Here is a 57,671-nt window from a genome sequence, read left to right on the forward strand (position 1 = left end):
TTCATGGCTCAAGAGAGGATCGTACCAGAATTTGATTCGTCTTCAGTGCAACTCGGTCAAGAAGAAGGACTCAGATTGTATGAAGATATGGTACTAGGGCGGGTATTTGAAGATAAGTGTGCAGAAATGTACTACCGGGGCAAAATGTTCGGTTTTGTCCATCTGTATAACGGTCAGGAAGCGGTGGCTTCTGGCGTAATTAAATCTATGCGTCCAGATGAAGATTTTGTCTGTAGTACCTACCGAGATCATGTTCATGCCTTGAGTGCTGGAGTTCCTGCACGGGAGGTGATGGCTGAGTTGTTTGGGAAAGCGACGGGATGCTCGAAGGGTCGCGGTGGCTCCATGCATATGTTTTCGGCTGAACATAAACTGTTAGGCGGTTATGCATTTGTGGCTGAAGGTATCCCTGTGGCTACGGGTGCAGCGTTTCAGAGTAAGTATCGCCGGGAAACCATGGGAGATGAAAGTGCCGATCAGGTAACGGCTTGCTTTTTTGGGGATGGGGCTTGTAATAATGGCCAGTTTTTTGAATGTTTAAACATGGCGGCCTTGTGGAAGTTGCCGATTCTGTATGTGGTAGAAAATAATAAGTGGGCGATCGGAATGGCCCATGACCGAGCGACTTCAGTTCCCGAAATCTATAAAAAAGCCCATGCCTTTGGAATGCACGGGGTTGAGGTGGATGGAATGGATGTTTTAGCGGTGCGGGAAGTGGCCAAAGAGGCGATCGCCCGTGCCAGAGCTGGAGAAGGCCCCACCGTCATTGAAGCCCTAACCTATCGGTTCCGAGGCCATTCCTTAGCTGACCCCGATGAACTGCGCTCTAAAGACGAGAAAGAGTTCTGGTTCCCCAGAGATCCGATCAAACGGTTTGCTAGTTATTTAACCAGTAAAGGATTGGCCACTGAGGCACAGTTAAAAGACATCGATCGCAAAATTCAAGATGTGGTTGATGATTCGGTGAAATTCGCCCTCGAAAGTCCCGAACCCGATGCCAGTGAACTCTACAAATATGTGTTTGTAGAGGATTAAAACCCTCAATTAACACTAACTCTCTTACCCAACAAGGGGCCCCGATCCCCTTGTCTGTCCTAACTCAGTCCATGAGATCGAGTTTTCAACTGTTAATTTCTAATTGATATTAGGGATGAACATAGACAAACCAGCCCACTAGGGTAACGAGAATGCTCACACCTAACAAAATCGTGAGAACATAAAGTTGGGATTGGCCGACGGAACTATACTTTAATCCCTCTCCACTAAACAGGGTCACCACCCCCACTAAATTGACAATGCCATCAACGATATATCGGTCAAACCAAGAGGTCAGTCGAGCCGATTGTTCTACCGCAAAGACAACGGTCATCCGATAGAGGCGATCGATATAAAAATCATAGGCTAACAGATCCTGGATCAATTTAACCGGTTTGAGAATTGACCGGGCTAAACTTCTCTGTAGGGGAATCTTTGCACCAATTCCACAGCCGACTATACCCGAAATAATTACTAGGAAAACAGTGGTTTTATTTACATAATCCCAGTTAGGAATCAGCGATAATTGATGTAATAACCAGGGACAGATTAAGGTGATAATGATTAAACTCACCATGGGTACGGCCATGGGCCAGGCCACTTCAGGAGCGCGGCGGGTTTTTGGTTGGGTTTCTCCGGCAAACACGAGACGATAGACCCGTGTTAAATTCACGGCGCTCAGAGCATTCACCAGCAACAGAACCACCAGTAACCAAGGTTCGGTGTACCAAAAGTCATCTGCACCTAAGCGCAGGGCCCAAAAACCGCCCAGGGGTAAAATGCCCACTAAACCCGCACTACCCACCAGAAATGAAGTGGTAGTAACCGGCATTTTTGATTGGAGTCCCCCTAGCTCGGTTAAATCTTGGCTATTGGTGGTGAGGATAATTGAACCCACACTCATAAACAATAAAGCTTTGGCGATCGCATGGGCAAACAGCAACATCAGAGCAAACCCTGTCCACTGAGTCCCCACCGCAATAAACACCAAGCCTAAATACGCGCTCGTACTGTGGGATAAGGCCCGTTTAATATCCACCTGCGCCAAAGCCACCAAAGACGCTCCAATCGCCGTTACAATCCCAATCACCACTAAAGTCGCCGAAGCCACTGGAGAGAGGGCCAAAATCGGTTGCAGCTTAATCAACACATAAGCGCCACAAGCCACCACCACCGAATTTCTCAAAATCGAAGCAGGGTTGGGCCCTTCCATGGCCTCATCTAGCCACAAATGTAGGGGAAATTGGGCGCATTTACCCGTTGGCCCCGCAATCAGGGCTAATCCTAGGGCAGTAGCAAACCCAGGGGATAATTGGGCAGTTTCTGCCCAGATATAGAGGCGATCGAAATCCAGAGTTCCAGCCGTCGTTCCCAAAGCCACTAACCCCATCAGCAACAAAATATCACCCACCCGCTTGGTTAAGAACGCATCTCTAGCCGCAGTCACCACCAAAGGCTGGGCATACCAAAACCCAACCAACAGATAAGTTGATAGGGTGAGCATTTCCAGCAAACCATAGGTCAGCAACAGAGAGTCACTCACAGCAATACCACTCATGGCCGCTTCAAAAAAGCCCATTAAGGCAAAAAATCGGGCCAAGGCCCAATCCTTTTCTAGATATCCCAGAGCATAGAGTTGGGCTAACAAGCTTAATCCCGTAATCAGGGACATTGCCCCTAAACTGACCGAAGAAAGGGTCAAGGTGAGGGAAAAATCAATATCCATCACCTTGAGCCAGTGAAAAACAATTAAATAGGGTTCTGTGTCCCAAACGAGATTAAAAACAATTAAGCCATGCCCTAGGGCCAAAACCGTCATCAGAAGGTTAAAGTAGGCGGCTGGCCTAGGCCCGGTACGACGCACCATCCGAGTTGACCAAGGCAAAGTAAGGATGGCTCCGACTAAACCATAGAATGGAATACACCAACTGGTTTCTAGGAAATATTCAGACATAAATGAGTTAATGGGCTAATCTGCTGTATTTTAAGAATTCAGTTAAAGTTTTAAGCTTAGTTTCTGGACAGTTTAAGACTCTCGATCTTCCCCTTGCTGAATGATTCGGCAATGATCCCCATCCTTAGCCTACCCTAAAATGGACTCTATCTCCTGAATAGAGCCGATGGCGATCGCCTCTCTCCCCTCCCCCACTCCCTTAAGTATATTTACATATCTTATTGACCTCATGAGTCGATGCGCCATTATATCTGAACTTTGTTAATAAAAAATTAATTTCTGTTAAGACATCACAAAAGTTAATTAATCAAATCAAGGGTTATTATGATTAATTCTATTGCCAGGAGAGTCATGCTTCCCATATCCTTAATAGAGAAGCAAAAAAAACTATTTTGCAAACTAGGAAATTTGGGTGTCCTAGTGCTATCTTTCGCTTTTTCAGATCAGGAGATTAACAATGCCCATAGCCGTTGGAATGGTAGAAACCCTAGGCTTTCCTGCCGTCGTCGAAGCTGCTGACGCGATGGTAAAAGCTGCCCGTGTGACTCTGGTCGGGTATGAAAAAATTGGTAGTGGTCGGGTAACCGTCATTATTCGAGGAGATGTGTCCGAAGTCCAAGCTTCAGTTGCTGCCGGGATTGAATCCGCCAAGCGGGTTGATGGTGGTGAAGTGTTATCGACTCACATCATTGCCAGACCCCATGAGAACCTAGAGTACGTTCTGCCCATTCGTTACACCGAAGCAGTGGATCAGTTCCGAAACTACTAGCACCCTTGAAATGTAGCATTGGGGGAGGTTGAGTCGATCATCATCACTCAACTTCATCCTCAAGCCGATCCACCTTCCTTGAACACTTTAGGAGTCTTGAATCAATGTCAATTGCAGTGGGAATGGTAGAAACCTTGGGGTTTCCTGCCGTAGTAGAAGCAGCCGACGCAATGGTAAAAGCCGCTCGCGTCACCCTCGTCGGCTATGAAAAAATTGGTAGTGGTCGAGTCACGGTCATTGTCAGAGGTGACGTATCAGAAGTTCAAGCTTCAGTTGCGGCTGGAGTCGATAACATCAAGCGAGTCAATGGGGGTAGAGTTCTGTCCACCCATATTATTGCTCGTCCCCATGAAAATCTGGAGTACGTTCTACCCATTCGTTACACCGAAGATGTACAGCAATTTGCGGAAAGTACCAATGCCATTCGGTCGTCTAATCGTCCGTAATGGCAGAATAAAACGATACATTCATGCAAATTGCTAAAGTTTGTGGCACAGTCGTTAGCACCCAAAAAGATCCGAGTCTTAGAGGGTCAAAATTTCTGCTGTTGCAGTTGATAGATGAGCAAGGCCGTCTTCTGCCTGAATATGAGGTAGCCGCAGATCCAAGCGTGGGAGCTGGATTAGATGAATGGGTGTTGGTGAGTCGTGGCAGTGCGGCTCGCCAAGTTGAAGGAACCCAAAACCGCCCTGTAGATGCTACGGTTGTCGGAATTATTGACACGGTAACCGTAAGGAACTCCCGCATCTATAGCAAAAAAGATACCTATTAATCTTCAGTCCTCAAGGGTCAGGGTTGGTCGAGGGCGGTATGCAATGTTCTATCTCCATTCAATCCATCAAAACCCTTGTGAGGTCGGAGACCATCCTAAACTCGACCCATGAACCCCATGACACTAGAGACAAAACTCTCGCTATAGGAGGAAAATTATTATGGTTGTGCGTAGCCATACAGGGAGCAGTGCGGCTCCCCCCACCCCTTGGTCAAAAGACTTAGCGGAACCGAAAGTTAATAGTAGTGCCTATGTCCACGCCTTCTCGAATTTAATTGGTGATGTCCAAATTGGAGCCAATGTCTTAGTCGCTCCCGGAACATCCATCCGGGCAGACGAGGGCGCTCCGTTCTATATTGGCGATCACACCAATGTACAAGATGGTGTAGTGATCCATGGTCTTGAAGAAGGCCGAGTGGTTGGGGATGATGGGCAAAAATACTCCGTATGGATTGGTAATCATTCTTCTATTACCCACATGGCTCTGATCCATGGGCCAGCCTATGTGGGAGATAATTGTTTTATTGGTTTCCGCTCTACAGTATTCAATGCCAGAATCGGCAATGGCTGCATCGTCATGATGCACGCTCTGATCCAAGATGTAGAAATTCCCCCCGGAAAATATGTTCCTTCTGGATCAATTATTACCAATCAACAGCAGGCCGATCGCCTGCCAGATGTGCAAAAAAATGACGTGGCCTTTGCCAGCCACGTGGTCGGCGTTAATGATGCCCTCAGAGTCGGCTACCGATGTGCCGACAATATCGAATGTATTACGCCCATTCGCGATGAATCGGGCCACTCATCGGGCAACTCTAGTAGTAATGGTCAAGTACAAAGCAATATGACAGCTCTTAATTCAGAAACCGTAAACCAAATTCAAAATTTACTCGCCCAAGGCTATAAAATCGGGGCAGAGTATGCCGATCAGCGCCGTTTCCGCACTAGCTCTTGGAAGAGCTGCCCTGTGATTGATTCGCGCGATACGAGAGCCGTCTTATCGGCGGTTGAATCTTGTATGGCGGCCCATGCGGGTGAGTATGTGCGCTTAATTGGTATCGATACCCAAGCCAAACGGCGCGTCCTAGAAACCATCATTCAAAGACCCGGCGATCAAGCGGTGACCCCAAGTGCCAGCGCTCCAGCCCCCTCTAGAGTAGCTCCAAGCCATCAAAATGGCTCCTCCTCCAATGGTGCAGGAATGGGCGCTGACTTGGCTTCACAAGTGAAACAATTGGTCAATCAAGGCTACAGAATTACGACTGAACATGCCGATAAACGACGCTTTCGCACCAGTTCCTGGCTAACTGGGACTCCGATTAGTGGAACCAGCCCTACAGCCGTTTTGAATGGCATTGAATCTGTATTGAAAGATTATGAGGGGGAATATGTACGCTTGATTGCCGTTGACCCCAATGCCAAACGCCGGGTTTTAGAAGAAATTATTCAGCGACCAGAGGGTAGGGTGGCTCCGAGCAGTAATGGTGCGTCCAGTATTGCCAGTCCTTCGGCTCCAGCTCCTCGTGCCAGTCGTCCGGCGGCGGTCGGTTCTGGAAAATTGAGTGCCGAGGCGATCGAACAAGTGCGGGCTTTGTTGGCCCAGGGCTACAAGATTGGCACAGAACATGCGGATAAACGGCGCTATAAAACGGGATCTTGGAAGAGCTGTTCTCCGATTGACTCCAACCGTGAATCGGAAGTGGTTGCTGCTTTAGAAGCTTGCCTCGCCGAACATGAAGGGGAGTATGTACGGATGTTGGGCATTGACCCGAAAGTTAGACGGCGCATGGCTGAATCGGTAATTCAACGCCCGTAAGTGTGGATTGAATTCCCTGAAGGGAATTAGCAGAGTGTAAAACTTGGGGGAGATTTACCTCCTCCAAGGGATGGGTTTCGGACTCTGTTCGATCTAAAAATGTGCTGCAACAATGAGGTTCGAGAATATTATGGCGGTGATGCCTTGGCAACCTCTTCATAACCAAGCGTCTTGTATTAATGGGGAGGTGAGCATTGACCCTAGCGCAGTGGTGGCTTCGGGGGTAGCGTTGATTGCTAATCCCCAGAGTCGGATTGTGATTGGGGCGGGAGTTTGTATTGGGATGGGGGTGGTGCTTCATGCCGATCGCGGAACGTTGAAGGTTGAAGATGGGGCAATCTTGGGAGCGGGAGTGTTGATGGTCGGCGCGGGAACCATTGGAGCAAGAGCTTGTATCGGGCCCGTTTCAACGGTGTTTAATTGCTCAGTGAATTCAGGGCAAGTAGTGGCTCCCGGTTCGTTATTGGGAGATACTGGACGTTCGGGAACTGAGGTTCAGGTGGTGGAGAAAACGGTTGAGTCTGTCACGACAGTGGAGCCGGTGGAAGACCCTCCAAAAAAACTAGAGCCTCCAACGGAAGACTCTAAGGTTGAGACCGATCGCCCTCAATCGAATCCTTCGGCGACACAATCTTCGATTCATGCGGCGGTCGCCCGTAATTTAATCGCCAATCCCCCACCAACCCGGACGAAGCCTTATTTAGAGACTCCTAACCCAGAGGAACCTTTAGCCGATGAGCCAACTCAAGCCACTGAACCCCAAAAGGATGAGGGGTCTGATTCACTCAACCCATCGGTGTATGGGCATCAACACTTACAACGGTTAATGGCGACCTTGTTTCCCCATCGTCAGGCCTTCAATGGGGATATACAAGATTCTCCCGTTTCTGAAGATTCCGATTGAGAGATTCCGTCAGGTTTGGCGATCGAACCTTTATACTAAAAACATAGCGTAAATATAGAGGAGTGAAGATGATCGATAGCCCTCTGAAGTCAAAAGCATGAGTAGACCCGACACTCTCAATGGAAGTGCATTAGGTTTGGTGTCAACCCGGAGCTTTCCCGCAGTGATTGCGGTAGCAGATGCCATGATTAAGGCAGCGGAAGTGACCTTGGTGGGCATTGAAAAAATTGGTAATGGCTATTGTACGGCGATCGCCAGAGGGAGGATCGCCGATATTCGGTTAGCAGTGGACTATGGCTCGCAAACGGCCCGTGACTTTGGCCCGGAGCAACTTGTCAGTAGTAGCGTCATTCCCAGACCGTTACCGAATTTAGAAGTTATATTCCCCATCAATCCCCAATTTATGGAAGTCGCGGCTTATAACCAGGAAAATCGCTATAGCCGTCAAGCCGTAGGATTGCTCGAAACCATTGGCTTTCCGCCCATGGTTGGGGCAGCCGATGCCATGCTCAAATCGGCCAATGTAGAATTAATGTCTTTTGAAACTATCGGTTCTGGACTCTGTACAGCCATTATTCGCGGTTCAGTGGCCGATGTAGCCATGGCGATCGAATCGGGCGTATATGAAGCCCAACGCATTGGAGAACTCAATGCCATTTATATTATTCCCAGACCTCAAGACGACTTAGAACAAATTCTCCCAGTAGCCAGTGCTTTGATGACAGAAGAATCAGAACCCTTGAAATTACCTGTGAGCATCGAGCAGGAAGAGATGGAGGAAGAATTGATCAAGTTACCCGATCTGGAAAAAGTGCCCCTGAAAATTGAAGAAAAATGAGCGCAACTTTTTTCCTTGTATGGATTTAATCGAGAAATAAAGCGCCTAAATTCTTAAACTGAAAGCGCAAATGGTCTGGAATTCCCTTGGTGTGATTAAACTCGGTATGGGTTAATATCGTATCTTTCCAAGTTACATCTTGCACGTTGGAGTGAGTAAAATCTGCTTCCCGTAAATTAGCATCACTTAAATCGGCCCGGTAAAGATTAGCTTTAGAAAGATTAGCACGACACAGGAGAGCTTCACTTAAAAACGCTCGTTCTAAGTCGGCTTGAAATAACTCGGCGGCGGTCAAATTGGCTTGATTCAAGAAAGCTTGATTTAAATCTACTCCAACTAAGTTGGCATGGGAAAAATCGACTTGATTCAAGAATGCCCCCATTAAATTACTTTGAAACAAATTCGCATGGGATAAATTGGATTGAGTCAAAAAGGATTGACTTAAATTCGTGCGGCGTAAAATACCATAGCTCAAATTGACTCGTCTGAGATTGGCTTGATTAATTAAGGCCGCACTCAAATTCGCATGACTTAAATTAGCATCACTTAGATTAATGCCGCTCAGACAAGCATGGCGAAGAATCGCCCCAGTTAAATCGGCTCCGCTCAAAAAAGCACCCGTTAAATTGCTCTTTTCTAAATCTGTTGCGCTCCAATTAATGCCATTGAAATTTCCCTCTTTCAAGGTTGCCTCCCTGAGATCCGGTAGAATTTCAGGATGACTCTTGCGCCAAGCGTTCCAAGTGTCTATTCCTTCATGAAGTAAATCTAAATGTTCTTGATTGGCCATAACTCAGATGACAGACAGAGGTAAGGAGTAGATAAAAAATTTTTAGGGTGTCGTTTCCTGCGGATTATTAGAATTTCTGGTTGTATAGGAACCTAAAGGCTTGCCAGATCAGAAGTCTTTATCTTAAATGAGAAGAGGTTGGCCTTGAAGCTAACGTCTTAAAGATGGGGTTTATGGGCCCCAAATTTAAGATTGAATTGTGTCCCGTTGCCGATCGCCTAGGGAGGGTCTGTGACTAATTGTCCTGTTTGTGGTACAGAATATATCGAAGGAACCACGAAACTCTGTAAAACCTGTGGTTGGGATTTAACTCCGGAGTCGATTCCCGACCAAGTGCTACAAGTCCTCCTGCAACGAGAACGGTTGCGTTTGGCTTGGGCCAAAGGGGTTTGGGCTAGGGCCAGGGAATTGGCCTCGCGGGTGAGGTTACAGTCAACATTGGGGGATCTACAGTCTCAGTTAGAGTTAGCGACCCAAGAGCGATCGCTCCTCCAAAGTCAACTGTCTCAAGTATATTCGCAAATGGAGGAAATCAGCCCAGCTCAACTCCAGGCCTTACTGATGAATCAAACGGATGGAGGGGAGACCCTGGTGGAGTTGCAACAAATCCAAACTCAACTTCAACAAGAACTCAGTCAAACCCAGGAATTACTCGAATTAGCCCAATCTCAAATTGGTTCGGATGGTCTAGATTTAATCATTGACGCGCTACAAGATCCATCTCTTCAGGTGAAACGGGTGGCTTATTTATTACTCCAACGCAGTGGTTCTTTGAAAGCAAAGGAAGCACTCGAAGCCTTTAAACTAGAGAGTTATCAGCTTTTTTCCTGCGTATATACCGGGGAACATAACGGGCCGGTACGGACGATCGCCGTTTCCCCGGATGGCCAGTGGATTGCCAGTGGGAGTAATGACCAAACGATAAAAATTTGGCACGGGGAAACCGGGGAACTGCACCACACCCTGACCGGCCATAATGGTTCAATTTTATCGGTGGCTATTTCTTCGGACGGAGAAATTTTGGCCAGTGGCAGTAGCGATCACTCCATTAAGGTTTGGAATCTCAAAACGGGTGAACTTATGAGTACCCTGGCTGGGTATGCTGGGGAAGTGTGGACAGTGGCCATTACTCCCGACAATCAAATTGTGGCTGGAGGCAGTGAGGATAAAACTATTAAGCTCTGGAATTGGAAAACGGGAGAGTTAACCAGTACCTTAGCTGGGTATGCGGGAGGCGTGCGATCGATCGCCATGAGTGGTCAAGGGGATAAAATTAGCGGGGGGAGTAACGATCAAACCATTAAGTTGTGGAACTTAGACCGTAAGGAGTTACTCTATACCTTAACCGGCCATAGCGATCGCGTCCGCTCAGTAGCCATTAGTCCAGATGGTCAACGGTTAGCCAGTGGCAGTAGTGACCAGACCATTCGCTTATGGAATTTGGAAACCGGAGAAGTCGAACAAGTGCTTTCAGATCATGTAGCAGCCGTAACTTCGGTGATCGTTACTGCCGATAACAAAATTCTCGCCAGTGCCAGTGATGATTGTACAGTAAAGTTATGGAATTTGCAGACCGGCGAGTTATTGCAAACCTTTACCGATCATAACAATTATGTGGTTGGGGTAGCCATCAGTGCCAACGGTGACACCATGGCCACAGGAAGTTTCGATCATACGGTGAAAATTTGGCGGGTGGTGGCTTAAACCAGGAGAACATGATTAACATTAGGGAACAACTATCATGAGGAAACAACAGGAGAGTGGTTTAATAAAAATCTGGGCAATGCTGTTAAGTGTTGGCATGGTGTTGAGTCCTCAGTTGGCTTGGGGGCAAGGGTTACAGGATTTGTTTCGCCAAGCAGAGGAAGCGCGGAAGGCAGGGAATTTTCAAGCGGCTGAGGAGATTTGGCGACAAGTTATTGAGCAAGATCCGAATAATGCCCCCGCTTATTTGGGGTTGGGCAATCGGTTGCGAGATCAGAATAAACTGGAAGAGGCGATCGCCGCTTATGAGAAGGCGATCGAGGTCGATCCCAATTATGCCTTTGCCTATGTGGGGTTAGGGAATGCTCTGCGCTCGGATAATCAGTTGGAAGCAGCTAAAACTCAATATCAACAAGCCATTGAACTCAATCCCAATTTGCCAGGGGTGTATTGGAATTTGGGCAATGTGTTGTCGGAATTGGGGGATTTAGAGGAGGCGATCGCCCAATTTCGGATTGCCCTGAAGCTTAAACCCGATTCTGTGCCGGTTTACAATGATTTGGGCGATGTGCTGCTCAACTTGGGCAATGTAGAAGAGGCGATCGCCACTTATAATGAGGCGATCGACCTCGGATCGCGGTATGTTTCCAGTTATGTAGGCTTAGGGAATGCCCTGCAAGAAAATAATCAACTCGATCAGGCGATCGAAGCCTATAAAAGCGCCATCCAGTTAGATGCTTTTGATGCCTCCGCCTATTTTGCCTTGGGTGATATTTATTATCAACAGGAAGATTGGCAGCAAGCGGTGGAGGTTTACCAAGCGGGGGTTAGACTCCAAGAAGATGACCGGGTGTATACCGCTTTGGGCTATGCTTGGCAACAGTTAGGGAAGGTGGAAGAGGCGATCGCCGCCTACGAAAATGCCATTAATCAAAATCCCAATGGGGTGCTGGCCCACTACAATCTGCTCGAATCCCAACGCTTATTGGCTCTACAACAAGCCTCTAATCCTTCTAATGCCTCAAATGATGAAAATGTCTCCAACACCGTCGAGAATGAAGAGCCTGCTAATACCTCCGATAATCCTTCCGAGGATCAAAATCAGGTCTCAGAGGACTCTGAAACCCTCTCTCCTTTAGCTCCCATTGCCCGCATTATCACCCCTATTCCCAATGGGGTGAACATTGGAACCGGTTGGGTAGTCGAACGGGAGGAGGATCGAGTTTTAGTCGTCACCAGTCGGGAGGCGATCGCCTATGCCTCCTCCTTAGAAAACGACCAGATTCAGGTCGAATTTTTCCAACCCTCAGAAGGCGAGGTTTTACCCCGCTATAGCGCCCAACTGATGCACATTACACCAGACGAAGCTGCCACCAATTTAGTCGTTTTACAAGTCACCGGAATTCCCGAAACCATTGAACCGTTAGAAATAAATACGGAATTAGGCAATGAAGACGTAGAATTAATTGGCCATCCCTTTAATACTGACCCTTGGCAAACCGTGAGCGGCAACTTAGATACAGAAGCTCAAGATACGGATCAACCCATTGAGATTGAAGCCAACTTAACCCAAGGATATGCAGGCAGCCCCATTTTCAATCAAGACCAGCAAGTTGTTGCCATATTAGGTCATGTGGGAGAGGGTAGCACAGAAACCGAGGCTCCCTTTACTCCAGCCATAACAGAAACAGGAGTCATTTATCCCATGGAATTAATTCAAGAACAACTCGAAGCCTGGGGCGTTTGGGAAAATGAGTAATTTCAATGAACAATGAACAATTAACAATTAACAATTAACAATTAACAATAGCGAACAAGATCGGTTTTTGCTATACAGCACTTTGCGCTGTTCTGAGGTACGATAATCCCAATTTTGCTTGAAAGTGCATTCCTATAAAAAGCCTGGAAAATAGGCATTATAGCGTGAAAAATTGTTTTCCTATTACCTATTACCCATTACCGCACGAAGCGCTATAATGATTTCAGCCCACAGCAATATAATGCAACAGCACAAGCGTTATGGAAACCTTAACCGATCGCTTTCTTCTATCGGATCTCCACGATCGCGACTATTACCTGTGGTTGGAAACGACATCACAGTTGTTGCGGAATCGCAAACTGGAGCGCATTGATGTGGAGCATCTCGCAGAAGAACTCGAAGATATGGGGAAAAGTGAGAAACGGGCGATCGAGAGTAACCTGGAAATCCTGCTGATGCACTTACTCAAATATCAATATCAACCGGAAAAACAGAGGAATAGCTGGCGCTACACCATTTACGAACATCGCAAACGACTCAAGAAAGCCTTCAAAGATAGCCCCAGTTTACGCGGATATTTTGAGCAAGTTTTTGACTCCTGTTACACAGAAGCGCGAACGATGGCAGCTCTAGAAACCGGAATGAACAGGGATGAGTTTCCAGAGCTGTGTCCCTTTGCGATCGGAGCAGAAGTCCCTCTCCCGTGGGAGAGGGATTAGGGAGAGGGCATTTCCTGTTGCACAACTCATTTAGACTAGCTATAGATTTGATTAATAGTCATCGGTTACTGGTGGATGTTCACCTAATTCAACCCACATTTCTCGCTTCGCGGACTAATGCTGGGCGATTCATCTGTAATGTAGCGATCGCCGCTCTACCGATTTCAGTTAAACCTATCATTTCTGTCCCATCTGGACTCCAGGTAATATCAAGTCCGGTTTCCGCAAGCGGACATGAAAATTTGTTAAGAAGCGGGCAAGATGCCCGCACTCCTCGAATTCTTTGATATGACTGGAGTGGGAGCATCTTGCTCCCTGGATTTTTAATTAGGGTATTTCCGCTTCGCGGACATGAATAGTTGGTTTCAACCCGAACCAAGTGGAAGCAGTGGTAAGAGGACAGTCGGTTTCAATCCCTAATAGGGATTTATGTTGGTTTCAACTTAAGAATAACATATAAATCCTCACGAATCAACTAAGTTTCAATCCCTAATAGGGATTTATGTTGGTTTCAACTGCTGGCTCCTGAGACCCTTGCCATATTTAGTTTTCAAGGTACATTTCCGACGCACACCCCTAATCATAGATCACTCACCGTAAAAAAGCAAGTCCAAATCGCTGAAACCCTTACCCCGTATAGTCCGACGCTACCTTTAAAATTAAAATCGCTGTAAGCCACACTGGGCAACCATACAGCCATTTTCGATTGAAGGGCAATTTCCACACCCCCTCAGCGTCGGATTTTAGCCAAAAAAGATAGAGCCGTTTTTGCTGCTGGGGGGTCTTATTGCTGAGCAGGACTATGGGTTTCAAAGTCACTAGCCGAGTGCCGCTCGTGCAATTGCTCTTCCTCTGGCCCCCAGGTGCGGTTAACCCTGCGTCCCCGTTGCACGGCTGGACGGGAGGCAATTTCCTCCGCCCACCGGAGCAGATGGGTATAGGACTGTACCTCTAGAAATTCTCCTGCATCATACAGCTTGCCTAATACCAGCGACCCATACCAGGGCCAGATAGCCATATCAGCAATGGTATAAGTTTCACCACAAATATAGGGCTTATCCGCTAACTGCCGGTTGAGGACATCGAGCTGGCGCTTGGTCTCCATCGTAAACCGGTCAATGCAGTATTTAATTTTAGTGGGGGCGTAACTATAAAAATGGCCAAACCCACCGCCAACATAGGGCGCTGAACCCACCTGCCAAAAGAGCCAAGATAAACATTCTGTGCGTTGAAGGGGTTCATTCGGTAGGAATGCCGCAAATTTTTCCGCCAGATAGAGCAGGATAGAGCCAGATTCAAAGATGGGAGTTTCGGGGGTAGTGCTGCGGTCAACCAGAGCGGGAATTTTAGAGTTGGGATTAAGGGCCACAAAGCCACTGCTAAACTGGTCACCCTCATTGATTTTGATCGGATAAGCATCATATTCTGCTCCAGTAATCCCCAGCACTAACAATTCTTCGAGGAGAATGGTTACTTTTTGACCATTGGGCGTGGCTAGGGAGTAGAGTTGGAGGGGATGATTGCCTACGGGTAATTCTTGCTCATGGGTCGGGCCGGCAATGGGACGATTGATTTTTGACCAGGTTCCTCCGTTGTCGGTGTCTGGTTGCCAGACTTGGGGAGGGGTGTAGGGTGAGGGAGTGTCCATGAATCAATTAACAATTAACAATTAACAATTAACAATTAACAATGAGACATTGTTGTAGGGGCGGGTTATACTCAAATATTGTAGACTGACAACTATTTTTGTATTCATGTCCGCTTGCGGAAACCCGCCCTCCCTATTTTGTTGGGTTTCACTTTGTTCAACCCAACCTACATTTAGGGGACATATCTACAATTTGCGTAAGTCCTAATCATAACTAATTTTCCGAATTTGATATGAATTAGGCGGCTGATTTTTCTTGCGGCCAAGTATGGCCGAGAGCGGTAAAGACTTGGCGCTGTTCAAAGAGGAGGACGAGATCGGGGTTGATTTTGCCGTTGTCGGCTTCTTCATGGAGAATTTTCATCACGATTTCGATGGGAAGGCGACGTTTATAGGGGCGATCTGCGGCCGTGAGCGCGTCATAAATGTCGGCAACGGTCATCATTTGGGTTTGCATGGGGATGTCTTGTTGATGGAGTCCTTGGGGATATCCACTGCCATCGAGTTTTTCATGGTGTCCGTAGGCGATCGCCGGAATATCTTGTAAACTCTTTGTCCAGGGTATGCGCTTGAGAAACTCGTAGGAATGGGTTACATGGGCCTCGATCGCCAGCCTCTCTTGGGCGGTTAAATTTCCTCGAAGCACCAGTAACTGGGTAATTTCGTTAGGTGTGAGCAAAGGTTTTTCTTGACCATCTATATCCCGATAGGTGAATTGGGCAATCTTTTGTAATTGCTTCTCAAAGGTCTGATAATGGGTTTTGAGTTCTTGGGTTTCAATGGCTAAGGGACGTTTGAGGTCTTCAATTAAGGCTAAGGACTCTTTGAGGTAGGCGATCGCCCGATCGAGTTCCTGGTCTAACTCAGTCAAGTGATTACAATGGGGACAATTTGCCCCTTGATTCTCCCCTGAATGGTGATGGCTGGGATGTTCGACTAAATACTTAAACTTGCTTTGATAACACTCCATTTCTAACGTCCGTTGAGCCAAGGCAAACCGATGGCGAATCACCTCTAACTGTTCTGGATAAAGCTTTTCCCGTTTGCCTAAAATGGTTTCTGGAACCAAGACTTTACCAAAATCATGCAACAAGGAAGCATAGCGAATTTCTTGCAGTTGCCGGTCATTAAACCAGATTAAATTTAGAGGCCCGGAGTGAATATCATTCACTTCTTGGGCCAGTCTCACGGTTAATTCGGCTACCCGTTCCGAATGGCCGGAAGTGGTCGGATCGCGGGCTTCAATTACCTGCACAGAGGCTTTCACAAACCCTTCAAACAGGGTTTCAATACTTTGTTGTAAATGATTCCGCTCAATGGAAATCGCGGCTTGGGAAGCGAGCGATCGCACGATGCGCTCTTGAAACTGGCTAAACGGTCGGGTAATCTCCAGAGCATTATCAGCCGTAATTTTCAGATCGGGTTGACATTTGCAATTAATGAGCTGTAAAACTCCAATGACGGTTCCCTCATGATTTTGCATCGGTAGCACCAAAACCGAACAAGTGCGATAGGCAAAATCATGGTCAAAACTGCGATCGAGTTGGTAGGGAACAGAGGAGGGGAGTTGATACGCATCGACAATATTTAAGGTATCGCCAGTTAGGGCCACATAACCGGCTAAACTTTTCGGCGTTAACGGAATAGCGAATTCTTGAAACAAATGAGTCGAGATCGAATCATTTTGGGCTGTCTTAAAAATCAATTCTTGGGCATCATCTTTGCGGTTCACTAAATAGACACTACCCGCATCACTACAGGTAATTTCCCGACTTTTGGATAAAATCAGATCTAGGAGTTGTTGTAAATTCTGACTCCCCGATAGCGCTGTACCAATAGCGAGCAGTTCTTCCACTAAGTTGGCTCGTTTCGCTGCTTCATCTAAATCTTTTTGTGCAAGCAAACAGGCTAATTCGGGATGCTGTTCATCCATAATCCTAAGTCCTCATTGGATTGTATTGAACTGATGCACCCTAAATGAGCAGTGGATAGTGAATGAGGATTATACTCTCGTCCATCCATGGCTGTTTGAGTCAGGGGTAAGGTAAAACACCTAAATTAAGAAGACTATAGTCAATTTAAATAACAATGAGACATTCTGTAAGTCAATTTGTAAGGTGGGCACTGCCCACCCTACTCGTTGGTGTCTCACTGTTAATTGAATCAACTATATAGTTGTTTTTCAACTCTGGATTGAAATTCTTTTAAGCAAATTTTAATCCATTTCCCTCCCTGTTGTCGCCCATCCCCATTACCCATTACCCATTACCTATTACCTATTACCCTTCTGCTGCGCGAAGCGCTATATATTAATCATCGGCTTGGGGACAGGTTTTCGCGCTCCAGCTACACTGATAGACATAGGGTTTTTGCCAATCGAGGGGAAGTTCGAGTAAGTCACGGGAACCGGTGAACCCTTGGCCAAGAAACAGCAAGACGGCAACGCAGTTGAGGATAATGTGGGCCATGCGCCATTTATGGGAGCGATCGCGGTAAATATCTTGTACGATCGCTAAAGAGAAAATCATCAATAGGGCCGCAGCAATACCATAATAATAGTGAGAAATATACCATTCATAAGTCCGTCGGAAAACCCCTTCTTGGCTGCCAAGAACGACTATCCCCATGCCTGCCCCCGTAGCAAAGACACCTCGCCATAATTTCGAGCCGCGTTTACTGACGCGAAACAGGAAGACTAAGGAGGCAAGGGTGGCGGCAAATAACAGGGCGACTAAAACGCCTTCAACGGCACTAGAGCGAGGCTTATCAATAAAAAGGACATAAGCTAGGGCAACTAAACTGATGCCAACCACCGAACCCGTGAGCCATTGGCCAATTCTGACATGATCGGGGCCAACGATGGGGGGAATTTTACTTTTCTCCCCGGCTGCGGTTTGCAGTCGTCGTTGACGGGTTTGCCAGGCAAAGTAAACCACAATACCAATCAGGGGATAAACCAGGACTACGGCAAGGGTAGGATGGAGGAGAGCTAAAAAATCTTTTGTGTCCACCATAAGTGTTGAGTGACGTTAATGGATACTCTCTAGCCTATGCGAGATTGGGCGATCGTAGATTAATTCTTTCTGAGTGGTTCTTGAGAGTATCCTTTGGGGAATAAGGAATAAGGTCAATAAAAATGGACATCAACAAACTTCTCAATCAACTGGCAAACCAGGAACAAGCCTTACAAGAACAGGAATTTCTCGCGCCTTGTGTGGCGGGGGGACGGGTGAAAACGGCGATCGCCTCTATTGCGTATTCTTTTCAACCCCAACCGCCAAATTTTGAAGGCTGGGGAATTTTCCAACCCCTGGATACGCAAACAGCTCAATGGGTTGATGAGCCAACCCTTCCGCAAATTGGCGAGTATTTAAATCTACTCAAACCCTTAAGATTTTGGCTCAGTTATCGTCTCCAAGGACAAACTTGGTTAGCTTACCCAGTGAATGGGGATGAAGCCAAGAAGCGCTATGGCATTACTAAACCGACTCCTGTCCATTTAGTGACTGAAGGCGGAGCATTTGAAACCATTATCGCCCGTGGAGAGGGTGCAAGCTGGTGGTTTGAAGGTTTAGACCGACGCGCCGACCCACAAATTGTCGATACTCTGAAGCATCACTTAAAACAGTTGACTGATCCGGACAAACTCCAGTTTTCTGGCATGACTCCAGAAGCTAAAATTACTTATGAATTGGTTGCGGGACAACAGGAAGAATTTAGCGCCGAAAAACGCGATCGCCGTCGCTTAAATCAAGCGCTCCAACAAGGGGGAGGAGCGTTGCAAGACTTTGCCGATCAAGGGGACTATTGGCGCGTCGAATGGACAACAGTCGATGGAGAACACCATGTTTCTGCCATTAGTAAAGCCGATCTAACGGTAGTCAGTTCGGGAATTTGTTTAAGTGGCCGCGATCGCGACTTTGATCTACAATCCCTAGTTGGCGTAATTGAAGACCAGTAAATCAGGATCGAGTTTTGCTCTGTCGTTGTTTAAACCAGTGTTTGAGGGGAGTTTGGGGTAAAATTAGGGCGATCGCCACCAATAAAGCCGTCACCAAATTTAAATCTTGGGCCTGAAGACCAATAAAATCAGCATTCAAGGCAACAGCGACCGCCAAACGATACACTAAAGCCCCTAAAATCACGCCCAATGTGCCTTGAAATACGGTTTTTCCCGGAGTAAACGTTTCGCCGATAATCACGGCCGCTAGTCCCAAAACAATCGTTCCCACCCCCAAAGTCACATCGGCAAATCCATAAATCTGGGCAAACAGCGCTCCCCCAAAGGCGACCATGGCATTACTTAAAGCCATACCGATAATAATCATCATGCCCGTATTCACCCCTTGAGCGCGGGCCATGGTAGAGTTTGCCCCTGTTGCCCGTAGAGCCAAGCCCCATTCGGTCGCTAATAGGGCATCTAAGGAGACTTTAACCAAAATGACAATAATGACCAAAATCACCGGAATCATCACTTGACGGGGCACAGGGAGGCTATTGAAGGGACTAAAGAGAGTGAACTCCCCCAGCAGGGGCACATTGGGACGACCCATGATTCGCAAATTGAGGGAATAGAGGGCGATCATGGTGAGAATACTAGAGAGTAAATTGAGAATCTTGAATTGTACGGTTAACCAAGCGGTACACGCTCCTGAAAGGGCCCCAGCAGCGATCGCCACTCCTGTAGCGGCGATCGGATGAATTCCATTGACAATCAAAGTCGCTGCAACCGCTCCTCCGAGAGGAAAACTACCATCAACGGTTAAATCGGGAAAATCTAAAATACGGAATGAGAGATAAACGCCTAGGCCGACCAGACTATAGAGTAAACCCAGTTCAATGGCTCCTAAGAGGGCTGTAACAGTCATGTTTCGGTAGTAATCCTGGAAGTCGCTAACTATAGCATATCCTGGAGATGCAAACCCCCATTAACCGACCTACTCATTACTCAATCCCTCCCCCTTTGGCCTTAAACTAGATCATTGTGCCTATACGAGGAAACACAACCCGTGAGTCAAACGAATCTATCCAACCTAGACTTGTTAAACCAAACTGACCCTACCGTGACCGAATTGCTACAAAAAGAACTGGGACGGCAGAGGGAACACTTGGAACTCATTGCCAGTGAAAATTTCGCTTCACCTGCGGTTATGGCAGCCCAAGGATCGGTGTTGACCAATAAATATGCAGAAGGACTACCCCAAAAGCGCTATTACGGGGGCTGTGAATTTATTGACCAAATCGAACAATTAGCCATTGACCGGGCCAAGCAGCTCTTTGGTGCGGCCAATGTGAACGTTCAACCCCATTCTGGGGCCCAAGCCAATTTTGCCGTCTTCCTCGCCCTGCTAGAACCGGGCGATACCATTTTAGGCATGGATCTGTCCCATGGTGGCCATTTAACCCATGGATCGCCGGTGAATGTGTCGGGTAAATGGTTTAAGGTTGTTCAATATGGGGTGAATAAAGAAACAGAGCGCCTAGACTTTGACCAAATTCGGGAGATTGCCCTAGAACATAAACCCAAACTCATAATCTGTGGTTATTCTGCCTATCCAAGAATTATCGAATTTGAAAAATTCCGGGCGATCGCCGATGAGGTAGGAGCCTACTTGCTCGCAGACATTGCCCATATTGCCGGTTTAGTCGCTACCGGACACCATCCCAACCCCCTTCCCCACTGCCATGTGGTTACCACCACCACCCACAAAACCCTGCGCGGCCCCAGGGGTGGGTTAATCATGACCAATGATAATAAGCTGGGGAAAGCCTTCAATAAAGCCGTATTCCCAGGAACCCAAGGCGGCCCCCTAGAGCATGTAATTGCAGCTAAAGCAGTCGCCTTTGGAGAAGCCCTACAACCCGCGTTTAAGGACTATTCCGAGCAAGTGATCAAAAATGCGGCGGCTCTAGCCAAGCAACTGCAAAATCGGGGGCTGAAAATTGTTTCTGGAGGTACAGATAACCACTTGATGCTGGTGGATTTGCGCTCTGTCAACATGACCGGTAAACAAGCCGATCAATTGGTCAGTACGGTCAATATTACTGCCAATAAAAATACCGTTCCCTTCGATCCCGAATCGCCCTTTGTTACCAGTGGGATGCGCTTAGGCTCTCCTGCTATGACCACACGGGGAATGAGAGAATGGGAATTTACGGAAATTGGTAATATTATTAGCGACTTGCTCTTAAGTCCGGAGGATGAAGCAGTCCGCCAAGAGTGTAAAAGCCGGGTGGCGACTTTGTGCGATCGCTTCCCCCTCTATCCCCACTTAGAAATTCGCACCCCCGCCCTGGTTTAATTAGGAGGATAGGATAGGGAGGATGGGGGAGATGGGGAGGATGGGAAAATAGCCTTTTGCCTTTTGCCTTTTGCCTATTCCCTATTCCCCATTCCCTATTCCCCATTCCCCATTCCCCATTCCTTGACATCTGTAATCAATGATGTCTGAAATGTAGTAGAACCCTAGTAGACCTCCTAAATTAAACCCTTGACTCTGCTCTCGGTCTTATCCACAGAATTTCAGATGCCCTTACAGATGTATCATCTGATCGCCTTCGCTGTATCCACTTTAGTTGTCCTTGGAAGCACCCCCATCGTCAAACATATTGGCCTGAAAAGCGGGAAAGTGGATCAACCCAGTGGACGCAAAGTTCACTCCCGTCCCATGGTGCGCTTGGGAGGAGTTTCCATTTTTCTCGGTACGCTCACGGCTCTGTTAATTGTCTGGTGGGCGGGCGGCTTTGGGATTTTGCCCCCGGATAAAGAATACGAAGTATGGGGGGTAACCATTGGCGGTTTAGCCTTTTTCGCGATCGGTTTAGCTGACGATCTCTTTAGTCTGTCCCCCTTTTCTCGCTTGTTGATGCAGGTGGTGGTTGCCCTCGGTGCATGGCAGGTGGGGGTACAAATTAACTTTTTAAGTATTCCCTTCATGGGATTAGTGACTCTACCGGATTGGATCAGTATTCCCATTACTATCTTGTGGTTGGTGGGGATGGTGAACGCGATTAACTGGATTGATGGCTTAGATGGTTTAGCCGCCGGAGTCTGTGGGATTGCGGCAGTGGTGATGCTGATTGTGAGCTTGTTTATGGATCAATCCGCAGCCGCTTTGATTGCGGCGGCTTTGGCGGGTGGGGCGCTCGGCTTTCTGCGCTACAATTTCAATCCTGCCCAGATTTTTATGGGGGATGGGGGCGCTTATTTTATGGGCTTTACCCTGGCGGGTGTGGGGGTGATTGGATTGGTAAAAACGACGGCAGTAACTGCTGTATTGTTACCCTATCTGATCTTGGCTGTGCCCCTGTTGGATATGTCAGCCGTAATTCTCGATCGCCTCCTCAATGGGCGATCGCCATTTATCGCCGATAAACGCCACCTCCATCACCGTCTCCTCAACGCGGGTTTATCCCATCGGTTAACGGTTCTGTTTATCTATGCTCTGACGCTCTGGGTAGGCAGTCTCGCCCTCGCCTTTTCTGGGATTCCCAGTGGCTATGGCTATGCTGCGGGTGCGACGGCTCTGTTGATTTACACGATTTGGAAGGCCAAGCAACAAACGGCTAAATCCTAGTCCAGATCCAAAAATATTCCCACATATCCGGAAGGACTCTCCAACCCTCTGCATAAGATTGGCATAAGGGTTGAGGACTTCTGCTTATGTCTTGCAAAACTTGTTTAACTGATTGTTCCCAAAATCATTGTCCTTTTGTACAAGACCCAAAAAATCCCCGCCGCTACGTTTGCCTTAAATGCGGGTTAGAGCGCTCTTTAGATCGTCGCGAGCGATCGCACCCTAGCGATGGCGATCGCTCCTCAGCTCTCATTATTGCCTTTATGACAGTGATTGTCTTGCTGATCCTGATTTAAATCCAGTAGATTTCTGGTACATTAATTAAGCTAACTGCTCAGAATTGGGTAAAATGCACCCTTAGTCCGATCGAAATCAGGTTTGTAAGCAAGGCAGGGGAATAGGACGTATGGCCTTAATCGTACAAAAATATGGTGGCACTTCCGTCGGGACAGTCGATCGCATCCAAGCGGTTGCCAAGCGGGTTAAACAAACGGTAAACGCCGGGAATTCCGTGGTCGTTGTCGTCTCTGCTATGGGCAAAACCACAGATGGCTTGGTCAAGCTCGCCTCAGAAATTTCCGCCAACCCCTGCCGCCGAGAAATGGATATGTTACTCTCGACTGGGGAGCAGGTATCCATCGCCCTCCTGAGTATGGCCCTAAAAGAAATATATCAACCAGCCATCTCCTTGACTGGCGCTCAAGTGGGCATTGTCACCGAAAGTAATCAGCACACCCGCGCCCGTATTCTCAACATTAATCCCCAACGGATCGAGCGCCATCTGGGGGAAGGGCAAGTTGTTATTGTGGCCGGTTTCCAAGGGATTGCTCTTTCTGAGGATACGGATAGTCAAAATCCTGATGTAGAAATTACAACGCTGGGACGGGGCGGATCGGATACCTCGGCCGTGGCCTTAGCGGCTGCCCTGAAAGCAGATATTTGTGAGATTTATACAGATGTACCCGGTATTTTAACGGCTGACCCTCGCCTCATTCCCGATGCCCAACTGATGAGCGAAATTACCAGCGATGAGATGCTGGAATTAGCCAGTTTAGGGGCAAAAGTCTTGCATCCGAGAGCCGTAGAAATTGCCCGAAATTACGGCATTCCCTTAGTGGTTAAATCCAGTTGGACAGACGATCCGGGTACAAAAGTCACCTCTCCCACTCCCTTCCCCCGCCCATTGGAGGGGTTGGAGTTGGTGCATCCGGTAGATGCAGTGGAGTTTGATACCGATCAAGCCAAAGTCTCTTTATTGCGCGTCCCCGATCGCCCAGGGGTAGCCGCTCAATTATTCGGCGAAATTGGCGACCAGAATTTAGACGTAGATCTGATTATCCAATCTATTCACGAAGGGCAAACCAATGATATCGCCTTTACCGTAACCACCGACTCCCTGAAACGGGCGGAAGCCGTCTCTAATGCCATATTACCCGTTCTTTCCCAAGGGTCTAGCTTGAATAATGCGGAAGTCATGGTCGAGGACAATATCGCCAAAATTAGTATCGCCGGCGCAGGCATGATCGGCCGGCCGGGGGTCGCGGCAGAAATGTTTACGGCTTTAGCTGAAGGTGGGGTCAACATTCAGATGATCTCGACTTCTGAAGTAAAGGTGAGTTGTGTCGTCGAAGCCACAGACTGCGATCGCGCTGTCGCCATCCTCTGTCAAACTTTTGAGGTACAAGTGCAGGCCGCCAAGGCGGTTCGCGGAGCGATCCCTTCGGGAATCGCCGCCAACAGCCAACCCCCCGTCCGAGGCGTAGCCCTCGACCTGAAACAAGCCCGGTTAGCCCTGCGCCATGTGCCTGATCGCCCAGGAACCGCCGCCCAATTGTTCAAACTGTTAGCAGAACATAACATCAGTGTAGATATGATTATTCAATCCCAACGCTGCCGCGTGATTAACGGCCTCTATACCCGCGATATCGCCTTCACCGTGGCTGAAGCCGATGCACAAGCGGCTGGCAGCCTATTAGAGAAACTAGCCGCAGACTGGGGATCATCAGAAGTCCTCGTTGATCGGGCGATCGCCAAAGTCAGCGCCGTAGGTACAGGAATGCTGAATCATCCCGGTGTAGCAGCGATGATGTTTGCTGCCCTCTCCAAACAAGGGATTAACATTCAGATGATCGCCACCTCCGAAATTAAAGTCAGTTGCGTCGTTGATCGAGACTCTGGCGTAAAAGCACTGCAAGCGATTCACGCCGCCTTCGGCCTTGCCGGGAGTCAAAAAGTTACTGTTTCTGCTTAAGATTCTGATTGGGATTGATGTTGTACCTCATAGCAGAGGAAAGTGCTGTAGAGCTATCAAGTGGCGATCGTTAGCATAAGGTCTTGAGGATTAAACATTTTGCGTTTAGAGGCATTGAGAATTTCAATGCTAACGGGTTCATCATTTTCGTCATAGCTAACAATGACCCCCCAGGTTCGGAGATAGCATTAACTGGAAACCCATCGCGCAACATAAACATTAAAATGTCTGCTCTATAATGATCTAAGAATAGGGAACAAAACTCAATGTATCGGCACAGTTCCACAGAGTTACCACCCAAAGTTTATGCAGAAGCTGTTGTGGTAGCAGCAACGGGAGAATCTCTGCTTTCCTCTCCGACTCTGGTCACCAGTAAAAATGTGGCTCAGTTTGATGCTGACCCTCGTTTACTCAAAGAAACAGAAAATCGTCTGCGAAAAGCAAAATTTGAAGTCTTATCCGTGGGTCGCTCGTCGATTAGTATTGCTGGGCCGCCAGAATTATATGAGCGAGAATTTAATACCCGTCTGATCGCACGGGAGCGCCGGGTGAACAAAGGGTTTGCAGATTTCGCTGTGGGGACTTATCTGGACTCTTTGGACAATAAACCCAAAGGCGAAATTGATACCTCTCAAACGACTTGGGCAAATGAAGTGGCAGGTATTGCCATTAATGAGCCGATTTATTATGCCATTCGACCCAATATTCCGGCAGCGTTTCCCCCTCTAATCGATCGCTCCCGACATCTGCAAGTACCGGATGATATTGCCAAGGGGTTGAAGAGCGATCGCCTGCATCAACTTGGAATCACCGGTCGAGGGGCGAAAGTGGTGATGGTGGACTCCGGTTGGTACGAGCATCCCTTTTTCCGAAGAAATGGATACCGAGGAAAGGTGGTGTTAGCTCCCGGTTCATCGGAACCCGACAGAGACGATAACGGCCATGGAACGGGAGAGTCCGCGAACTTATTCGCTGTTGCGCCAGAGGTAGACTTTACCATGGTTAAGGCAGATGTGGCGCTGTATAAGCGATGGCGGAATGTGAATTCGATCGCTGCGTTTCGGGAGGCGATCGTTTTAAAACCCGATATCATTGTTTGCAGTTGGGGAAGCGACCAGAGAAGCCCTATTCTATCTCCTCATAACAAAGTCTTAGCCAGCTTAATTGCCGATGCCGTTCGTCAAGGAATTGTGGTTATTTTCGCCGCCGGTAACGGTCATGATTGGGGATTTCCGGCGCAACATCCGGAAGTTATTGCTGCTGGAGGGGTTTATATGCCCCCAGATGAGTCTCGTCGGCACGAATTGGAAGCCAGTAGCTACAGCAGTGGGTTTATCAGTCCCGTATATCCAGGGCGCACGGTTCCCGACGTTTGTGGTTTGGTCGGCCATCTTCCTGACGGACAATATATTATGTTGCCGATTCCACCGGGGTGTACAACGGACGATGGACATGCCAGGCGGGGAGATGGAACGAATCCTGATGATGGCTGGGCGGCTTTTAGCGGTACATCCGCCGCCGCTCCCCAATTGGCCGGGATTTGTGCTTTAATAAAACAAATTAATCCGAGTTTATCTCCACAAAGAATTACACAAATTCTGGAGAATACCGCCACCGATGTTACATTGGAATCGCAGAATTATCGAAGACACCAGGTGGGCATCGGTCGTGACATTCACACCGGACATGGTTTAGCCAACGCCTGGGAAGCCATTCAAGCTATTAAACCCAACGTAACAGAAAACCCTCCGCCCATTGCTACCCCTGCATCTACCCCACCCGTCATGACTCAGGCGGTTGGACTTCAACCCTCAAGCGTTACCTTATTTTCATCCCCATCTGAACCGACTGTATCGCCCACTGTTTTATCTAAGAGGAAACTGAAAATGTCTGCCGATTATCCCAAGCTCAGAGAAAAACTAGATGAGATTCGCAATGAGTTTGATGCAATCTTAAAGCGCAAGATTGAAGCCGGTGAAATTGAAGAAGTCGAGCTTTCTCTATCGGAGCATCATTTTAGTTCGCGATCGCCCCGAACCGATGGTCTTCTAGCCTTGGTTGCTTGTGTAAAAGAAGTCGATCCAGATGAAGAAAGTAAAACGGTTGTAGACGACATCCATCAAGTAATTACCCAAACCCTTGAGGCTAAAGGCTTGATGACTAAAGATTTGGAAACTCGACTAAATGATAATGAAGATTTCCAAAAGGGATTAGAGTATATCCTGGGAGAATCAAAGCCAAAACCTGAAATCAGCACCAAACATATTTATGCAGCCAAAAGCTTGCTGAAAGTGCGAGAATATCAAAAACTAGCAACCCGCGTTCTAATTGCTGGGATAAGTTCATTCGAGTCAGATATCTCTGGAGAAGCAGCTAAAGCACTAGGAGAATTTAGTGATAACATACAATTTAATCTGATTGATAGAGAAAATGTTTATCTTCCTCTAGAGGGTTATTGCAGTATGGTTGGGCCAGGCTGCTATACTAAAGATGCAAAGTGCTATACTGGGAAGACTTGTAAGAAAACTGAAGAGGTTGGGAACTGTGAAGGTTGTGAAAATCCACACTTCTAAGCCCCCTTCATAACATACTTTTTGTTCCTTAGCATTGTTTTTGGGAGATGTCTACTATAATACTTTTTATATTTCAAAGAAATTTTAGGAAGAAGCAAAAATCAGCAATCTTTATTTGGATTAACATCATCAATATCAATATATTTGGGTAAAATTGTATTACAAAGTATAGCTTTGTTAAGTTGATGTGGCGTTAACATCAATGACTTTTCTAGATTAACCTCAATTAAATTTGCTTGGTTAAAGTTCGCCCCTTTAAGATATGATTTTTGTATTGTAGATTCCTCAAGTATAGCTCCCTGAAAGTTTGCATTCAAAAGAAATGACCCGTTCAAGTTTACCCCTATAAGTTTAGCTCGCTCAAATTCTGCTTTTTCAAGTTCTGTGTCTTGCAAATTAGAATGCGAAAGATCTGCACTTTCAAAGTTAGCCTGTGATAAGTTGCTTTCATAAAGAAAACTATTTCTCAAGTTTTCATTGCACAGTTCAGCTCCTCTAAGCTGTTTTTTGTAGCCAGTCAAAACTATATATTGGAGGAAGAATTTGGTTGCTGCATTGGGTTGACATTCTTCATCTCTATAAAGTAATGAGAAAGCTTGATTAACCAGCCAGAAGTGTAATGGAAGCAATACTATGAATGCTGGAATAATCAAGATAGAACCAATCCTCAAGCTTCCCATTCTTTGTTTTCTCTGACTAGCTTTGATAAAATCTTTCGCTAACCCAGATAACTTGACTTCTGGATGGTCATATTGCATAAACTCTTTAGCATCTCTTAACCGTCGATCTTGCAAGAGATAACCGTTATTTCTGCCTTTCTTTTCCCATTCCTTAGCCTCAGCTTCAATTTTTTGTGCAGTTCTAATTGCTTCGCGACTTTCGTCAATCCATTCCCTCAGTTGAGACCAATTCCGAATTAAGGCTTCATGGACAACTTCCACCGTTTCTTGGTCGTTGGTATTTTGACTGGTCACCACTAAGCGGTAATCGGCTAATTTATTGACAAAATTCCAATTGGATACCCCAATTTCCGCTTGCGTTACCTGCCTGCGAGTGTCTCCCATTCCCTCTCCAGGGTTGACTAACTTCAGAAAAATTCGTTGAGCTGCTTTGGTTTCTTCCGGACTCAGCTTGCTCAAAATGCGATCCGCGTGACGAGTTAAAGCGCCCTGAACTTTGCCAATTTCTTGATAAGCTTGATGGGTAATTTTCTGTCCTTTGCGTCGCTTCCAGAGTTCGGTGAGGGCAAACTCTAGCAAGGGTAAATTTCCCGGTTCATCTTCCACATCATCCAGAATGGTTTCCACTAAACCCAGTTCAAAGGTTACCCCTAGTTTTTGCGCCGGTTTCTCAATGACATCCCGCAGTTCGGTATGATTCATAGCCCCCAATTTCATGTCATCCTTCAGCACTTGGGCAAAGGAGGCATAGGACAAGGCATTACCCAAGAAATCCGCCCGCATGGTGAGTACCAACACCAAGGGAGAATCGGAACTGGGAGTATAGATATTGTCAATTAAAATATCCAGAAATCGATGGCGAACTTTTGCATCGGTACAGACGGTATACAGTTCTTCAAATTGGTCGGCAATTAACAGGAGGCGATCGCCAGGATAATTGTCTTGAATGGTCGCAATAACATCCGAGAGCAACACCTCCCCACTGCGGAGAAGACCGGCCAAAGTATTGCCCTGAGCCAGTTGTTCTGTTTTATTCAAATCAGGCGTATACAGAGGAACCAGAGCTGTAGCCAGAGCATAAAAGGGATCGGCAATCTCCTGTTTATCTTGTTTGCGAATCACACCAGGGCGAAAATAAGTAAACTGCCAAGAGCCTTCCGCCTGTAATTTCGGCACTAACCCCGCAAACACCACGGAAGACTTGCCGCTCCCCGACGCTCCCAAAACGGGAATAAAATTGCGAGTTTGAGTGGCTTGATAGAGGTCTTCGATAAAGTCATCTCGGCCAAAAAAGTATTCGGCATCCTTGGGGCTAAAGTGAAATAATCCTCGATAGGGACAACGAAGGCTATCGGTTTCGGTAACGTCCTCATTTGTGCTTGCTTTGGGAGGGCTGTAGAAATAATTGTAGATAACGTTGCCCGTACCAATAGACAACCCCTTAATTTCCCCATCTACCTGGGAATGATATTGAGCCATTTCATCAGCCATCTTCCTTTCCTTATCCTGGATTGCATCAATTGTAACCGATGACTAGGAGCGCATGGCTTCTCAGTCATCTGTAGTACCTCCATTCAGTTCAATGACTACTGACCCTGTGACCTCAATTCAGGAACTTCTACCGTTTTCAAATCCAGGTACACTAGGAAAAAACCTGTTCTCTCTCCCAAGCGATGGTCTCTCATGCTGACATGGTAAGCCTCTGCCAACAGAGTGCGATCGGCAAACGCCTACCTAATGCCCTCTATGTTCATGTTACGGCTCTAGATGCTCTTGATGCTCAACTGCAAGAGTACGAAACCCTGGGTCGTCAAATTGCGGGAGACATGGAACCGCCAACATTAATTAAATTTCACCTGGATCAAGCCAAGATTTCCTATCTGTATTATCCCGATTTTGACCCCGACCCCCATCCCCGGCTGCACGCCAGTTTACAGGTAGACTTTACCCAAGAAAAAGCGGTTTATCGGGACTACCGCAACAGCGAAAATCCCCCGATTCTGCATCGCAAGGAAACCTTTGTTACGCTCCACTATCCCCACTATGAAAAGTTTGCCCAGTTAACCCGACAGGAAGAAGAATGGGGACTCTTAAATAAGCGAAGCGGGTTTTCCATTGGCACATTGAAGCATTGGCAAAAGTGGTTATCGGTGCATCGGGTCAGGATAGAAGATCATCGGGTGGTCGCCATGGAACACACCGTAAATACGACCTATGCACCGGTCATTGAAAGCTATAAAGCGGCCATGGTACGCAAGGAGTTATCCCGGCCTATGCGGTTGGCTCTGGAGGCGGAATTATTTACCCCAGAAACCACGTTTTTTGACTATGGTTGTGGCTATGGAGAAGATATTAAACAAGTCGCCCGCAAGGGATATAGCAGTAGTGGATGGGACCCTTATTATCGCCCGGATACGCCCCTTCATGAGGCTGATATTGTCAATTTGGGCTATGTGATTAATGTGATTGAAGACCAGGGAGAACGTCGGGAAGCACTGGTAAAAGCATGGGAGTTAACCCAAAAGGTGTTGGTGGTGTCGGCTCAGGTGTTGATTAGTGCAGCAAGCGATCGCCTCATGGCCTATGCCGATGGAGTCATTACCCAGCGCAATACGTTCCAGAAATACTACGAGCAGGAAGAGCTGAAAACCTATATTGATCAGGTCTTAGAGGTGGATGCTGTGCCTGTAGATTTGGGGATTTACTTCGTATTTCGCGATCGCACCCAAGCCGAGATTTTCCGCGCCTCCCGCTTCCATTCCCGTCTCTCTACTCCTCGCATCCGCATCGAAGTGCGGCGCTTTGAAGACTATCAGGAATTACTCACTCCCCTGATGGTATTTTTTACCGAGCGCGGACGCTTACCGAAACGGGGAGAATTAGCCCAAGAAGACCCCATTCTAGAAGAGTTCGGCACATTTCGCCGCGCCTTCAAACTCGTTCTGCAAGTCACCGAAGAAGACGAATGGGAAAAAATCGCTACCTCTCGCCGTCAGGATTTCCTGGTCTATCTCGCACTGTCTCATTTTAGCGATCGCCCCCAATTTCGCCACCTCTCCCCCATCATCCGCCAAGACATTCAAAGCTTATTTGGCAGTTATAAAAGCGCCTGTATTTTAGCCGATCAAATGCTCTTGAGTTTAGGGGATTTAGACTTTATTGCTCGCTGCTCCCAAAACTCCCCCGTCGGCAAATTCACCCCCAAATCCTTTACCGTTCACGCTCATTATCTCGACTCCCTCGATCCCCGTTTGCGGCTCTACGAAGGCTGTGCCAACCGCACCATCGGCCGACTCGAAGGAGCCACCCTGATTAAATTTCACCTCAACCTTCCCAAAATTTCCTATCTCTTTTATCCCGATTTTGACCAAACTCCCCACCCCCTCTTAAAAACCATCCTGCAAATTGACTTACGCGATTTAGCAGTCTATTATGAAAACTATGACGATCATCCCAATCCCCCAATTTTACACCGCAAAGAACAATTCATCGATTGCACCTATCCCCAGTTTTCCCAATTCCAGAAACTGAGCTTACAAGAAGAAAAATGGGGACTTTTCGAGGATTGGAAAGCGATCCAAACCCGTCGCGGATGGTTGAAATGTTTAGAAAAACATGGCGTAGAAATTAGAGGCTCTCAAGTCCGGTGGCGCAAAGACATTGACCCCTATCGCCTCAAACTCTTAAAATCTGCCCATAAAAAACGATTAGCTGCCTATAGAAAAAACAATAATTGTTAACAAATCATGGATAAAGACCGAATTTTAATTACCATTGGGTTTAGTTGTATCGGGTTATTATTGATCTTCACCCTCTATGCCGAAGTCATGCATCGCTGGCGCATTCATAAAGCCGATGGTGTTTGGTGCGTGTGGATGAATCCCCAGGGAAATAAAGAAGTGAATTATGGTCGAGAAAATTGCTCAGTTCGTCCAGATTAATCTCAGTTACCCCTCTTCTGTTAAACTGGGAAATTCTGACGAATTTCCGCCATTACAGCCCGCGATCGCGAAGCGTTTCATGTCGGCGACAGCCGAAAACGGAGTTTTATCGCGAAGCGAAAGAATCAGGGTTTCACCCCCCTTTTTCCGAAAGTGATAGAAGAGGGGTATATAGCTAGTCTAAATGAGTTGTGTCACTGGAAATGCCCTCTCCCTATATCCCTCTCCCATGGGAGAGGGACTTTTCCCCCTTCTCCCGCGGGAGAAGGGGGTAGGGGGATGAGGGGCAGCCATTACATAACTCATTTAGGTTTGCTATATATTTCGTCAACCCATTAAAAACTGAAGAATTAAGCGAGAGAGTATGACTGGACGTTTTAATTTAAAACCCTATTCTTACTACAATCACCACGTCAACAAGTGGATACAGGATTACTTGGTAATTGAGGCTCACTCCGATACCATTCTCGGTTTCTTTATGGAACCTCAACCGGGTGAGGTGTATGGGCAAACTTACGATCCGCAAGAAATTCGCAATCTGAGTGATTTTCCTGAGTATAGCAACCTGCGCTTTTTCTCAATTTATCCCCATGGTATCGAACCCCGATGGCAAGAGTTGGGGTTTACGCTTGAAGAGGCTTTGCCCTGGAAAGGAACAGCCCAACTGAAACCGGATGTGGCTCTCGGTTGGCATCAGGCGGGGTTTGCTCCCCACGAGGTGAGAGCGTGGCAACGAGGTCGGAACGGGACTCAAGATCCGGCGATCGCCCGCCGACTCTTAGATCTGGGCATTGAGCCAGAAGACTTAAAACAATGGCCAGTAAAGCCTGAGCAGATCCTAGCCTGGGTCGAACAGGGCTTTGATCCTCGGTCTACTGCCCCCTGGCAGCAGTTTCAGGAGCCGGATGCAGTGATGGCCCGCCAACTGTGCGATCGGGGCTACACGGCAAAACAATTAACTCAAGCTCACCTCAAAAGACTCTCCCTGGCTGAAATTGGGCAGTGGATAGAGCAAGGGTTTGATATCAACAATATCCGAGTATGGCAACAGTATGGTATCAGTCCCGCAGAAGCAGCCGGTTGGCAGGAATTAAATATTAAACCGGAAGATGCTGCCCAACGCCGCGATCGCGGGATTACCCTTGAGCGTCTACAGGCTTTGCAAGTCGATGGACAGTTACCCGATTTCTTGACCTCCTCACCCGCTCCCCAGGACTTAGCCATTCTTTTCTGGGGTTTTGATTTTCCCCATCAGCCGGATCGGCCTCCGGTTGATGAGTCTTTGGTGGGTCAAGTGGACGCACAGGGGTGTAAGGTGGATTTCTATGGTAAACCTGCAAATATCCGTTTTTTCTATGTCACGGTAGTGGCGGCTGAATGTCAATTACCTTGGAGGAATCAGCCTCCTTTGGGTAATGCGATCGAGCGGTTGGGACACCCTGCAATACAACCAGATTGGGTAGAGCGTCTGGCTGCCTTTTGTGCCGCTCATCAGATTCCCTGGCAGGAACCGGGTTGGCACGTTGCCACCCGTTGGGTATCGTCATGAGGGCATAGGGTATGGGATTTGATTTTGATGCGTTAGTTTTTTATGGGTTTGTGGTCAATACCGCTCAATCAGAGTCTGAGGTTTGGCAAGCTGGCTCGGATGTGATTCCTGGAGAAGGCTTTGTAGAGCGGTTTCAACGACGATTAGAAGCATCCCCACATCAACCGGATCTCCAGATCCATGACGTGGGGATAGGTGTGCGCTGTGATGAGGGGCAACCTCCGGGCCCTGTTTATATCTACGTGCGCGAGTCGGTCACCATGGGTTCGATGGGCAAAGCTAGTCCTCTTGATTTTGAGGTTTCATCCTCTTGGCCAACAAAAATTCGGCAGTTTTGTACCTTAATGGAAATTCCCTGGCAAGAGCCAGCATGGTACTGGTTTGGCACGGCCTCTGGCTAGTTGCGCTAAGGGCGGTAATGGTTCAAGATTTATGAATGCTTAAGGTTTCCTCCAAGCGATCGATCAACCCTTGAACATACTCCAGAGCCAGATGAATCGTTGCTGGATCGGTTAAATCAACGCCAACATACTGTTTTAGAGCCTCAACCTGATCCACACTTCCCCCTGTGGATAACAATTCTAAATATCCAGGGACAAATTCCTTACCCAGTTCTCGATATTGCTGATAACAGGCCAAGCTAACAATATGGGAAGCAGTATATTGATAGCAATAGAACGGTTTAAAGAAAATATGACCAATCCTTGCCCAATCATATTGATGTTCCGGCAATAGGGTAATCGCATCTCCGCAAAGCTGTTCATACAACTCCATCCACTTCTGATTGACAAAATGGTGGTCAAAACTGCCTTCTGTGGCTCGCTCATGGATGAGTAATTCTAGGCGACTAATGGTACTCTGGCGAAACAGTAAGCTTAATTGATCTTCAAGTTGTCCGGTTAAAATAGACAGCTTTAAGGCCGGATCAGAAGAGGCCAACAGAAAATCTAATAACAACAATTCGTTAAACGTAGAAGCGACCTCAGCCATGACCATAGGAGGATTGCTGTTAAAATAACTCTGGTGGTCATCAATCCAGGCAAAATGTAAACCATGGCCCATTTCATGGGCTAAGGTAAACAGGGAATCATAATCCTCGGTATAGGAGAGCAATAAATAACTATGTTTGCCATGGTTATAGGCACAAAATGCACCGCCCTGTTTTCCGGGTCTGACTTTGGCATCGACCCAATTGTTGAGGAAAAATTCTTCGGCGCGGCGAGCATAGTTAATATCAAATTGCTCTAGGGCGTTTAAGAGGGTTTCGACTCCTAAGTTATAGGGTAAAGAGGGGCTAGGATCTTGTGTCCAAGGGGCATAAATATCGCAACTGCGGATGGGTTCGCCTAGGGTTTTAGCCTTGAGATGATAATAGCGTTGAAAGAGATCGTAGCGATCGCCCATACCGGTCATAATCGCATCAAACACGGGCCGAGACACTCGATCTTCTAAAAGCTGTTTACTGAGGGTCGAGTCATGGCCCCGCATTTTATTTTCGAGCTTATGATCTTGGGCAACACTGTTGAGAATATAGCCATAGAGCAAGTTATGCTGCTGCATGACTTCCCGTAGGGAGATGTAAGATTGATAGCGAATGTCTGGGGAAGGATGTAAACGGAGGGCCGAAAGATCGGCTTCGGTTTCGGCCGTTTTTCCCTCTGGGGTGGTGACTGGGGTATACTGTTGTTCCCCTAGGTGCAAAGAGCGCAGTTGAATAAAAGCACTACGGCCGGTTAAATTATCCTGATTTCGGGTTTGTTCAACTTCTTCAGAAAGGGCGTAGGGGCGAAATTGGGCAATTTGTTGCAGGTAATAGCGATAGGAGGCTAAGAGGGGATCGTTTTGCAGATGTTCGAGTTGGGATTCAGATAAGTTTTTGAGTTCTAAATCAAAGAAGAGGACTTCATTTTCTAGGGTGGTGACGGCTTCCATTACCCGGTCGAGGAGTTGCTTGGCGGCGCTGTTGCGGGTGTCGGCAGCAAAGACTAGGCTGGGATAGGCCCAAAGGTATCCACAGGACTGAAAGAGGGTTTCGAGTTGTTGTAAACCGTTAAGGATTTGCTCTGGGGAGAGTTGGGAAATTTGGCCGCGATAGGTTTGGCGAAAGGTGGTGGCTTGCTGTTGGAGATAGTCGAGATCTTGCTGAATTTTCGGATCATCGAGTCCTTGATAGAGGTCGGAAAGATCCCATTCTTGGGGCGTTTCCAGTACGTTGGTGAGGGTCGTCATGGTTGAGTGTTTTGGATCGAGTTCGCTCTAGATTGTCTCATACTTGTTCTGGTAGTTGTTCTGGGTTAAGGATTTAGATTGGGCTTGCTGTTGCCACTGGCTTAAGTGTTCTGGAAATTGGGGAGATTGTAGATCCTTGAGCCATAGGACGAGGGCATCTTCGCCGGTTTCTTGATAATAATTACGTCGCCGTCCGGCGGTGAGAAAGCCGAATTTTTGATAGAGTCCTAGGGCGCGGTGGTTGGAGGCTTTGACTTCTAGGGTGGCTCGTTCGAGTCCCCGTTGGCGGGCAGAGTCTAATAAGGCACAGAGGAGAGATTGCCCTAAGCCTTGATGTTGATAGTGGGGATGAATGGCTAAGATGGTGAGATGGGCTTCTTCGACGATCGCCCAATAACAGCCGAATCCGATTAACTCCTCACCCCAACTGATGCCTAATAATTCACTGTTTGGGCTATCGAGTTCCCGTTGGTAAGCGTCCAAAGTCCATAACTGGCCAAAACAGAGGCGATCGAGGGTAACCACAGCGTTTAGGTGTTCTGGGGCGATCGCATGGAGAATAAAAGGCACAGTCATAGATGAGTTCATAGAGGAGTATTGAGCCGATTAACAGATAACTATTGGTGATTTGCAGTTCACCATGGACAATAGAGTATAGAACGAATGAACAATGAATGACGAACTCGCTTTCCTGAGATTATGGTATCGACACCCTCCCGTATTACTCCACCCCGTGGCACAGATTATCTTTCCTCCGTCGAAGAGCCTGTGGGTGAAAGATCGCCCAATCAACAGTTACTGCCCCTAACGGCTCAAGTCAATAGCACCGATCAATTAACCATTGGGGGTGTAGCGGTTTCTGAATTAGTGAAAACCTATGGCTCTCCCCTCTATATCCTCGATGAAGAGGGTTTACGCGCTGCCTGTCGCCAATATCGAGAAGCCTTTAAGCGCTACTATCCGGGAGAAGCCACAGTTATCTATGCCTCGAAAGCGTGGAATTGTTTAGCCATTTGTGCGATCGCCGCCTCGGAAGGGTTAGGTATTGATGTGGCTTCGGGTGGAGAACTTTACACGGCTCTACAAGCGGGAGTTCAAGCCGATCGGATTTACTTCCATGGCAATAATAAATCGGCTACTGAACTGACAGAAGCTCTAGAAGTCGGCTCTCATGTGGTGGTGGATAACTGGCTAGAACTGAAAACCCTAGCCCAGCTCAGTCGCGATCGCGGCCAAACCGTTCCTATCCTGATTCGCATGACTCCTGGCATCGAATGTCACACCCATGAATATATTCGCACGGGACATATTGACAGTAAATTTGGCTTCGATCCCAATCAAATTGAAGCCGTTTTAGAAGGGATTGCCCAAGAAAAGAGCTTAGATTTCCAAGGATTCCACGCCCATATTGGCTCGCAAATTTTTGAACTCGAACCCCATCAGGATCTCCCGGCTGTGATGGTGCAATGGTTCCTGAAAGCGAAGGAAATTGGCTTATCTCCCTCAGTATTAAATGTGGGTGGAGGTTTAGGCATTCGCTATACTGAAGACGACGATCCGCCCTCCATTGAAGCTTGGGTTAAACAAGTGTGTACAGCCATGGTAACCGCCTGCGATCGCGCCCAAATTACGCCCCCCCATATCATCTGTGAACCCGGTCGTTCCTTAGTGGGGTCGTCCTGTATCACCGCTTACACCGTCGGTTCCCGTAAGGCCATTCCTAATATGCGAACCTATATCGCCGTAGATGGGGGCATGTCAGACAATGCTCGCCCCATCACCTATCAAGCCCTCTATCGGGCTGTTGCCGTCGATCGCATGGGACAAGCCTGTACGGAAACCGTAACCCTAGCGGGTAAGCACTGCGAATCGGGTGATATTCTCATTCAACAGGCCCAATTCCCGCCCCTGCAACCCGGAGAAGCGATCGCCATTTTAGCCACGGGAGCCTACAACTATAGTATGGCTTCCAACTATAACCGCGTCACCCGACCAGCCGCTATCTTAGTGAGCAATGGGCAAGGGCAAGTGATTATTGAGCGGGAAACCTATCAAGACTTGGTGAGCTGCGATCGCCTTCCCGATCGCCTCAAATCCATTTCTTAACAACCACAGGAGATAGGGGCATAGGGGATTTTTATCCTAATTCCCTATTGCCTATTGCCTATTGCCTATTGCCTATTGCCTCTTGCCTCTTGCCTAGCTATGGGAGATCTTTTAACCCAATGGTTATCCAATTTAACTGATACTCAAAAAAACCTGCTGCATACGGTTGACTTCATCTTGGTTTTGATGTTGACCTACATGGTCTTGATGATTATTGGTGAACGTCGAACCTTGTGGATGGTGCGAGGATTCATCCTTCTAATGTTGGCCACCGCCATCAGTACCATCATCAACTTAACCCTACTCAGCTTTGTGTTAAACAAATTAGTGATTGGTTCTGCTGTCGCCATGGCTGTAATTTTGCAGTCCGAGTTTCGTCGATTTCTAGAACAATTGGGCCAAGGACAAATCGTTGATTTGTTCCTCCCCCCATCAGAACCTCCCCCAAAAGCTGAGAGTGTGATTGATGAAATTGTTGATGCAGTTAAAGACCTATCTCAAAATCGGACAGGGGCGCTGCTGATTTTAGAAACTACCGGGCCCATTGATGAACGCGATTTTTCTGTTCCTGGTGTAAGGTTAAATGCAGAAGTCTCCAAGGAGTTGTTACAAACTATTTTCCAAACCAGTACCCTGTTACATGATGGAGCCGTTTGGATTCGCATGTCTCGTATTATCGCTGCCGGAGTAATTTTACCTCTATCCGATCGCACCGCCTCCCGTAAGCTGGGCACTCGTCACCGAGCCGCCATGGGCATTACTGACCGAGTAGAAAACTGTCTGTGTGTGGTTGTTTCTGAGGAAACGGGTTCTATCTCTCTGGCGGAAAGGGGTCTCCTGAATCGTCCCTTAACCAGCAGTAAACTAAAGGAACTCTTGGAAGCCAAATTCTCTCAATCAGTAGAACGGGAGGCTGTCGCCCCCGATTTGCGAAATTTGGGCCGCCAAATCAACTCTCAAGGCGCAGCCATGGTTGCACGCCTACTCCGTTTACCTTCTTCTGATTCTGACAAGAAAAAATGACTGCAAAGCAAATTATTGACAATACTTTGAAGACTCTCCCTAGTGACCTCGATCCCCAAAAGCTTCCTCGTCATGTTGCAGTAATTATGGATGGTAATGGTCGATGGGCCCAGAGGCGAGGAATGCCCAGGATTATGGGACATCCCCGTGGTGCAGATGCCTTGGTAGAATTGGTGTGCTGTTGCGATGATTGGAATATTAGAGCGCTCACCGTTTATGCTTTTTCGACCGAAAATTGGAAACGTCCTCCCCAAGAAGTGAAGTTGATTATGATGGTGATTGAGCAGTTTTTGCGCCGTCAGTTACCAGAAATGATGAAACGGGATGTTCGCTTAGAGTTAGTGGGCAAGTTAGATGAACTGCCTCAATCTTTACAAAACCAGATTCAGAAGTCCGTAGGAGCAACTTGTAAGAATCAAGGTATGAGATTTACGGTGGCGACCAATTATGGAGGACGGCAGGAAATTTTGCAGGCTTGTCAAGCTCTAGCGACTCAAGTGAAACAAGGGGATTTAAATCCTGAAGATATTGACCAAGCCTTGTTTGAGCAATATTTATATACGGTTAATGTGGGCAATCCTGATTTATTGATTCGCACCAGTGGAGAAATGCGGATTAGTAATTTCCTATTGTGGCAGTTGGCCTATGCGGAGATTTATATTACAGATACCCTCTGGCCGGATTTTGACCGAGCGGAGATGCACCGAGCGCTGTGGGAGTTCCAAAAGCGCGATCGCCGCTTTGGTAAAGTGAAGTCTTAATTCTATCCATTTTATGTGAGTCTATAGTCTCAATCCTTATGAACAAAATTCGGTTAACTGATGTGAGCAGGTTGACATCCTTCCATTTCAAGCAACTAGCAGCAATTCTGCTGAGTTTACTACTTTGCATTGGCTTTCTCGGTACAAAACCGGCGATCGCCTTAATGAGCCAAAACTCTAGGGAGTTTTCCATTCAACCCTATCTAGATAAGGTTGAAAAAGAAGTAAAAACATTTACTCTCCAAAATGGAATCAAATTTATTGTCCTAGAACGCCATCAAGCCCCAGTCGTCTCCTTCATGCTCTATGCGGATGTTGGCGGAGCCAATGAACCCCTAGGGAAAACGGGTGTAGCCCATTACTTAGAACATTTAGCCTTTAAGGGAACTACAGATATTGGCACAACGGACTATGAAGCCGAAAAACCCTTAATGGATGAACTCGATCGCCTCTTCGATCAAATTCAAGCCGCTAAAGCCAACGGAAATACGGAAAAAGTCCAAGAACTCCAAGCCGAATTCGATCGAGTTAATCAAAAAGCGTCCCAATACATCAAACAAAACGAATTTGGTCAAATCGTCGAACGCTTCGGAGGAGTGGGACTCAATGCCACAACCTCCACGGATGCCACCCGTTACTTTTTTAGCCTTCCATCCAATAAACTAGAGTTGTGGATGTCCCTAGAGTCAGAACGCTTCCTTGACCCGGTGTTTCGGGAATTTTACCAAGAAAAAGAAGTCATCCTCGAAGAGCGACGGATGCGTACCGATAATTCCCCCATTGGTAAGATGATTGAAGCCTTCCAAGATGCAGCCTTCAAAGTCCATCCCTATCGCCAACCCGTTATTGGCTATGAGGAAGACTTACGCAACTTGAAACGGCAAGATGTGAGGGATTTCTTCGAGACCTATTATGTCCCCCATAATCTAATTGTGGCGATCGTTGGGGATGTGGAGACCTCCGAAGTCAAAACCCTAGCTCAAACCTATTTTGGTCGCTTTCGTGAACGCCCCACCCCCAAGGTTAATCCCCCCGCAGAACCTCCGCAAACCGAAACGCGAGAAGTTAACCTAGAATTACCCACCCAACCCATGTATCTCGAAGGGTATCACCGTCCGGCCGGCAATCACCCCGATCATGCAGTCTACGATCTGATGGGGTCAATTCTCAGTGATGGACGCACCGCTCGCTTGTACAAATCCTTAGTCGAAGAACAACAGGTTTCCCTCTCTGCGGCCGGGTTTAGTGGCTTCCCTGGCGATAAATACCCCAATTTAATGCTGTTTTACAGTTTAACGGCTCCAGGGCATACGGTGGATGAGGTAGCGGAAGCTTTAGGTGCGGAAATTGAACGCATGAAAACTGAACCGGTAAGCCAAGAAGAATTAGACCGGGTGAAAACTCAAGCTAAAGCCAGTTTACTCGGCACGCTCGACTCGAATTCCGGTTTAGCCAGTTTATTAGCCAAGTACGAAGCCACAACGGGATCGTGGCGCAATTTATTTGGGGAAATTGAAGCCATTGAAGCCGTCACTTCCGAAGATATTCAGCGCGTAGCCCAGGGGACGTTTACCCCAGAAAATCGCACGATCGGGCGCTTGTTAACGGCGAGCAATTAAAACCTATTCCCTATTACCCATTACCTAACAAAACATGATGCAAGTAAGACGAGTGATCAAAAAGATGGTTCGGGGGCTGTGGCTGGCTTTAATGGTACTCAGTTTAGCCCTAACGATTCAATGGCATGAATCGGCGGTTGCTGCTCAGGCCAAACCCTATGACGAGTTAACCTTTCCTCCGCTTCCGGAGGTGACGGTTCCAGAGTATACCCAGTTTACGATGGACAATGGGATTGAGGTCTTTTTGATGGAAGACCGGGATCTGCCCTTGGTGACGGGAAGGGCGATGTTTCATACGGGCGATCGCCAGGAACCCCAGGAAAAAGTGGGGTTAGCCGGGTTAGTCGGAACCGTGATGCGTAGCGGAGGAACCCAAACCTATACCCCGGATGAACTGAATCGATCGCTCGAAGATCGAGCCGCTTCCATTGAAACCTCCATTGGGACTTCGGCGGCTACTGCCCAGTTTAGCGCTCTCACGCCGGATACAGATGAGGTGTTGCGCCTGTTTGCCCAAGTCTTGCGTCAACCGGCCTTTGATGAGCAGCAACTGGAGTTAGCCAAAACCCAAGTTCAAGGGAGTATTGCCCGTCGTAATGATAGCCCGGATGCGATCGCGAGTCGAGAATTTCAGAAGTTGATTTATGGGGCAAACAGTCCCTATGCGCGAACTGTGGAATATGAGACGTTAGAGGCGATTAAACGGCAGGATTTAATTGACTTCTATCAACAGTATTTTGTCCCCAATAATATGATGTTGGGTTTGGTGGGCGATTTCGATCCGGCCCAGATGCGAGAAAAGTTAGAAGCGACATTTGGAGATTGGCAACCGAATCCTAATTTTAAGCGTCCTCCCCTACCCCAGGTTTCCCAGAGCCTGACCGAGGGGATTTTTGTGGTCGATCAACCCCAACTGACCCAGAGTAATGTACTGATGGGCCATTTGGGGGGACAGTTGGATAATCCGGACTATTTTGCTCTATCGGTGATGAACGAGGTTTTGAATGGGTTGGGGGGACGTTTGTTTAATCAGGTGCGATCGCGCCAAGGGTTAGCTTATGCGGTCTATGGGTTTTGGAGTCCTCGTTATGACTATCCAGGGATGTTAATTGCTGGGGGTTCGACTCGTTCAGAAGCGACAGTTCCCTTTATTGAAGCGCTGCGTGGAGAGTTGGATCGCATCATCCAAAAGCCAATTACTGCTCAAGAATTAACCGCCGCTAAGGATGGGGTACTCAATTCTTTTGTGTTTAATTTCCAAAAACCCTCCCAAACCCTTTCTCGCCTCATGCGCTATTCCTATTATGGCTATCCTGAAGATTTTATTTTCCAATATCAACGGGGGGTGGAAGCAACCACTATCGAGGATGTGCAACGGGTGGCTCAGGAGTATCTGAAACCCGAAGAGATGGTAACTTTAGTGGTTGGTAATCAAGAGCAGATCGATCCGCCTTTGAGTGCGTTAAGTGGGGATGGTCAGGTGACGGCGATCGATATTACGATTCCTGGACAAAGTTAAATCCCCTCTCTATCGCTTTTTCTGTGAATATACCAATATACAATTGATCAAAAAGATAGAGCTGAATCCCCGTCCTTCTAGGGCGGGGAAGAGTTTAAGGATACATCTCCTAAGAAGGGGTTAAAGTCTGAAGTTGTTTTAGTTTTTGTTGGTCAATCTCCACCGTAATTTTTTGCTCGTCTCCCTGATAAATCAATTGTTCTGCTTTCCCTAAATAGATTGCCTCTGATACTTTGGAGTCGGGATGGACAAGGGTGCGTGCCAGTACGGTTAGGCGATCGCTATCGGTTGCCGATCGCCCATAGGAAAAGAGGTTGATGGCTGCTTGCTTGAGGGTTGCTTCTAATTCCGATTCCGTAATTTGGGGCGGTACGGCAATCACAGTATGGGTTGCTCCATTATCGAACACCAGAGAATAACGCACCGATCCAGGAATGACTGTTTGGGAAAAGGGAACTAAGCTCAAGGAAAATACGCTGACGGTTAAGACTACCATAAACGAACTGATGCCAAAAAAGCGGAAGCGAAACCCCCACTTAAAGACAAAGCAAAGGACGGTAAAGGCAATCGTGACTCCGGTGGCGATCGCAAACCACTCAGAAGCCTGTAAAAAATCTGCGGTTGAGGGCATAACAATGTTATCTTAAGTTACATTTCCATAAGATTTATGATAAATCATGGAGGCAACTTGCGATGGGAGAGCCTGGGTGTATCTTCAACCGTAGTAAACCTTAGAGTGTTTTCCGCGACTGGAGATCGATCGTGTTGGAGTGGTTAAGTGCAATTCCCCTAGCCTTATGGTTAGATCGAGCGGGATTCGAGCAAGTTTTGCAAATCCCAGTGACTTGGCAACAAAATACCTCTCGATGGGTTCTGTACTCCGATCGAGGGGTTGATATGGCTAACCAGATTGACCCGTATCTCGAAAGTTGGAGTCAAAAAAGCTTCGGTCAAAGCGCTCACGGTGTATGGTTACAATCGGGAGAAGAGATTTTATTTAACCATCAGGGCAAAGCGTTATTTTCTGGTGCGTCCTTAACCAAGGTGGCAACAACCTTAGCAGCTTTGAAAGAGTGGGGCCCCTATCATCAGTTTACAACCCAAGTGGCGATCGCCGGTGAAATCAAAGAGGGTGTAGTGGAAGGAGATTTAGTGATCGTCGGGGGAGGTGATCCTCTGTTGGTGTGGCAAGAGGCGATCGCCATCGGTCAGCAGCTTAATGACTTAGGAATTAGGCAAGTTACCGGCGATTTAATTATTACGGGCCCGATGTGGATGAACTATAAAACTGATCCGGCAACAGTGGGGGCACTGTTTTATCGCAGCATCAACGCCGATCTCTGGGATCGTCACCTAGACAATCACTATGGTAGTTTACCCCATGATTTACCGCGTCCCCAAGTGGCGATCGCCGGTTCCATTCGCTCCCAAGCTCCCTCCCAACCTTTGACCCCAGTGTTAGATCATCGGTCTCTGGCCCTTGTCGAGATTCTCAGACGGATGAATGTTTATAGTCACAATCGGTTATCGGAGATTATTGCCCAATCCCTAGGAGGAGGCGATCGAGTGGAAGAAATGGCCGGCACGTTTGCCGGTATTCCCGCAGCCGAGCTACACCTGATTAATGGATCGGGATTAGGTCAAGACAATCGCATGTCTCCCCGTGCTTCCGTCCTATTATTGATGGCCATTCAACGGTATTTACAGTTTTACCATCTCAGTATTGCAGATATTTTTCCGGTGGTTGGGTATGATGGGGGAACCCTTCAAGATCGCCAGCCTCCTCAATATAGCATCGTTAAAACTGGCACATTATCAACCGTGAGCGCTTTAGCGGGCGTAATCTTTACCCGCGATCGGGGTTTAGTCTGGTTTAGTATCATGAACCAAGGCTGGGACATTGAAGGGTTTCGTCTCCAGCAAGACGAATTACTGGGCACATTAGCCCAACATTGGGGAGGAGTCACCTATCCCCCAGACCCTATACATTTGCGATCGCAATTGCCCCCCGCTTTACGCACCCTTGGGGACTTATCTCGTCAGCAAATCTTGTATTGATAGATCACGATGAGCAACATTGACACAGACAAGAACTCAGGAGTATGGGGTCGGGTGGGCAGGAGCATGAGTGACATCATTCAAATTGTACAAGCACACTCTAGCCACCCGACAAGCTGTGTACCCATTACCTATTACCCATTACCGGGCAAAGCGCTACGGGAGTGCAACAGAGGAATGAGATAGGACATATCGTCAACTTGCAAGAGTTTTAAGGTACGGGATAGGGGAATTTTCACCCAAGTGGGACGACGGGTGAGTTCGTAGGAAATGGCGTAGACTGATTTTTCCAGGATGTAAGCGTCGAGTAGCACTTGAGTTTCCCTGGGAGTATCGGGCAGGAAGTTGCCTTGACTGGCGGTTTGCAGATAGGCTTTCACAAATACCAGGTTCACCCAACTACACCAAAAGTCTGCCCATTGCTCCATTTCAGCCAAGTTTTCGGGGTCAATCATGCCATTATCGACTTCTTGTTGCAGGGCGACGCTGGCGGCATAGTGGAAGGATTGGAGCATTCCGGCCACGTCCCGCAGGGGCGATCGCTTCATGCGTCGTTCGCTTAGGGGTCGGTTGGTTTCTCCTTCAAAGTTGGTAATCACAAATTCTTTACCGGTATAGAGAACTTGCTCTAAGTGATAATCTCCATGACAACGGGTTCTCAGGGCGGTGATTTTCAAATCGATGACAGAGCTAAAACGCTTTAATAATTGGTCTTTGCGATTAATTAAGTCCATCGCGATCGGTTGCCAGTCTTCCGGTAGTCGGTTGAGACGCTTTTGCAAAAACAGGAGGGTTTTACCGCTCAGATTCCGCATGTATTGGTAAATCGACCGTTGGTAGAAGGATGAAAAAGGTTCTGGGGCAAAGTGGCGATTTTCGCTATCGGAGGCTAGAGCTAAATGAAATTCGGCCATATATTGTCCCAGACTCTCAGCCGAACCCAAGTAAGACCCAATGAGGGAGTAAACGACTTCGGGAATCTCAGCAATGGGATCATTGCTCTCTGGGTCTAGGTCGCTGGGTTTGGAGGTCACATCTAGGGTGAAGTCTTTGAGGGTAGGTAAGGGAAGATCGGCGATCTCGGTGGAAGTCGCCATCACTTGCTCGAAATAACCGCGCAAATTGTCCAGGGTGTATGACCAACCGTCCCGGATGTCAGGAATAAAGTCGCGCAATACACCAATGGTCATGGAGGATTTACCAGGGCGACGATATTCTAGGGAACCATAAAAGGGAGTGATTTGGCCCGATCGCAAGGAGAAGGTTTTGGGATTGGGTTCAATTTCTGAGCTGATTCTACGGGTGAGAAATTCTCCAATTTCTAGATCGGCGTTGATCCCTTCTTCAATTTGGCGGAAGAGTTTGAGAACCAGGTGATGATCGTCGGTTTCACTATGGGGATCGCTGTAGATAATTGAGGTATGCTTATGTTCGCCTCGCAGGAGGTGGGGGTCAAAGGATGGAGTCCCTTGGTTCAGTTGTGGCGGACTGTTAAACAGATAGGGCACTATTTTACCCGCAATGCCTTGATATTCCCAACCGTTGGCGATCGCCTCTAACATGAAGTTGAGGAAGTCTGGATCGGCACTGGCTTCATATAAAATCCCCGTTTCGCCCGCTTCTTGCACGTTGATTTTGGCAATCATATGCTCTCCATGGAGAGGGGGATCGTCGGCGCTGATGGCTTCGTAAGCCACAGAAAAGGCATAGGTTTCGGCTGCACCTTCGGTATAGTTGATCTGAATGAAAAGGATCTGAGCTTCCCGGTTTTGGTAAGGAATGGGAATCACGTCAATAATTTGTGTGGATTGAATGGTGCGCGATTTACCGGTAAACCAGGAGCGGGTAATTAGATAGTTAGGCAGATGCAGTTCAAAACGGGTTTTGGGTTCATTTTGATAGAAGGCACTGGGCCAGGGGCCCGTGGGCACATCTAAAGTGGGCAGTTGGGTGACGGGGACAGGGCTGGGGGTGATGCTCTCTTCGACTTGTAGGGTGAACCAGTAGAAGGCGTAGGGACTGAGGCTGAGAAAATAGGGAACGTCCTCAATGGTGGGAAATTCAGTCCGGCCAAAGATTTCTACGGGTTTCATTCCTTGGAAGGGAGTCAGATCTAGCTCGACAGTTTGCACGAATCGGGAAAGGTTAGAGACAATCAGGATATGTTCTCCGGCATAGGTGCGGGTAAAGGCTAAGACTTTACGGTTATCGGGATAGAGGAATTCAAAGCTGCCACGTCCGAAGGCTTGAAAGCGTTTGCGGGTGGCGATCAGCCGTTTCATTGACCACCAAAGGGCGTTGGTGTTGCTCCGTTGGGCTTCGACGTTGATCGCTTCATAGTGGTATTCGGGGTCGAGAATGGGGGGCGCATAGAGCCGTTGGGGGTTGGTGCGGCTAAATCCGGCGTTGCGATCGGCGCTCCACTGCATGGGGGTACGGACTCCGTTACGATCGCCTAAATAAATGTTATCGCCCATGCCAATTTCATCCCCATAATAGAGGACGGGAGTTCCTGGCAAAGAGAAGAGCAGACTATTGAGCAATTCTATCCGGCGGCGATCGTTATCCATCAACGGACTCAAGCGCCGACGAATCCCCAAATTAATCCGCGCTTGCGGGTCTTGAGCATACACCCGATACATATAATCTCGGTCTTCATCAGACACCATTTCTAACGTCAGTTCATCATGATTTCGCAAAAACAGCGCCCACTGACAATTATTGGGAATTTGGGGCGTTTGTTGTAAGATGTCGATGATCGGAAAACTATCTTCCATTTTTAGCGCCATGAACAGACGAGGCATCAAGGGGAAATGGAAATTCATATGGCATTCATTGCCATGGCCAAAATAGGCAGCCGCATCTTCGGGCCATTGATTGGCTTCCGCCAGCAACATCCGGTTGGGGAATTTAGAATCCATATGGCTGCGAAGAGCTTGCAAAAATTCATGGGTTTGGGGTAAATTTTCGCAATTCGTTCCCTCCTCTTCATACAGATAGGGAACCGCATCTAAGCGCAGACCATCGACCCCCATCTCTAGCCAAAAATCCACCACTTCCAAAACCGCTTTTTGCACCGCCGGATTTTCATAGTTTAAGTCCGGTTGGTGAGAATAAAATCGATGCCAATAATAGGCATTAGCTACAGAATCCCAAGTCCAATTAGAATGTTCAAAATCTTGGAAAATAATCCGAGCAGCTTGATATTTTCTGGGGTTATCGTTCCATACATAAAACTCTCGCTCTGGCGATCCTGGAGGCGCTTTTCTAGCTCGCTGAAACCAGGGATGTTGGTCAGAGGTGTGGTTAACGATCAATTCGATGATCACCCGAATACCTCGTTTATGGCTCTCGCGCAAGAATTCTTTGAAGTCCTCTAGGTTTCCATAAATGGGATTGACGCTATTGTAATCGGCAATATCATAACCGTCATCTTTGAGGGGAGAAGGGAAAAAGGGAAGTACCCACAGGGCAGTCACCCCTAACTCTTGAATATAGTCGAGTTTGTCCTTGAGTCCACCAAAATCACCGATACCGTCTCCGTTGCTATCGGCAAAGGCTCGGACAGGAACTTCATAAATAATGGCATCTTTAAACCAAAGGGGATCGTCTTTGAGGATGGAGTGGCGCATTTCTTCTATTGTCCAATGTTCTTGACTTTTCATTTTAATACCTGAAGGAAAAAATCGGGGTAGCTCAGGAAAATGAGCAGATGAATAAAAAGGCAACCCATGGGGCCCAAAGGTCGCCAGAGCGATCGCCGGGGACATTTTGCCTTATTCTATGGAGAGGACGGATCGTCCGTATCTCTTGTAGAGTTTGTAATCACTATGGCTTTTGAACGCGCAAGTGGCATCTTATTACACCCGACCTCCTTGCCCAGTTCCTTCGGAATTGGCGATTTAGGAGAGAATGCTTATCGATTTGTGGATTTCCTCGCTCGCAGTGGGCAAAAAATATGGCAAATTTTGCCCTTGGGGCCAACCGGTTATGAACATTCTCCCTACACCATGAATTACAGCGCTTTTGCCGGTAATCCCTTGATGATTAGCTTAGAGCAATTAGCCGCAGAGGAATTATTAAATTCTGAGGAATTAACCCCTCTGACTGGAGAGGATATTGCAGGTAACCGGGTGAATTTCGATCGAGTGATTCCCCATAAGTATGGGTTCCTCAAACAGGCCTATGTCACCTTTAAGGAACACTTAGCAAAAGAGGAAAATCCTGCCTTCACTGAATTTTGCCAGGAACAGGCCAGTTGGTTGGATGATTATGTGTTGTTTATGTCCCTGATGGAGGAAAATGGGGGACAAGCATGGAATCTTTGGGAACCGGCGATCGCTCGTCGCGAACCTCAGAGTCTAGCTCGTAAAAAAGAAGCCCTTGCTGATTCCATCCTATACCATCAATTTCTGCAATTCAAGTTTTTTGAACAGTGGCGAAACCTGCGCCAGTACACCAACGAAAAGGGCATTCAAATCATTGGTGATGTCTCGATTTACGTCTGCCACAATAGCTCTGATGTCTGGGCAAATCCCGAAATTTTCAAGTTAGATCCCCAAACTCTAGAACCCGCGTGGATGGCTGGCGTTCCTCCTGATTATTTTAGTGCTACGGGGCAATTGTGGGGCAATCCGGTTTACGATTGGGATAAATTACAAGAAACCAATTATGCTTGGTGGATTGAACGCTTCCGAGCCACCCTGCAATATGTGGATGTGGTGAGAATTGACCATTTCCGGGGCTTTGAAGCCTATTGGCAAGTGCCAGCCGGAGAAGAAACGGCCATGAATGGAGAATGGGTTAAGGCTCCGGGATTTGAATTTTTCCAAACCTTGGGGGAAGCGTTGGGGAGTTTGCCCGTGTTAGCGGAAGACTTGGGCATTATTACGCCGGAAGTGGAAGAATTACGGGATCATTTTAACTTTCCGGGAATGAAAATTCTCCTCTTTGCTTTTGGCGGTGGAGCAGATAATGCTTATTTGCCCCATAATTATCCCCAAAACGCGATCGTCTACACAGGAACCCATGATAATGATACGTCAGTGGGCTGGTGGAAAAACGCCGGGGAAAAAGAAAAACAGCATTTAGCCCAATATCTCGGTTATGCTTCCCCAGAAGAAATTACGGAGATTTCTTGGCTGTTGATTCGCACCGCGTTAAGTTCTGTAGCAGTTTGGGCGATTCTTCCCTTACAAGACTTATTCAGTTTAGATAACGAGGGACGGATGAACGATCCCAGTGTGAGCGCGGGAAACTGGCGTTGGCGCTATGATGATCCAGGGATGTTGAGCGATGAATTAGGCGATCGCCTGCGACACTTAACCCAATCCTACGGCCGCTAAGAGTGCTATGCACTAGGGAATAGGGAATAGGGAATAGGGAATAGGTGTCAGAACTTAGGATTAACCAATTATTCTATTCCTTGCCCCCTCCCATTACCAGCGCGTAGCGCTCCTGACTTTCGCAACTTGACCAGAAAATAGTACAGTAGATCTAAACTCTAAAATTTGTCGTTCGTATGAATCACCGTGGTGTTACAATCTGGTTTACCGGTCTCAGTGGCGCTGGTAAAACCACCATTACCCAAGCCCTAGAGAAAAAATTACGCGCTGCTGAAGTGAAATTAGAAGTCCTCGATGGCGATATTGTCCGCACCAACCTTACCAAAGGATTAGGCTTTAGCAAAGAAGACCGAGACGAAAATATCCGCCGCATTGGATTTGTTTCCCACTTATTAACCCGAAATGGGGTTATTGTTTTAGTTTCTGCCATTTCCCCCTATCGAGCGATTCGGGAAGAAGTGCGCCAGAGAATTGGTGATTTTGTGGAAGTATTTGTGAATGCTCCCCTAGCCGTTTGTGAAGAACGGGATGTTAAGGGGTTATACAAACGTGCTAGAGCCGGAGAAATTAAGCAATTTACCGGCATTTCTGACCCCTATGAACCCCCAACCAAACCCGAAATTGAATGCCGCACCGATCTCGAAGAGTTATCAGAAAGTGTAGATAAGGTGTGGAACAAATTGGTAGAAATGGGTTATTTGCAATAGGAAGGTGATACCTAGGAGCAGGTTCTGCAACCCTTTGGGAGTCCCACCCATAACCTTTAGCTAAGTGCTAAGAAACCCGGTTTCTTGAAGAAACCGGGTTTCTGGTTTCCCTGTGCTGGGTTGATTGGTGGGGTGGGGGCGGGGTTAATCGATTAAGCAAACGTAATAAAACGTTAATTAAGACCGAATTAATATTAAAATTTATCACAATTTTCTGCCCATTCGCATAAAATCACCCTGATTTTTCAGAGAGATCTATAGAAGCTCTCAAATTCGGGACGAATGAACACCAAACAACTGAAGCGGGTAGGCGCTCAGTTGTGGAAAAAGTTATCTCTGGTCTTTGGAGAAGAGATTCATAAAAATAACATTCGTGGCACTCTAGAGCGCTACTTGGAGGATCGGGAGTCTGAAGAGAGTTCCTGAGAGGATTTTAAGTTTTTGTTAAGTTGCACCGAACGCTACCAAATGCTACTAAACGCTACTTACAAATACAGCATAGAAGATTACTATAGGTGTATGTGTTTAGGAGAAATTGGTAAGGTGGGCACTGCCCACCCTACTGGACCGGCAAGCTTAAAACTGTAGGTTGGGTTGAACGAAGTGAAACCCAACTTTCGTCAGACGGGTGTTGGGTTTCGTTCCTCAACCCAACCTACACTCTTACCCCCAATTTTAAGCTTGCCGGTCCACTACTGCGCTATAGTCTTTCAGTTGAGAACATAGTAGGGAAAATTTTTTTTACCCCTACTTTAATAAAACAATCATTGTACTCCAATACTAGCTTTGTAGGCATTTCGTTGCGCTTCTCTCCCCACTTCATCGGTAATCTTTTCCCAGCCTTGTTCAATTTGTTGTATGGCTTGTTCTGTGGTGATTTCATCTCTGAGATATGCCCCCAAGACCGGATCTAAAACGTCCTGTTGATAGCGGTTATTGTAGGGAACCCGCAAATCTAAAACCACATTCGCATTACTCAAACTTAAGCCAATCGCGCCTAAATATCTCTGGGCCGCTTCAGCACTCATTCCCGCATCAATCCACAATTTCTGTTTAGAATATTGGGAAAAACGATAGGGATTAAATCCGGTTCCGCCAATGGTAACATCTACATTGGCTTGTGCGGGTTGGCTCATATAGGATAAAAAAGCATAGGCGGCTTCTTTACGGCGCTCATTACTGGCAGCATTAACTGCACCTGACCATCCCCCAAAGGCAGCATAGGGAGCGTGATTTACCCCATTAATCGCATAAGGACAAGTCGCTTTATCACAGGTTACTAATGCTCCAGTTTCTCGGTCTAAGATTTCCCGCGAACCGGGGGCAATATCTGCCCCAACTTTATCGATGACTTGGGAAATTTCTGGGTTAATGACGATTGTCCCGGTATCGCCCCAATCTAAGGTGAGGGCACAGCGTCCAGAGGCAAATAAGGGGTGAACTTCATGGGTGGTTAGCTCTAGTTCGTTGGCAGGAGCGTATTGGGTGGTTTGTTTATAAATTTCTAAGGCTTTGGCAAAGGCTTCATTATTGACTAAGGGTTTCATGGTTTCTGGATCGAAAAATATGCCTTGGCGAGTGCCTTGACTTTGGATAAAGGGACTGAGAATGGAGCCGAACATCCAGTAAGATTGGGCATTGGGTTTTTTGGACATACAGGAGCCATAGTCGGGTTCGCCATCGCCATTGAGGTCTTTTCCGTGGAAGGCTTGAGCAATTTTGAGGTAGTCATCCCAGGTTTTGGGGGGATTCAGTCCTTCTTGTTCGAGTAAGTCGGAACGGTAATAGACCATTTGGAAGTCACCATCGAGGGGAATGGTGTAGATTTTTCGGTCGTAGGTGGTGCTGAATTCGCGGAAAAACGGGGCGATGTCGTTCCATTCTAGGGCGGGGTCGTTGGCGATGCGCCCATCTAATTCTTCTAAGTATCCAGGAGCAGCAAAATCAACCATCCATTGGGGCGCAAATACAATCAGGTCATATTTTTTTGTCCCTTGGCTTAAGTCATCGAGAATGGTTTGATAGAGTTGGCCAAAGGGAACGGTGACGATGTTAATGTTGACTCCTGTGAGACGCTCAAAGTCGGGGGCACGACGGTTGAGGGGTTCGTATATGGTGGGGCCCACTTCGGTTAAAACGGTTAGGGTTACGCCTTCAAAGTTCTGGACTGGGGTGCTGGAGGGAGTAGGGGGGGGAGTTTCGGCAATGGGAGCAGGTGGAGTCTGGCAAGCAGATAGGGCGAAAGTAAGGCTTAGGGGGAGGAGGGATTTTTTGAGGCGATCGAAGGAAACGTGCATGGTTTATAGTAATTGGATCTGAACCCGTATGGGAAGTAGTTTACCGAAAAATGTGGCTTTGGTTCTGTCTTGTCCACTGGTGACTTTATGACTCGTATCCCCAAGTTAACTTACGATCGCGGCACATTAATTTTGCATCCTCCACCGAGGGGAAAAACTTGGGTTGATTATGCCACTTGGGATGACCGGGTGGAAAAGTTTCGTATTCTAGCTATTCATTATCGCCGGTTGCTGGAAACGTTATGGGAGGAAAAGGCGGTATTTGACGATCGCGCAAAAGAATTTTATCCGGTAGAATTAATCCCAGCCCTAGAAATGACTCCCTATCCCCATCAGGTGGAGGCGCTACAAGCTTGGCGGGATGCCCAACGTCAGGGGGTGGTGGTGCTGCCGACGGCTGCGGGAAAGACGTATTTGGCGCAGTTGGCGATGCAGATTACGCCGCGAACGACGTTGATTGTTGTGCCGACGTTAGATTTGATGCATCAATGGTATGCCCATTTGCAGGCAGCGTTTCCGGATGTGGAGGTGGGGTTATTGGGGGGCGGATCTCGCGATCGCACTCCCATTTTGATTTCTACCTATGACAGTGCAGCGATTTATGCGGAGGCTCTGGGATCTCGCTATGGGTTGCTGATCTGCGATGAGTGTCATCATTTACCGACCGAATTTACGCGAGTGATTGCTGAATATGCGATCGCTCCCTATAGATTAGGCTTAACCGCGACATTGGAGCGAGCAGACGGACGACACCGAGATTTAGCCTTCTTATTGGGCGAAACCGTGTATCAGAAAACGGCACAAGAGTTATCGGGTAAGGCGTTAGCTCACCATGAAGTGGTACAAATTAAGGTGAAACTCTCGCAACAGGAGAAGCACCGATATGAGGCATTAATTGAAGAACGGAATCAATTTCTGCGATCGTCTAACATTTTCCTCGGTTCTGTCAAAGGCTGGCAACTCTTTGTCCGTGCCAGTTGTCGCTCTTCTGAGGGCCGTAGAGCTATGTTAGCCCATCGCGAAGCAAAGGCGATCGCCCTATCCACTGACAGCAAACTCCGCGTTCTTCAAGACCTCCTCAGTCAACATTATCCCGAAAAAATCCTCATTTTCACCGCCGATAATGCCACCGTTTATCAGATTTCCCAAACCCTCCTCATTCCCGCCATTACCCACCAAACCCCCGTTAAAGAACGCCATGATATTCTCACCCGCTTTCGTCACGGAGAATATCAAACCCTAGTCGCTTCCCATGTCTTAAATGAAGGCGTTGATGTCCCCGATGCTCGCATTGCCATCATCCTATCTGGAACCGCATCCAAGCGGGAATACATTCAACGGTTAGGGCGAGTCTTGCGGAAAGGTTCCCAAAAAAATAAACAAGCCATCCTCTATGAAGTGATCGCCGAAAATACCGCCGAAGAGCGCACCTCCGAACGTCGTCGCGGAGAACCGCAAAAATCACCTCCTTCCCTGACTCCCTTGCGCCTAATTTATGGCAAAGGAGACACTCAAACCCAACGAGCAGCAGAAAATTCCTCTTCCTATTCCACGGAAACAAAAGAGGAGAAGCTCGACGACGATCGCTAAATTCTCCCAACTATCCCTCTTCTTTCACTCTAGGCAGTTGTAGGGGAGAAAAATGTTTCTCCCCTACTGAATCGAAATGACTATCACTGAAATTTTTAAGAGGGCGAACGACGGGAGTTGAACCCGCGAATGGCGGAACCACAATCCGCTGCCTTAACCACTTGGCTACGCTCGCCATAATTTTTGACTGTAGACCACTATAGCACACTTCTGGAGAATTAGCTACCCTGGGCAGCCATTTTTTCTAAGAAACAGGTGGCAATTCTTTGGGATGCACCGGGATCGCCCATGCGTCGCCGGCCATTGTCATAGATGAGTTGGAGGAGATCGGGGTCTTGTAGGAGGTCTTGGAGGGTTTGGGGTACGGCGTGGGGACTTTTGACTTGCATGATAGAGGGGCCGAGGAGTTGGGCTTGGACTTGAGCAAACTGGGGGGTAAATTGGGGGCCTTTTCCGGGGAGGGTGAGGGCAGGTTTACCGAGGCCGACAAATTGCTCGGTGGCGGTTCCGGCCATGGCTAGGGCAAAATGGGCTTGTTGTAGACAGGTGCTATAGGCGTTTTGGGTTAAGAAGAGTGTGCCGTTACTAAGGGTGTAACAGAGGGTTTCTGGAGAGGGAAGATCGAGACCTTCGGGTGGCTCATTGCGCCGCCAGCCGTAGGATTCAAGGATTTGACCGAAGGTTTCTAAGCCGAATCCGGGGGCGATCGCCCCAAACACCGTTATTGGCCGATGCAACCCCTTAAACGGCTGGGGTTCGCCAATCACTTGCCCCACCGCAGTTAACAGCACCTGCCAATTCTCATAAGCTTCCGGAGCGCGGGAACCGGGAAGTAAAACCAATGCTAAAGATTTGCCCTCCTCCTCCGGTTCCTTCTCCATCGGTAACACATCATCCATCATCGGATTGCCACAATCAAACACCGGCAACTGCTGCCACTGTTGCAGGGTTTGGGCGGTTAACCGATCCCTAGGAAACACTCCCACACAGCGCTTGCGTCCCATTAACCACCGCTCCCACGGCAAATACACTGAACCCGACCAACCCGGCCCAAACCAACGACGGGCGGTTAAGGGGCCGTTCTCATCCTGAATCCAATATTCTGATTTAGCGGTAGCCACAAATGCATAGGGTAAACCACTGAGCCAAGCCAACAGGAGGGGCACAATATCCCCAACCGCTAAGACTGCACCCCCGTCTTTGGCCCAGGTGCGAATGGCTCCATACTGTTGCCAAATCAACTGCAACATTCCCGCTTTCACATCTTTGGCTAACTGGCGACTTTCCATATAGACAAAGCCCCCAGAGGGCATCGCTTTCACTGGGCCAATTAAGGGAATATCCATGTGCCGATAGGCCATACCTTCCCCCACCAGGGACAGAGCCGATAATTCGGGAGGATTGGGTGTGGTCTGGAATTGGCGTAAGATGCGAGTGGCGATCGCATCTTCTCCATGGCCATTACTCAAGCATAGGATTCGCATCATGCACTAAAAAACCGTTCAAACTAACCCTTCCATGAGTAGCATAGACTGTTCCAGCTTCAACAGCAGTTTTTGCGCTTCTAAAAATTTCCCTGAATTAAGGCTCTAACCCCAGTAAAGACAGTCAGAGCCAATCTGTCAGCAGTTTGTCTACTGGATCGGGAAAAAGGTGCAGGTGAAGCCGTGACTCAAGAATTTCATTTGTCCGTCACGCCAGTCGGTTATGTCAGGGAAAGCGCCAGCGAAAATCTCCCCCTGCGTAAAACCTACTTAGTGCGAACTGAATTCGTCGCTCCTGGAGTTCCCCTAGCGGAAGAACAGGTGGAGTGGCCGATCGCCGATTGGCTAGAATTAACGGAGTATTTGATCGGCGATCCCCTGTTTTCGACTCCGATTTCCTCCGAGTCGGTGGATTTAGTCAGTTTCGGGAAAAGCTTGTACCATTCCCTCTTTCAAGGCACGATCGCCCAAAGTTGGCATACTGCCCAAGGAATTGCCCATAATCGCACCCAGCCCCTACGGTTGCGTTTATACTTGAAAGATCCCTTAGTCGCCAAATTGCCTTGGGAAATCCTCCATGGAGGCGATCGCCCCCTCACCACGAATACGGAAATTCTCTTTTCTCGCTATCATCTTAACCCCAGAATCCGACCGTTACAGGACAATCCCATTGTCGATCCGTTAAAAATTTTGATGGTGCTTTCAGCGCCCAGCGATCAACAAGGATTAGCTCTCGATCAAGAAATGCATCGCTTAAAAGGGGAATTGCAACACCATGAAGGCATGGGTTTAGATATCCATCTCGATATTCTCACCTTTCCCGATCGCGAACAACTCACCCGAACCCTAGAACAAGGACAATATCATATCTTTCATTATTCTGGCCATAGTCAAGCCAATGCCTGGGGAGGCGAAATCTATCTCAAAAATCAACACAGTGGCTTAACTGAACAACTTCATGGAGACGATTTAGCCGGTTTATTGGTGAATAATGGGATTTTGATGGCCCTGTTTAATTCCTGTTCTAGTGCAGGAACCGGAGATACCAGTTTAGCGGAAAGTTTGCTCAAACGCGGTATTCCCAGTGTATTGGCCATGGGCGATCGCATCCCGGATCAGGTGGCGATCACATTTAGTCAATTGTTCTACCGCAATCTTAAACGAGAATATGCCATTGATTTAAGCTTAAATCGGACGCGCCAAGGTCTAATTGCCGCCTATGGTTCCGATGCGCTCTATTTTGCCCTGCCCATTCTCTATTTGCAACTGGGATTTGTACAATTTTCACCTCCCGATCGTCCCTCCTCTGCTGCATCTGTTCCTGTACCTTCTGTCGCTCCTCCACCGGTTTATCACTCTCCTGTCCAGAAGGATCGAGCCTATTATCAACAGCGAATTCAAAAGAATCCCCAAGATGTGGAAGCCTACGATCGCTTAGGACTGATTTTTTATCAAGAAGGCCAGATAGAAGATGCGATTGATGCCCATCAGATGGCCCTATTAAATGATGCTAATTATACTGATGCTTATTACCATTTAGGCTGTATTTTCTATGAAAAAGGACAGATCCAAGAAGCCATTAAATTCTATCGTCAAGCCCTCAATATCGATCCCGAACATCCCCAAGCCAATATTGCCCTCAATCAAGCTTTGG

Annotated in this window: 44 protein-coding genes, 1 tRNA gene and 1 pseudogene (1 of these 46 only partly in view); 31 read left to right on the plus strand and 15 right to left on the minus strand. The window is 47.6% G+C overall.

The window, feature by feature from the left end; genetic code table 11:
• Positions 1-3 precede the first annotated feature (3 nt).
• The gene (pdhA, locus tag PMG25_RS10345; RefSeq protein WP_283766823.1) at positions 4-1,035 is read left to right on the plus strand and encodes a pyruvate dehydrogenase (acetyl-transferring) E1 component subunit alpha; all 1,032 of its coding nucleotides are present in this window, start codon (positions 4-6) and stop codon (positions 1,033-1,035) included.
• 109 nt (positions 1,036-1,144) lie between these two features.
• Here the strand turns inward: pdhA and PMG25_RS10350 are convergent, their stop codons facing one another.
• Positions 1,145-2,989 carry an NAD(P)H-quinone oxidoreductase subunit F gene (locus PMG25_RS10350; protein WP_283766824.1) on the minus strand — a complete coding sequence of 615 codons (1,845 nt, stop codon included), beginning with the start codon at positions 2,987-2,989 and terminating at the stop codon, positions 1,145-1,147.
• Between the two features lie 457 nt (positions 2,990-3,446).
• Between PMG25_RS10350 and PMG25_RS10355 the strand changes: the two genes are divergently transcribed.
• From PMG25_RS10355 to ccmO, 6 genes are all read left to right on the plus strand, one after another.
• Positions 3,447-3,758, plus strand: a complete 312-nt coding sequence (locus PMG25_RS10355) for a carbon dioxide-concentrating mechanism protein CcmK (RefSeq protein WP_283764130.1) — start codon at positions 3,447-3,449, stop codon at positions 3,756-3,758.
• 104 nt (positions 3,759-3,862) lie between these two features.
• Positions 3,863-4,204, plus strand: a complete 342-nt coding sequence (locus PMG25_RS10360) for a carbon dioxide-concentrating mechanism protein CcmK (RefSeq protein WP_283764131.1) — start codon at positions 3,863-3,865, stop codon at positions 4,202-4,204.
• Positions 4,205-4,227: 23 nt separating this feature from the next.
• A complete protein-coding gene (gene ccmL, locus PMG25_RS10365) occupies positions 4,228-4,530 on the plus strand; it encodes a beta-carboxysome shell vertex protein CcmL (RefSeq protein ID WP_283766825.1) in 303 nt (100 codons plus the stop codon).
• Between the two features lie 160 nt (positions 4,531-4,690).
• A complete protein-coding gene (gene ccmM, locus PMG25_RS10370; RefSeq protein WP_283766826.1) occupies positions 4,691-6,346 on the plus strand; it encodes a beta-carboxysome scaffolding protein CcmM in 1,656 nt (551 codons plus the stop codon).
• A 112-nt stretch (positions 6,347-6,458) separates the two neighbouring features.
• Positions 6,459-7,250, plus strand: a complete 792-nt coding sequence (gene ccmN / locus PMG25_RS10375) for a beta-carboxysome scaffolding protein CcmN (RefSeq protein ID WP_283766827.1) — start codon at positions 6,459-6,461, stop codon at positions 7,248-7,250.
• A gap of 97 nt (positions 7,251-7,347) precedes the next feature.
• Positions 7,348-8,088 carry a beta-carboxysome assembly protein CcmO gene (ccmO, locus tag PMG25_RS10380; RefSeq protein ID WP_283766828.1) on the plus strand — a complete coding sequence of 247 codons (741 nt, stop codon included), beginning with the start codon at positions 7,348-7,350 and terminating at the stop codon, positions 8,086-8,088.
• 25 nt (positions 8,089-8,113) lie between these two features.
• Here ccmO and PMG25_RS10385 read toward each other — a convergent pair whose 3' ends face one another.
• Positions 8,114-8,878: a pentapeptide repeat-containing protein gene (locus PMG25_RS10385; RefSeq protein WP_283766829.1), complete on the minus strand. Its 765-nt coding sequence runs from the start codon at positions 8,876-8,878 to the stop codon at positions 8,114-8,116.
• A gap of 231 nt (positions 8,879-9,109) precedes the next feature.
• On the opposite strand from PMG25_RS10385, the gene PMG25_RS10390 reads away from it, so the two are divergent.
• The 3 genes from PMG25_RS10390 (at position 9,110) to PMG25_RS10400 (ending at position 13,060) form a co-directional block, all read left to right on the plus strand.
• A complete protein-coding gene (locus PMG25_RS10390) occupies positions 9,110-10,582 on the plus strand; it encodes a WD40 repeat domain-containing protein (RefSeq protein ID WP_283766830.1) in 1,473 nt (490 codons plus the stop codon).
• 37 nt (positions 10,583-10,619) lie between these two features.
• Positions 10,620-12,341, plus strand: coding sequence for a serine protease (locus PMG25_RS10395; protein ID WP_283766831.1), 1,722 nt, complete (start codon positions 10,620-10,622; stop codon positions 12,339-12,341).
• Between the two features lie 260 nt (positions 12,342-12,601).
• The gene (locus PMG25_RS10400) at positions 12,602-13,060 is read left to right on the plus strand and encodes a DUF29 domain-containing protein (protein ID WP_283766832.1); all 459 of its coding nucleotides are present in this window, start codon (positions 12,602-12,604) and stop codon (positions 13,058-13,060) included.
• A gap of 784 nt (positions 13,061-13,844) precedes the next feature.
• On the opposite strand, the gene yghU is transcribed toward PMG25_RS10400, so the two are convergent.
• The 3 genes from yghU to PMG25_RS10415 all read right to left on the minus strand — a co-directional run bounded on the left by yghU (position 13,845) and on the right by PMG25_RS10415 (position 17,719).
• On the minus strand, positions 13,845-14,708 hold the full coding sequence (gene yghU, locus PMG25_RS10405) for a glutathione-dependent disulfide-bond oxidoreductase (protein ID WP_283766833.1): 864 nt from the start codon (positions 14,706-14,708) through the stop codon (positions 13,845-13,847).
• A 238-nt stretch (positions 14,709-14,946) separates the two neighbouring features.
• Complete coding sequence (locus tag PMG25_RS10410) at positions 14,947-16,641, minus strand: HD family phosphohydrolase (protein WP_283766834.1); 1,695 nt, start codon at positions 16,639-16,641, stop codon at positions 14,947-14,949.
• A gap of 376 nt (positions 16,642-17,017) precedes the next feature.
• The gene (locus PMG25_RS10415) at positions 17,018-17,719 is read right to left on the minus strand and encodes a DUF4079 domain-containing protein (protein WP_347178803.1); all 702 of its coding nucleotides are present in this window, start codon (positions 17,717-17,719) and stop codon (positions 17,018-17,020) included.
• A gap of 125 nt (positions 17,720-17,844) precedes the next feature.
• On the opposite strand from PMG25_RS10415, the gene PMG25_RS10420 reads away from it, so the two are divergent.
• Positions 17,845-18,669 carry a hypothetical protein gene (locus PMG25_RS10420; protein ID WP_283766836.1) on the plus strand — a complete coding sequence of 275 codons (825 nt, stop codon included), beginning with the start codon at positions 17,845-17,847 and terminating at the stop codon, positions 18,667-18,669.
• Position 18,670: 1 nt separating this feature from the next.
• Here the strand turns inward: PMG25_RS10420 and PMG25_RS10425 are convergent, their stop codons facing one another.
• Entirely contained in the window at positions 18,671-19,576 is a 906-nt protein-coding gene (locus tag PMG25_RS10425; protein ID WP_283766837.1) for an ABC transporter permease, read from the minus strand.
• Between the two features lie 141 nt (positions 19,577-19,717).
• Between PMG25_RS10425 and glyA the strand changes: the two genes are divergently transcribed.
• The 4 genes from glyA to PMG25_RS10445 all read left to right on the plus strand — a co-directional run bounded on the left by glyA (position 19,718) and on the right by PMG25_RS10445 (position 24,536).
• The gene (gene glyA, locus PMG25_RS10430) at positions 19,718-21,010 is read left to right on the plus strand and encodes a serine hydroxymethyltransferase (protein ID WP_283766838.1); all 1,293 of its coding nucleotides are present in this window, start codon (positions 19,718-19,720) and stop codon (positions 21,008-21,010) included.
• Between the two features lie 225 nt (positions 21,011-21,235).
• Positions 21,236-22,285, plus strand: coding sequence for a glycosyltransferase family 4 protein (locus PMG25_RS10435; protein ID WP_347178804.1), 1,050 nt, complete (start codon positions 21,236-21,238; stop codon positions 22,283-22,285).
• An 86-nt stretch (positions 22,286-22,371) separates the two neighbouring features.
• A complete protein-coding gene (locus PMG25_RS10440) occupies positions 22,372-22,581 on the plus strand; it encodes a hypothetical protein (protein WP_283766839.1) in 210 nt (69 codons plus the stop codon).
• Positions 22,582-22,691: 110 nt separating this feature from the next.
• Positions 22,692-24,536, plus strand: coding sequence for an aspartate kinase (locus PMG25_RS10445; protein ID WP_283766840.1), 1,845 nt, complete (start codon positions 22,692-22,694; stop codon positions 24,534-24,536).
• Positions 24,537-24,592: 56 nt separating this feature from the next.
• On the opposite strand, the pseudogene PMG25_RS24640 reads toward PMG25_RS10445, so the two are convergent.
• Positions 24,593-24,703, minus strand: a pseudogene (locus PMG25_RS24640) (DUF2283 domain-containing protein); the annotation flags it as partial.
• Positions 24,704-24,802: 99 nt separating this feature from the next.
• On the opposite strand from PMG25_RS24640, the gene PMG25_RS10450 reads away from it, so the two are divergent.
• Positions 24,803-27,109, plus strand: coding sequence for a S8 family serine peptidase (locus tag PMG25_RS10450; protein WP_283766841.1), 2,307 nt, complete (start codon positions 24,803-24,805; stop codon positions 27,107-27,109).
• 101 nt (positions 27,110-27,210) lie between these two features.
• Here the strand turns inward: PMG25_RS10450 and PMG25_RS10455 are convergent, their stop codons facing one another.
• Entirely contained in the window at positions 27,211-29,280 is a 2,070-nt protein-coding gene (locus PMG25_RS10455) for a pentapeptide repeat-containing protein (protein WP_283766842.1), read from the minus strand.
• Between the two features lie 182 nt (positions 29,281-29,462).
• On the opposite strand from PMG25_RS10455, the gene PMG25_RS10460 reads away from it, so the two are divergent.
• The 4 genes from PMG25_RS10460 (at position 29,463) to PMG25_RS10475 (ending at position 33,680) form a co-directional block, all read left to right on the plus strand.
• Positions 29,463-31,529, plus strand: coding sequence for a DNA phosphorothioation-associated putative methyltransferase (locus PMG25_RS10460; RefSeq protein WP_283766843.1), 2,067 nt, complete (start codon positions 29,463-29,465; stop codon positions 31,527-31,529).
• A gap of 6 nt (positions 31,530-31,535) precedes the next feature.
• Positions 31,536-31,730: a hypothetical protein gene (locus PMG25_RS10465; protein ID WP_283766844.1), complete on the plus strand. Its 195-nt coding sequence runs from the start codon at positions 31,536-31,538 to the stop codon at positions 31,728-31,730.
• Between the two features lie 364 nt (positions 31,731-32,094).
• Positions 32,095-33,279: a hypothetical protein gene (locus tag PMG25_RS10470; protein ID WP_283766845.1), complete on the plus strand. Its 1,185-nt coding sequence runs from the start codon at positions 32,095-32,097 to the stop codon at positions 33,277-33,279.
• An 11-nt stretch (positions 33,280-33,290) separates the two neighbouring features.
• Positions 33,291-33,680, plus strand: a complete 390-nt coding sequence (locus PMG25_RS10475; RefSeq protein ID WP_283766846.1) for a hypothetical protein — start codon at positions 33,291-33,293, stop codon at positions 33,678-33,680.
• Positions 33,681-33,702: 22 nt separating this feature from the next.
• Here the strand turns inward: PMG25_RS10475 and PMG25_RS10480 are convergent, their stop codons facing one another.
• A complete protein-coding gene (locus PMG25_RS10480) occupies positions 33,703-35,508 on the minus strand; it encodes a M3 family oligoendopeptidase (protein WP_283766847.1) in 1,806 nt (601 codons plus the stop codon).
• Between the two features lie 27 nt (positions 35,509-35,535).
• Complete coding sequence (rimI, locus tag PMG25_RS10485) at positions 35,536-36,084, minus strand: ribosomal protein S18-alanine N-acetyltransferase (RefSeq protein WP_283766848.1); 549 nt, start codon at positions 36,082-36,084, stop codon at positions 35,536-35,538.
• Between the two features lie 123 nt (positions 36,085-36,207).
• Between rimI and lysA the strand changes: the two genes are divergently transcribed.
• From lysA to PMG25_RS10510, 5 genes are all read left to right on the plus strand, one after another.
• Positions 36,208-37,614 (plus strand): diaminopimelate decarboxylase, encoded by a 1,407-nt coding sequence (gene lysA, locus PMG25_RS10490; RefSeq protein WP_283766849.1) that lies wholly within the window; start codon positions 36,208-36,210, stop codon positions 37,612-37,614.
• Between the two features lie 99 nt (positions 37,615-37,713).
• Positions 37,714-38,637 carry a diadenylate cyclase CdaA gene (gene cdaA, locus PMG25_RS10495; RefSeq protein ID WP_347178805.1) on the plus strand — a complete coding sequence of 308 codons (924 nt, stop codon included), beginning with the start codon at positions 37,714-37,716 and terminating at the stop codon, positions 38,635-38,637.
• Entirely contained in the window at positions 38,634-39,398 is a 765-nt protein-coding gene (uppS, locus tag PMG25_RS10500) for an undecaprenyl pyrophosphate synthase (RefSeq protein ID WP_283766851.1), read from the plus strand. The genes cdaA and uppS overlap by 4 nt, the downstream gene beginning before the upstream one ends.
• Positions 39,399-39,436: 38 nt before the next feature.
• Positions 39,437-41,017 (plus strand): M16 family metallopeptidase, encoded by a 1,581-nt coding sequence (locus PMG25_RS10505; protein WP_283766852.1) that lies wholly within the window; start codon positions 39,437-39,439, stop codon positions 41,015-41,017.
• Between the two features lie 37 nt (positions 41,018-41,054).
• The gene (locus tag PMG25_RS10510) at positions 41,055-42,536 is read left to right on the plus strand and encodes a M16 family metallopeptidase (protein ID WP_347178807.1); all 1,482 of its coding nucleotides are present in this window, start codon (positions 41,055-41,057) and stop codon (positions 42,534-42,536) included.
• Positions 42,537-42,645: 109 nt separating this feature from the next.
• Here the strand turns inward: PMG25_RS10510 and PMG25_RS10515 are convergent, their stop codons facing one another.
• A complete protein-coding gene (locus PMG25_RS10515) occupies positions 42,646-43,167 on the minus strand; it encodes a Ycf51 family protein (RefSeq protein WP_283766854.1) in 522 nt (173 codons plus the stop codon).
• Positions 43,168-43,298: 131 nt separating this feature from the next.
• Between PMG25_RS10515 and PMG25_RS10520 the strand changes: the two genes are divergently transcribed.
• Positions 43,299-44,594: a D-alanyl-D-alanine carboxypeptidase gene (locus PMG25_RS10520; RefSeq protein WP_283766855.1), complete on the plus strand. Its 1,296-nt coding sequence runs from the start codon at positions 43,299-43,301 to the stop codon at positions 44,592-44,594.
• A 134-nt stretch (positions 44,595-44,728) separates the two neighbouring features.
• Here the strand turns inward: PMG25_RS10520 and treS are convergent, their stop codons facing one another.
• Positions 44,729-48,226, minus strand: a complete 3,498-nt coding sequence (gene treS / locus PMG25_RS10525) for a maltose alpha-D-glucosyltransferase (protein WP_347178808.1) — start codon at positions 48,224-48,226, stop codon at positions 44,729-44,731.
• Positions 48,227-48,424: 198 nt separating this feature from the next.
• On the opposite strand from treS, the gene malQ reads away from it, so the two are divergent.
• From malQ to PMG25_RS10540, 3 genes are all read left to right on the plus strand, one after another.
• Complete coding sequence (gene malQ, locus PMG25_RS10530) at positions 48,425-49,939, plus strand: 4-alpha-glucanotransferase (RefSeq protein ID WP_283766857.1); 1,515 nt, start codon at positions 48,425-48,427, stop codon at positions 49,937-49,939.
• Positions 49,940-50,115: 176 nt separating this feature from the next.
• The gene (gene cysC / locus PMG25_RS10535; RefSeq protein ID WP_283766858.1) at positions 50,116-50,646 is read left to right on the plus strand and encodes an adenylyl-sulfate kinase; all 531 of its coding nucleotides are present in this window, start codon (positions 50,116-50,118) and stop codon (positions 50,644-50,646) included.
• A 282-nt stretch (positions 50,647-50,928) separates the two neighbouring features.
• Positions 50,929-51,072, plus strand: coding sequence for a helix-turn-helix domain-containing protein (locus PMG25_RS10540; protein WP_283766859.1), 144 nt, complete (start codon positions 50,929-50,931; stop codon positions 51,070-51,072).
• A gap of 338 nt (positions 51,073-51,410) precedes the next feature.
• Here PMG25_RS10540 and PMG25_RS10545 read toward each other — a convergent pair whose 3' ends face one another.
• Complete coding sequence (locus PMG25_RS10545; RefSeq protein ID WP_283766860.1) at positions 51,411-52,943, minus strand: ABC transporter substrate-binding protein; 1,533 nt, start codon at positions 52,941-52,943, stop codon at positions 51,411-51,413.
• 87 nt (positions 52,944-53,030) lie between these two features.
• Between PMG25_RS10545 and PMG25_RS10550 the strand changes: the two genes are divergently transcribed.
• A complete protein-coding gene (locus PMG25_RS10550; protein ID WP_283766861.1) occupies positions 53,031-54,533 on the plus strand; it encodes a DEAD/DEAH box helicase in 1,503 nt (500 codons plus the stop codon).
• Positions 54,534-54,635: 102 nt separating this feature from the next.
• Here the strand turns inward: PMG25_RS10550 and PMG25_RS10555 are convergent.
• Together PMG25_RS10555 and PMG25_RS10560 are read right to left on the minus strand one after the other, a co-directional pair.
• Positions 54,636-54,708, minus strand: a tRNA-His gene (locus PMG25_RS10555).
• A 43-nt stretch (positions 54,709-54,751) separates the two neighbouring features.
• Complete coding sequence (locus PMG25_RS10560; RefSeq protein ID WP_283766862.1) at positions 54,752-56,020, minus strand: lipid-A-disaccharide synthase-related protein; 1,269 nt, start codon at positions 56,018-56,020, stop codon at positions 54,752-54,754.
• Positions 56,021-56,200: 180 nt separating this feature from the next.
• Here PMG25_RS10560 and PMG25_RS10565 point away from each other — a divergent pair, with 180 nt between their 5' ends.
• A protein-coding gene (locus PMG25_RS10565) for a tetratricopeptide repeat protein (protein ID WP_283766863.1) crosses the window boundary here: on the plus strand, positions 56,201-57,671 show its 5' portion. Its footprint extends 860 nt past the window's final position; the window shows 1,471 of its 2,331 coding nt (coding positions 1-1,471); the start codon lies at positions 56,201-56,203; its stop codon lies beyond the right edge, outside the window.

It is taken from the genome of Roseofilum capinflatum BLCC-M114, from assembly GCF_030068505.1.
GTDB classification, from domain to species: Bacteria; Cyanobacteriota; Cyanobacteriia; order Cyanobacteriales; family Desertifilaceae; genus Roseofilum; species Roseofilum capinflatum.

Coding starts and splice junctions, on each gene's coding strand:
- lysA (WP_283766849.1), top strand. CDS start 36,208: ATGGTATCGACACCCTCCCGTATTACTCCACCCCGTGGCACAGATTAT.
- yghU (WP_283766833.1), bottom strand. CDS start 14,708: ATGGACACTCCCTCACCCTACACCCCTCCCCAAGTCTGGCAACCAGAC.
- uppS (WP_283766851.1), top strand. CDS start 38,634: ATGACTGCAAAGCAAATTATTGACAATACTTTGAAGACTCTCCCTAGT.
- PMG25_RS10445 (WP_283766840.1), top strand. CDS start 22,692: ATGGCCTTAATCGTACAAAAATATGGTGGCACTTCCGTCGGGACAGTC.
- PMG25_RS10385 (WP_283766829.1), bottom strand. CDS start 8,878: ATGGCCAATCAAGAACATTTAGATTTACTTCATGAAGGAATAGACACT.
- PMG25_RS10510 (WP_347178807.1), top strand. CDS start 41,055: ATGCAAGTAAGACGAGTGATCAAAAAGATGGTTCGGGGGCTGTGGCTG.
- PMG25_RS10395 (WP_283766831.1), top strand. CDS start 10,620: ATGAGGAAACAACAGGAGAGTGGTTTAATAAAAATCTGGGCAATGCTG.
- ccmN (WP_283766827.1), top strand. CDS start 6,459: ATGAGGTTCGAGAATATTATGGCGGTGATGCCTTGGCAACCTCTTCAT.
- PMG25_RS10470 (WP_283766845.1), top strand. CDS start 32,095: ATGACTGGACGTTTTAATTTAAAACCCTATTCTTACTACAATCACCAC.
- rimI (WP_283766848.1), bottom strand. CDS start 36,084: ATGACTGTGCCTTTTATTCTCCATGCGATCGCCCCAGAACACCTAAAC.
- malQ (WP_283766857.1), top strand. CDS start 48,425: ATGGCTTTTGAACGCGCAAGTGGCATCTTATTACACCCGACCTCCTTG.
- ccmM (WP_283766826.1), top strand. CDS start 4,691: ATGGTTGTGCGTAGCCATACAGGGAGCAGTGCGGCTCCCCCCACCCCT.
- pdhA (WP_283766823.1), top strand. CDS start 4: ATGGCTCAAGAGAGGATCGTACCAGAATTTGATTCGTCTTCAGTGCAA.
- PMG25_RS10360 (WP_283764131.1), top strand. CDS start 3,863: ATGTCAATTGCAGTGGGAATGGTAGAAACCTTGGGGTTTCCTGCCGTA.
- treS (WP_347178808.1), bottom strand. CDS start 48,226: ATGCGCCACTCCATCCTCAAAGACGATCCCCTTTGGTTTAAAGATGCC.
- PMG25_RS10350 (WP_283766824.1), bottom strand. CDS start 2,989: ATGTCTGAATATTTCCTAGAAACCAGTTGGTGTATTCCATTCTATGGT.
- cdaA (WP_347178805.1), top strand. CDS start 37,714: ATGGGAGATCTTTTAACCCAATGGTTATCCAATTTAACTGATACTCAA.
- PMG25_RS10475 (WP_283766846.1), top strand. CDS start 33,291: ATGGGATTTGATTTTGATGCGTTAGTTTTTTATGGGTTTGTGGTCAAT.
- ccmL (WP_283766825.1), top strand. CDS start 4,228: ATGCAAATTGCTAAAGTTTGTGGCACAGTCGTTAGCACCCAAAAAGAT.
- PMG25_RS10420 (WP_283766836.1), top strand. CDS start 17,845: ATGGACATCAACAAACTTCTCAATCAACTGGCAAACCAGGAACAAGCC.
- PMG25_RS10550 (WP_283766861.1), top strand. CDS start 53,031: ATGACTCGTATCCCCAAGTTAACTTACGATCGCGGCACATTAATTTTG.
- cysC (WP_283766858.1), top strand. CDS start 50,116: ATGAATCACCGTGGTGTTACAATCTGGTTTACCGGTCTCAGTGGCGCT.
- PMG25_RS10355 (WP_283764130.1), top strand. CDS start 3,447: ATGCCCATAGCCGTTGGAATGGTAGAAACCCTAGGCTTTCCTGCCGTC.
- PMG25_RS10515 (WP_283766854.1), bottom strand. CDS start 43,167: ATGCCCTCAACCGCAGATTTTTTACAGGCTTCTGAGTGGTTTGCGATC.
- PMG25_RS10440 (WP_283766839.1), top strand. CDS start 22,372: ATGTCTTGCAAAACTTGTTTAACTGATTGTTCCCAAAATCATTGTCCT.
- PMG25_RS10480 (WP_283766847.1), bottom strand. CDS start 35,508: ATGACGACCCTCACCAACGTACTGGAAACGCCCCAAGAATGGGATCTT.
- PMG25_RS10545 (WP_283766860.1), bottom strand. CDS start 52,943: ATGCACGTTTCCTTCGATCGCCTCAAAAAATCCCTCCTCCCCCTAAGC.
- PMG25_RS10560 (WP_283766862.1), bottom strand. CDS start 56,020: ATGATGCGAATCCTATGCTTGAGTAATGGCCATGGAGAAGATGCGATC.
- PMG25_RS10435 (WP_347178804.1), top strand. CDS start 21,236: ATGCCCTTACAGATGTATCATCTGATCGCCTTCGCTGTATCCACTTTA.
- PMG25_RS10460 (WP_283766843.1), top strand. CDS start 29,463: ATGGTCTCTCATGCTGACATGGTAAGCCTCTGCCAACAGAGTGCGATC.
- PMG25_RS10410 (WP_283766834.1), bottom strand. CDS start 16,641: ATGGATGAACAGCATCCCGAATTAGCCTGTTTGCTTGCACAAAAAGAT.
- PMG25_RS10465 (WP_283766844.1), top strand. CDS start 31,536: ATGGATAAAGACCGAATTTTAATTACCATTGGGTTTAGTTGTATCGGG.
- PMG25_RS10450 (WP_283766841.1), top strand. CDS start 24,803: ATGTATCGGCACAGTTCCACAGAGTTACCACCCAAAGTTTATGCAGAA.
- PMG25_RS10505 (WP_283766852.1), top strand. CDS start 39,437: ATGAACAAAATTCGGTTAACTGATGTGAGCAGGTTGACATCCTTCCAT.
- PMG25_RS10400 (WP_283766832.1), top strand. CDS start 12,602: ATGGAAACCTTAACCGATCGCTTTCTTCTATCGGATCTCCACGATCGC.
- PMG25_RS10425 (WP_283766837.1), bottom strand. CDS start 19,576: ATGACTGTTACAGCCCTCTTAGGAGCCATTGAACTGGGTTTACTCTAT.
- PMG25_RS10455 (WP_283766842.1), bottom strand. CDS start 29,280: ATGGCTGATGAAATGGCTCAATATCATTCCCAGGTAGATGGGGAAATT.
- ccmO (WP_283766828.1), top strand. CDS start 7,348: ATGAGTAGACCCGACACTCTCAATGGAAGTGCATTAGGTTTGGTGTCA.
- PMG25_RS10540 (WP_283766859.1), top strand. CDS start 50,929: ATGAACACCAAACAACTGAAGCGGGTAGGCGCTCAGTTGTGGAAAAAG.